We start from the raw sequence: 45,276 nt of genomic DNA on the forward strand, positions 1-45,276 counted from the left end.
GCTCAGCTCGGCAGTGCCCCGATAGGCCCGGGGTGCAGACAAGAGACCTACTCCTGTCTGCCCCCAACGTCCACCAGTGAGGCTGAGCTCGGCTCAGTCGCTCACGGTCTCGTCGGACGCCGGCCGCACGAGCCGGTACCGGTCCCGCGGCAGCACCTGGAACCACCGCGGCTCCGGGCCGTCGTCCTTGACACTGCTCCGCAGGCCCGTCATGAGGTAGTGGATCCACCGCTCGTCCTGGCGGTGGGGAGTCGTCGCGGTCTCCTCGGTCTCGCCGCGCACGCGCAGGGCGAGCTGGCGGGCGTTGAGCGTGCGGGAGCCGATGTACATCAGCACCTCGAGCAGGTCGACCTGCTCCTGCGGCAGGTCGACGAGCCGGTCGTCGACGACCACGATGCCGCGGGCTGGGTTGATCCGCAGGCCCCGGAACTCGACCCAGCCACCCACGAAGCGCATGCCGACCTCGAGCATGCCCTCGCGGCCGTCCCTGCCCGGGTCCTCGTCCGCGTCCTCGTCCACCTCGGCCCCGACGGGGGCACCCGCCGCGACCCGACGCAGGAACTCCGATCGGGCGGCGTCCACGTCGGCCGGGGCCCAGGCCGCGGGCTGGCCGCCGTCGGTGACCTCCACCGCCGGCCGGCGGGCGACCGCGGCGAGACGCGCGCGGAGCTCGACCGGGCGGATCGGCTTCGGGACGTAGTCGTCGGCGCCGGCGTCGAAGCCGGCGAGGATGTCCGTCTCCAGCGAGCGGCTGCTGATGATGACGATGTACGTCGAGCTGAACTCGCGGATGCGCCGGGTGGCCTCGAGGCCGTCCATGCCGGGCATGTTCACGTCGATGGTCGTCAGGACCGGTCGGACCCGCTCCGCCAGGGCGATGCCGTCAGCGGCGTTGTCGGCCGTGTGGACGGAGAACCCGGCCTGGGTCAGCACGACCTCGAGCAGGTCGACGGTGTCCTGGTCGTCCTCGATGACGAGTGCGACCGGACGCGAGTTCCCCGAGTCATCAGACACGCGAGGGAGTATCACAAACGACCGGGCGTCCTGTCAGGCATTCGGGCGCGCCGGGCGCGTGGCCCAGAGCACGCCGGTCACGACCAGCGTCGCCAGGCCGAGGAGGCCGAGCAGCGTCGGGACCGCGATCGTGGCGATCAGCCCGCCGATGAAGCCGCCCACGCTCGGCGCCGGTCCGATCTCGACGTCCTGGATCTCGGGATCCCTGTCGTCGAACCCGTCCGCGTCGGGGCCGGACTGCGGCGCACACGTCACCTCGAGCTGGCCGGACCCGGGGTCGAAGCGGTACGACGCGATGCGCTCGCCGTCGCCGGTGTTGCGGCTCAGCTGGCTGGTGACCGGGTGCAGCCGGATCTCCTCGCCGGTCGCGGTGTCGACGATGCGGCACCCCGGGTCGAAGACGTCGTCGTCGCGCCACAGCATCCGGTCGCCGTCGGTGCCGACGGTGACGACGTGGGGCTGGCCGTCGGCCGGCACCCGTGCGTCGGTGGTGAAGAACGCCGACAGCGTCCAGATGAACAGCGCGACCCCCGCGGCCAGCCCGACGACGATCAGGACGCCGCCGACCACGAACCACGCCCAGCTCGGGCGATACTTGGTCGGCCGGGGCGGCGGCACCGGGGGATATCCCGGGGGCACCGGGTACGACGGCGGCGGCTGGCTCATGGAGCCGACTGTGCCCGATTTTCTCGTGACGCGCCCCGTCTGGCAGACTTGCTCGCTGAGTCCTGCGCGCCCGGACCCTCTCACCCGGTCGCTGCAGAGCCCATCGAGGACACCGCTCCTGGTCCCCACCCGGTCCGCGGATCCTCATCACACACAACTTCCGAGGAGACACCACAAACGTGGCCGTCAAGATCCGTTTGAAGCGCCTGGGCAAGGTCCGGGTGCCGCAGTACCGCATCGTCGTCGTCGACTCGCGCAAGAAGCGCGACGGTCGAGTGATCGAGGAGATCGGCAAGTACCACCCCAAGGAGAACCCGTCGTACATCGACGTCGTCTCCGACCGGGTCGAGTACTGGCTGGGCGTGGGCGCGCAGCCGTCCGACGCCGTCGCCAAGATCCTGACCATCACCGGCGACTGGCAGAAGTTCAAGGGCTACACCGGCACCGAGGGCACCCTCAAGACTGCCGAGCCCAAGCCGGACAAGCTGGCGATCTTCAACGAGGCCCTCAAGGACGCCGCGAGCGAGCCCAAGGGCGACGCCGTGACCAAGAAGGCCGCGTCGAAGAAGAAGGCTGACGAGAAGCCCGCGGAGGAGGCCCCGGCCGCCGAGGCCGAGGCCGCTCCGGTGCCCGAGGCGGAGACGCCCGAGGGCGCGACCGTCGAGGCCGAGGCCGCGGAGCAGTCCGAGGCCGACGCGACCGAGAAGGCCGAGTCCTGAGCGCGATGCTCGCCGAGGCGCTCGAGCACCTGGTGCGCGGCGTCGTCGACCACCCCGACGACGTGCGGGTCCAGGACAAGCAGCTGCGCCGCGGCTCGATCCTCGAGGTGCGCGTGCACCCCGACGACCTGGGCAAGGTGATCGGCCGCGGTGGTCGTACGGCCACGGCGTTCCGCACCGTCATCTCCGCACTCGCGGGACGCGGCGGGGCGCGGATCGACTTCGTCGACGTGGACCGACGCCGCTGACGCACTGCGCCAGCACAGCTCGAACCTTCGCAGGGATCCCCGGCTCGCCGGGGATCCCTGCGCATTTGAGGCAATGCAACACCCGGTAGGCGACGGGATCCCCGGTTCGCCGGGGATCCCGCCGCCCGCCTACGCTGACGCCGTGGAGACCATCGACGTCCTGGTGGGGCGGATCGGCAAGCCGCACGGCATCCGCGGCGACGTCACGGTCGACGTACGCACCGACGAGCCGGACCGCCGTTTCGCGCCCGGGGCGGTGCTGGCGGTCGAGCCCCCGCGCGGGTCGGCCACGACGCTGCGCACCCTGACCGTCGCCGGCGCCAAGTGGCACCAGTCGGTGCTGCTGGTGCGCTTCGAGGAGATCCCGGACCGCAACGCGGCCGAGGCGGCGCGGGGCATCCTGCTGCACGCCGCGATAGCGGCCGACGCGTCGCCGGACCACCCCGACGAGTACTACGACCACCAGCTGGTCGGGCTCGCGGCGTACGACGTGGCGGGCGCGCCCCTCGGCGAGGTCACCGCGCTGGTCCACGGTGGCGCGCAGGACCTGTTGACCGTGCGCACCCCCGATGGCCGCGACGCACTGGTGCCGTTCGTGAAGGCGCTGGTGCCCGAGGTCGACCTCCCCGGCGGCCGGGTCGTGATCGCCGACCGACCGGGCCTGGTGACGCCGCTGCCCGAGGACGAGTCGTGAGGATCGGCCTCCAGATCGACATCGTCACGATCTTCCCCGACTACCTCGCCCCGCTGGAGCTCTCGCTCGCGGGCAAGGCGCGGGACAAGGGCCTCATCGACGTCCGGGTCCACGACCTGCGCGACTGGACCCACGACCGGCACCGCACGGTCGACGACACGCCGTACGGCGGCGGGGCCGGGATGGTGATGAAGCCCGAGCCGTGGGGCGAGGCCTTCGACGCGCTCGACGTCGACGGCGCGACCGTCGTCTTCACGACCCCCTCCGGGCAGCCCTTCACCCAGGCAGTGGCGCGCGACCTGGCCACCCGCGAGCGGATCGTCTTCGCCTGCGGGCGCTACGAGGGCATCGACCAGCGCGTGATCGACGACGTCGCGTCGCGGGCCGAGGTCCGGGAGATCTCGCTCGGCGACTACGTGCTCAACGGGGGAGAGGTCGCCGCCCTGGCGATCACCGAGGCCGTCGTGCGGCTGGTGCCGGGCTTCATGGGCAACGCCGCTTCGCTCGAGGAGGAGTCCCACGAGGACGGCCTGCTCGAGTACCCCGTCTACACCAAGCCGGCCGCCTGGCGCGGGCGCGAGGTGCCCGCGGTCCTGCTCTCGGGCGACCACGCCGCGATCGCCGGGTGGCGCCACGACCAGGCCGTACGCCGTACCGCCGAGCGCCGACCCGACCTCGTGCACTCGTCGGCGCTGCTCGACGACGTCGAGGTCCGGCCGGCCGAGCTCGCCGACTCCGGCGAGCTGCTCGTGCTGCAGCTGTGCTGCTGGGTGGCCGAGCAGCACGACAACCCGGGCGTGCGCATCCCGGCGCTGCAGGAGACCCACGACGACGTGCGGGCGTGGCTGGTGCGCGACACGGTGCTGGTCGCCCGGTCCGCGGGGCGGCTCGTCGGCGCGGTCCGCGCCTCGCTCGACGGCGAGTCGTGGGAGGTCGGCCGGCTGATGGTGGCCCCCGACCTCGCCGGCCGCGGGCTCGGGCGCGCCCTCCTGGAGCGCATCGAGGCGCTGGCGCCGCCCGCCGCCACGACGTACGCGCTCTTCACCGGCGCGGGGAGCACCCGCAACCAGCGGATGTACAAGAAGGCCGGCTACCGGCTCCACCGAGAAGCGCCCTTCCCGGGCGCGGTGCGGATGACGAAGCGAATTTCTCGCCCCTCCTAGCCCTGTGGCAGACTTGACCCTCGGTCCAGCCGGCCAAACAAGGATCGCCCGGAGAAGGTCTTCGACGGGGGTCCGCACCGCGTCCTGCCACAGGGGGAGCGCGGCGCCGCCGGCCAGTCAGGCTGGGTCACCCAACTGCATCGCCATCCCCGTACCGCGGCTGACCTGTGGCACTCGCGAGGAGAGACAATGAGCAACGTCATCGCCGATCTCGGCAACTCGATCAAGCGCTCCGACCTGCCGGAGTTCCGCGCCGGTGACACCGTCAAGGTGCACGTCAAGGTCGTCGAGGGCAACCGGTCCCGCATCCAGGTGTTCCAGGGTGTCGTGATCCGCATCCACGGTGCCGGCGTGGGGCGCACCTTCACCGTCCGCAAGGTCTCCTTCGGCGTCGGTGTCGAGCGCACCTTCCCGCTGAACTCCCCGATCTTCGAGCAGATCGAGATCGTCACCCGCGGTGACGTCCGCCGCGCGAAGCTCTACTACCTGCGCAACCTCCGCGGCAAGAAGGCCAAGATCAAGGAGCGCCGCGAGTTCTGAGCCTCTACGCTCGGAGCGTGACTTCCGAGGACCGCGATCCCGACCAGGGGTCGCGGTCCTCGCGCGTCCGGGGGAAGAAGCGGAAGCAGCTGCCGGTGTGGCAGGAGACGATCCTGCTGTTCGCGACCGCGCTGGTGCTGGCGATCGTGCTCAAGGCGTTCTTCGTGCAGGCCTTCTGGATCCCGTCGGAGTCGATGGAGCCCGGGCTGGTCGAGGACGACCGGATCCTGGTGCAGAAGCCGTCGTACTGGTTCGGTGAGCCCGAGCGCGGCGACGTGGTGGTGTTCGAGGACGCCCACAACTGGCTGCCGGCGGCGGAGGAGCCGTCCGGCGTCACCAGCGTGCTGGCGAAGATCGGGCTGTACCCGACCGGCGGCCACCTGGTGAAGCGCGTCATCGGCGTCGCCGGTGACACGATCACGTGCTGCGACGACGAGGGCCGGATCTCGGTGAACGGGCACCCGCTCGACGAGAGCGAGTACGCCGTCGTCGACGAGGACGAGTGCTACGGGCCGATGCCGGACGGCACGGCGTACTGCGACTGGGAGGTCGGTCCGGTTCCGGACGGGCACCTCTTCGTGATGGGCGACAACCGGAGCCACTCGGCCGACTCCAGCTTCCACGCGTGCTTCCTGACGCCGGCGAACAGGTGCGAGGAGGAGCCGTACGTCGACGTCGACGACGTGGTCGGGAAGGTGTTCGTGCTGCTGTGGCCGACCGACCGGTTCGGGTTCCTGCACCGCCCGGACGCGTTCGACGACGTACCGGACGCGCCCTGACCGGCACCGGCCGCGGCGGTCCGTGTCCGGCGCCGGGCTACGTTTACTCTGGGGCGTGACTTCCGACGATCACGATGGCGAGGGCATGAGCACCACCGACGAACCCACGATGAACGCGGAGTCACCCGACGGCAGCGGGCGGACCGATGCCGACGAGACGTCCCGGCGGAAGAAGCCCAAGAAGCACCTGCCGGTGTGGCAGGAGACGATCCTGCTGCTCGGCATCGCGCTGGTGCTGGCGATCGTGATCAAGGCACTCTTCGTGCAGGCGTTCTACATCCCGTCGGAGTCGATGGAGCCCGGTCTCGTCAAGAACGACCGGATCCTGGTGCAGAAGCCGTCGTACTGGTTCGGCGGGCCCGAGCGCGGCGACGTCGTGGTCTTCAAGGACCCGGGCGACTGGCTGATGGGCGACGACGCCGCCGGGCCGGACAGCCCGGTCGCCAAGGCGCTGTCCAAGGTCGGCCTCTACCCGACCGGCGGCCACCTGGTGAAGCGGGTGATCGGCGTCGAGGGCGACGTGATCAAGTGCTGCGACGACCGCGGCCGGCTCAGCGTCAACGGACAGCCGCTGAACGAGGAGGACTACGCCCGCCTCGGCGGCGCGGAGTGCTACGGGCCGATGGTCAACGACTGCGGCAAGGACTGGGAGGTCGGGCCGATCCCGGACGGTCAGATCTTCGTCATGGGCGACAACCGCAACAACTCCGCGGACTCCTCGCACCACATGTGCAAGCCCGACCAGACCGACTGCACCAGGAACCCGTACGTCGACGTCGACGACGTGGTCGGCAAGGTCTTCGTGCTGCTCTGGCCCAGCGACCGCTTCTCGTTCCTGCACCGTCCCGACACCTTCGCGGACGTGCCCGACGCCGGCTGAACCTGGTGGAGCGGGTCCGATGAGCGAGCTGCCACGCGGAGCGACCGTCCGGAGGGACGCCGGGCTGTACGGCTACGAGCGCGCCCTCCGGCGGCACGGCATCGAGCAGATCGCCGGTGTCGACGAGGCCGGCCGCGGTGCCTGCGCCGGCCCGCTCGTCGCCGGCGCGGCGATCCTGCCGCCCGGCAAGGCGGGCATCGTCCCCGGCCTGGCCGACTCCAAGCTGCTCACCGAGAAGGCGCGGGAGCGCTGCTACGAGCAGGTCGTGAAGCGCGCGCTCGCCTGGTCCGTCGTGGTGATCTCCCACGAGGAGTGCGACCGGCTCGGCATGCACGTGGCGAACGTCGAGGCGCTCCGGCGGGCCGTCGCCCTGCTGGACCTGCCGCCGGCGTACGTGCTGACCGACGGGTTCCCCGTCGACGGGCTCGGCGTGCCGGGGCTGGCGGTCTGGAAGGGGGACCGGGTGGCCGCGTGCATCTCCGCCGCGTCGGTGCTCGCCAAGGTCACGCGCGACCGGATCATGACCGAGCTCGACGCCGAGTGGCCGGCGTACGACTTCAAGACGCACAAGGGGTACATCACCGACGTGCACGCCGCGGCGCTCACCGAGCACGGCCCGTCGCCCGTGCACCGGATGCGCTTCGTCAACGTCCGGCGGGCCGCTGGCCTCGAGCCCGGCGTGGGCGAGCTCGGCCTCGAGCCCGCGGGGATAGAGTCGGCGTCGTGAACACCCCACGAAAGCGCGCGACGGGAGCGCTTCGCGCGGAGGCACGCTTCCGCGGGGACCCCGGAACAGCATGAGCGCCGAGGACCTCGAGAAGTACGAGACCGAGATGGAGCTGACGCTCTACCGGGAGTACCGCGACGTCGTCGGCATCTTCAAATACGTCGTCGAGACCGACCGCCGCTTCTACCTGTGCAACCAGGTGGACGTGAAGGCGCGCACCGAGGCGGGCGACGTGTTCTTCGAGGTGTCGATGAGCGACGCCTGGGTCTGGGACATGTACCGACCCGCCCGCTTCGCCAAGAACGTGAAGGTCCTGACGTTCAAGGACGTGAACGTCGAGGAGCTCAGCCCCACGGAGATCGACCCTCCCAAGAGCTGACCGACCGGCTCGCGGGCCGCCTGCCGTCCACAGGCACGCTTCCGCCCGCTCGTTCCACAGGCTCCGCTCCCGGCGCCCCCGACCGTCCCCTCCGGCCGCGACGCTTGCCGTCAGGAGGTCACGGACATGACGGCAGCGGGATCGGCAACGGCGGCGCGGAGCAAGGCGCTGGGTGACTACGGCGAACGGCTGGCCGCGCGCCACCTGGTCGGGGCGGGCATGCTGCTGCTCGACCGCAACTGGCGATGTCCCGAGGGCGAGATCGACCTGGTGCTTCGCGACGGCGACGTGCTGGTCGTCTGCGAGGTCAAGACCCGCACGTCCGTCGACCACGGCACGCCCCACGAGGCGATCGGCGACGCGAAGCTCGACCGGCTGCGCCGGCTGGGCTCGTGCTGGCAGGCCGAGCACGGGCTGGCGGTGCCCGACGTCCGGGTCGACCTCGTCGCCGTGCTGCGACCGCTCAAGGGTCCGTCGGCGGTGGAGCACGTCCGGGGGGTCGGCTGATGCCCTTCGCCACCGCCCACACCGTCTCGCTGCACGGCGCGGTCGGTCACCTGATCGACGTGCAGACCGACGTCTCGCCCGGCCAGGTCGGCGTGACCATGGTCGGCCGCGCCGACACCACCATCAACGAGGCTCGCGACCGGTGTCGCATGGCGATCATCAACAGCCACCTCGACTGGCCGGCGACCCGGCGGATCACGATCCTGCTCTCGCCCGCGGACCTGCTCAAGCGGGGCACCCACTTCGACCTGGCCGTCGCCGTCTCCGTGCTCGCGGCCGCCGGCACCATCCCGGTCGCCTCGCTGGCGGCCACGGCGTTCGTCGGTGAGCTCACCCTCGACGGCAACCTGCGCTCGGTCACCGGCGTGCTGCCGATGGTCCTCGCGGCGGCCGAGAGGGGCATCCGCGTCGTGTTCGTCCCCGAGCCGCAGGCGGCCGAGGCGGCGATGGTCCCCGACATGAGCGTGATCGGCGTGCGGTCGCTCGCGCAGGTGGTCGCGGTGCTGCGCGACGAGGAGGTCCCGTACGCCGAGCCGGTGGCGCCGTTGTCCGGGGCCCGGCTGCTCGCCTGGCGCGGTCAGGAGCGGCTCGAGGAGCTCGACCTCGCCGACCTGCTCGGCGTCGACGACGCGCGGTACGCCGTCGAGGTCGCCGCCGCCGGCGGACACCATCTCCTGTTGTCCGGACCCAAGGGCTCCGGCAAGACCAGCCTGGCCGAGCGGATCCAGGGCATCCTGCCCGACCTCGCACCGGACGAGTCGCTCGAGCTCAGCGCGATCAGCTCCCTGGCCGGCACCCTCGACCCGGTCGCCGGGATGCTGACCCGTCCGCCGTTCTCGGCCCCGCACCACGACGCCAGCAAGGCGAGCATCGTCGGGGGAGGTTCGGGCGCCGTCCGACCGGGAGAGGTGAGCCGGGCCCACGCTGGAGTGCTCTTCCTCGACGAGTTCCCCCTGTTCCGCTCCGACGTGATCGAGGCGCTGCGGCAGCCGCTCGAGAGCGGCGACGTGACGGTCGCCCGGCGCGACGAGTCGGTCACGCTCCCGGCTCGCGGCATGGTCGTGCTCGCGTGCAACCCGTGTCCCTGCGGGGACTACAGCGGCGACGTCCGCCTCAACCGGTGCACGTGCCGGGAGGTCCAGCGACGCGACTACCGCAACAAGGTCACCGGCCCGGTCGCCGACCGGGTCGACATCGTCCGGCACCTGCCGCCGCTGCGGAAGCACGACGCCGTCGCCGACACCGAGGCGCCCGAGTCCTCCGCGCAGGTGCGCCACCGGGTCACCGCCGCACGCCAGCGTCAGGCCGAGCGGTACGCCGACGAGAGCTGGCGCCTCAACGGGCACGCGCCCGGTCCGGTGCTGCGCGAGCGCTGGCCGCTCACCAAGGACGGGCAGCGCGCCGTCGACGACCAGCTCTACGCCGGACGGCTGAGCCGTCGCGGCGCCACCCGCGTCCATCGGCTGTCCTGGACGATCGCCGATCTCCGTCGGCTCGATCGTCCGGGCCTCGAGGAGGTGGAGACCGCACTGCGGCTCCGCACCGGGGAGCCGCTCCTCCTGCAGATGCTGGAGCGGGTCTCGTGAACGACCAGGACCGAGTCGCCCGCGTCGCCCTCGCTCGGATCGCCGAGCCCGGCAAGGCGGGCCTGCTCGACGCCGTGACGTCCCTCGGCGCCGTCGCGGTCCTCGACCACCTGCTCGAGGACGCCGTGCTCGGCCCGAGGCTCGCCGAGGTCGACCCGCTCCGGGAGCTCGAGGTCGCCGACCGATCGGGGCTCCGGTTCGTGGTGCCCGGCGACGACGAGTGGCCGACCGGCCTCGCGGACCTCGCCAGCGCCGGCGCGGTGCAGGAGCGCGGTGGCGTGCCGCTGGGGTTGTGGGTGCGCGGGCCGGCGCGCCTCGACGCCCTCGACGGGGCGCTCGCGGTGGTCGGATCCCGGTCGGCGACGACCTACGGTGCCGACATCGCCCGCGACCTCGCGGCCGAGGTGGCGGGGTCCGCGCGCGTCGTCGTGTCCGGTGCTGCCTACGGCATCGACCAGGCCGCCCACCGTGGCGCCATCGCGGCGGGTGCGCCGACCGTGGCCGTGCTGGCCTGCGGAGCCGACAAGGTCTACCCGAAGGAGCACGCCGCGCTCCTCGCCCACATCGCGGCCGAGGGCGCGGTGGTCTCCGAGACCGTGCCGGGTGGCGCGGCCATGCGGGTGCGGTTCCTGTCCCGCAACCGGCTGATCGCCGCGCTCACCGGCGGCACGGTCGTCGTCGAGGCGGCGCTGCGCAGCGGCGCGCTCAGCACGGCCAACTGGGCGGTGCGCCTCAACCGGCACGTCATGGGCGTCCCGGGCCCCGTGAGCAGCGCGTCGTCGGCCGGCGTCCACCAGCTGGTCCGCAGCGGCGCGGCGACGCTGGTCACCTCGGGTGCCGAGGTGCTGGAGGTGCTCAGCGCCGCGGGGGAGCACCTGCTGAGCGTGCCGCGCGGCCGGGACCGGGCTCGGGACGCGCTGACCGAGCACCAGCGCCTGGTGCTCGACGCGGTGCCGGTCGCCCGGGGCGCGACGTCCGCGTCGATCGCCCGGTTGGTCGGCCTCAGCGCCGACCGGGCGCACGGCACCCTGCTCGAGCTCGAGGTGCGGGGGATGGTCGAGCTCGACGATGACGGCTGGCGGCTCGCCGCGCTGGCTCACGAGTGAGGGGCAGGGACGTTCCTAGAGTGGGTGCGTGGCCGAAGACGAGGAGGCGCGGGACTCGCTGCCCGAGGCGATGGCGGCGGTGCTGGGAGAGTACGAGCGCCACCTCGCGGTCGAGCGCGACCTCACCGCCCACACGGTCCGGGCCTACGTCACCGACCTCCACGGCCTGCTCGACCACACCGCGCGGCTGGGCGGCACCGGCGTCGCGGACATCGACCTGCGCACGATGCGCAGCTGGCTGGCCAAACAGCAGACGCTCGGCCGCTCACGCACCACGATCGCCCGCCGGGCGACCGCGGCCCGGGTCTTCACCGCCTGGCTGGCGCGCACCGGGCGGATCCCGACCGACGTGGGCGCCAGTCTCGGGTCGCCGAAGGCGCACAAGACGCTGCCTCCGGTGCTGCGGGCCGACGAGGCGGCGGAGCTGATCCGGTCGGCGACCGAGCACGCCGACGACGGGAGTCCGGTGGGGCTGCGCGACGTGGCGATGCTCGAGCTGCTGTACGCGACCGGCATCCGGGTCGGCGAGCTGGCCGGCCTCGACGTCGACGACGTCGACCGCGAGAGGAACGTCGTACGCGTCTTCGGCAAGGGACGCAAGGAGCGGACGGTGCCGTTCGGCCGCCCGGCGGCCCGCGCACTCGACTTCTGGGTCCGCCAGGGCCGGCCGCTGCTCGCGGTCGAGGGTTCCGGGGCCGCGCTCTTCCTCGGCGCCCGCGGCCGCCGGATCGACCAGCGCGCGGTGCGCGCCATGGTGCACCGGCGGATCGCGGACGTGCCCGGTGCCCCGGACATCGGCCCGCACGGCCTCCGGCACACCGCCGCCACCCACCTGCTCGAGGGCGGCGCCGACCTGCGGTCGGTGCAGGAGCTGCTCGGCCACGCCTCCCTCGCGACCACCCAGCTCTACACGCACGTGACCACCGACCGGCTGCGCCGGGCCTACCAGCAGGCGCATCCCCGCGCATAGCCGAGGAACACCTGCATCGGCGGGCGCCACTCGGCGTACGCCGTGAGCAGGCGTGCCGCGGGCGGGGACGGACCCGCCGCATCGGCCGGCTCGTCGCGCCACAGCGGGAGCAGCCGGATCGGGCCGGCCCCGACCAGCCGCAACGGGTCGAGGTAGGTCTCACCCTGGATCCAGCCCCAATGGAGGCAGGTGTGGGGGAGGCAGTGCGAGCCCACGGCCGAGAGCGTGCCGATCGGGTCACCGGCAGCGACGGCGGTGCCGACCTCGGCCGTCGCCGTGACCGGCTCGTACGTCGTGCGGGTGGCGCCGTGGTCGACGACGACCACCCCGCGCCCGGCCAGCACACCCGCCCAGGACACCCGGCCCGGCAGCGCCGCGCGCACCTGCTGCCCCGCGCGGCCGAGCAGGTCGACGCCGCGGTGGCCGGCGCCCCACGGGTCGGCGGGCGGGTCGAACCCCCGCTCCACGGCGGGCTGGGGCGCGAGCGGCCAGACCCCGACGGGATCGGTCTCTCCGGCTGCGGGTGGCGCAAGGCCCAGCACGACGAGCACCGGGACGAGGATGAGCGCGGCGAGCGTGCGGCGTGGTGTCATGGGTCGAGGCTCCCCGGTCCCGGGGACGACGGGCCCGGCTCGCCGTCGGGGCTGTGGAAGGTGCCGCCGGAGCGGCTCCTGTGGACGGCCGGCGGGCCCGCGGCCGCGATTGGTCCGGAACCGGGACGGTCGACTACTCTGGTGGGCGCAACCCCCATGGGTTGACTTCGCACGTCCGCAGACCGCGACGGGCCCTGGCACTCCGAGGACCCGACCACCCGTGGGCGCGAACGCTCGGTCCGGCTGGAACCAGCCGGTCGCGTCGCGCGCAGGCGTCAGGGCCGAGGGCACCGCCCGAGGCAGCAACTGAAAACCAACGAGAGCACGCTCCGGCCCCACCTGCCTCAAGGTCGGGCACCCAACGGCGCGGGCTCCACACACCAGGAGATTCACATGGCAGTCGTGACCATGCGCCAGCTTCTCGAGAGCGGCGTGCACTTCGGGCACCAGACCCGTCGCTGGAACCCGAAGATGAAGCGCTTCATCATGACCGAGCGCAACGGCATCTACATCATCGACCTGCAGCAGTCGCTGTCCTACATCGACCGCTCGTACGCCTTCATCAAGGAGACCGTCGCCAAGGGCGGCACCGTGATGTTCGTGGGCACCAAGAAGCAGGCCCAGGAGGCCATCGCCGAGCAGGCGACCCGCGTCGGCATGCCCTACGTCAACCAGCGCTGGCTCGGCGGCATGCTCACCAACTTCCAGACCGTGCACCAGCGGATCAACCGCCTCAAGGAGCTCGACGAGATCGACTTCGACAACGTCGCGGGCTCCGGTCGCACCAAGAAGGAGCTCCTGCAGATGAAGCGGGAGCGCGACAAGCTGGAGAAGACCCTCGGCGGTATCCGCGAGATGGGTCGTACGCCGTCGGCCGTGTGGATCGTCGACACGAAGAAGGAGCACCTCGCCGTCGAGGAGGCCCGCAAGCTCCGGATCCCGATCATCGGCATCCTGGACACCAACTGCGACCCCGACGAGGTCGACTACCCGATCCCGGGCAACGACGACGCGATCCGCGCCGTCGGCCTGCTGACCCGCGTGGTCGCCGACGCCGTGGCCGAGGGCCTCATCGCCCGCTCCGGCGCGAAGACCGAGGGTGCTGCCGAGCCGGGTGCCGAGGAGCCGCTGGCCGAGTGGGAGCGCGAGCTGCTGACCGGTGACGCCGAGCAGGCCGCCGCCGAGGCGACCGGCGACGCCGCCGCCGAGACCCCGGCCGCCGAGGCGACCGGCGCCGCGTCCGAGGCCGCCGAGGCGACCGAGGCGACCGAGGCCGCGGAGGCCGCTGAGGCGGCCGAGGCCCCCGCCGAGGCCTCCGACGCCCAGGCCTGAGCCCCGCCCGTTCCCGACGTACTCGAAGAGGAAGACACATGGCTTACACCGCTGCCGACGTCAAGAAGCTCCGTGAGCTGACGCAGGCCGGCATGATGGACTGCAAGAAGGCGCTCGACGAGACCGACGGCGACTTCGACAAGGCGGTCGAGCTGCTCCGCGTCAAGGGTGCGGCCAAGGCCGCCGCCCGCGCCGCCGAGCGCACGGCCTCCGCCGGTCTGGTCGCCGCCTCGGGCAACGCCCTGATCAGCCTCAAGGCCGAGACGGACTTCGTCGCGAAGAACGACGCGTTCATCACGGCTGCGCAGCAGATCGCCCAGGCCGCCGACGCCAACAAGGTCGGCGACGCCGAGGCGCTCAAGGCCGTCTCGCTCGGTGACTCGACGGTCGGCGCGACCGTCGAGGAGCTCGCCCGCACCATCGGCGAGAAGATCGAGCTCGGTGACGTCGCGTACTTCGACGGCACCACCACGGTCTACCTGCACAAGAAGGCCTCCGACCTGCCCCCGACCCTCGGCGTGCTCGTCGAGTTCGAGGGCGACGAGGCCGCCGCGAAGCAGGCCGCCCAGCAGGCTGCCGCGCTCAAGGCGCAGTACCTCACCAGCGACCAGGTCCCGACCGACGTCGTGGAGGCCGAGAAGGACGTGCTGACCAAGAAGACGCTCGAGGAGGGCAAGCCCGAGGCTGCCGTCGCGAAGATCGTCGAGGGTCGGATCAACGCCTTCTTCAAGGAGATCGTCCTGCTCGACCAGGAGTCGGTCTTCGAGGCCAAGAAGTCCGTCAAGCAGGTCCTCGACGCCGCCGACACGACTGTCAAGCGGTTCGCCCGCTTCGAGGTCGGCGCGTGATCTGACGCAGCACCCCCGGCGAGGCCGGGCCGACGAGCGCTTGCTCGTGGGCCCGGCCTCGTCGCATTTGCCGCTTTGGGGCTGACCGTCCCCGATCCGATAGGTTTGCTCCTCAGGACGACGGGCGACCAGGACGACAGGGAGGTCAGTCTTTTGACCGGGTACAAGAGGGTCTTGCTGAAGCTGTCCGGTGAGGTCTTCGGCGGGGGCAAGGTCGGGGTCGATCCCGACGTCGTGCAGAAGGTCGCCCGCGAGATCGCGGCGGTCGTGGACGCGGGCGTGCAGATCGCGGTCGTCACCGGGGGTGGCAACTTCTTCCGCGGCGCCGAGCTCCAGCAGCGCGGCATGGACCGCGTGCGCGCCGACTACATGGGCATGCTCGGCATCGTCATGAACTGCCTCGCGCTGCAGGACTTCCTCGAGAAGCTGGGCGTCGAGACCCGCGTGCAGACCGCGATCACGATGGGCCAGGTCGCCGAGCCGTACATCCCGCGGCGGGCCATCCGGCACATGGAGAAGGGCCGGGTCGTCATCTTCGGCGCCGGCATGGGGATGCCGTTCTTCTCGACCGACACCGTCGCCGTCCAGCGCGCGCTGGAGAGCAAGTGCGACGTCGTTCTCGTCGCCAAGAGCGGCGTCGACGGCGTCTACTCCGCCGACCCGCACGTGGACCCGACCGCGACGAAGTTCGACGAGGTCACGTACGCCGAGGCCATCGCGCGCGGGCTGCGGATCATGGACCAGACCGCGTTCGCGCTGTGCGGCGAGAACAAGCTGCCCATGGTCGTCTTCGGCATGGAGCCCGAGGGCAACATCCTGCGCGTCGTGCAGGGTGAGAAGATTGGGACGCTCGTCAGCGCGGGCTGACCGCCCCGACCGACGTCAGCAGCACTCGAGCAGCACCCGAGCAGCATCCAGCAGCACCGGACAGCAAGGAATCAGGAGCAGCCGTGATCAACGACATCCTCAACGAGGCCGACGGCAAGATGGACAAGTCGGTCGAGGCGACGCGCGAGGAGTTCGCGGCGATCCGGGCCGGTCGCGCCCACCCGAGCATGTTCAGCAAGCTCACCGCGGACTACTACGGAACGCCGACCCCGCTGCAGCAGCTCGCGTCGTTCACCGCCCCCGAGGCCCGGGTGATCCTGATCCAGCCCTTCGACCAGGGCGCGATGCAGGCGATCGAGAAGTCGATCCGCGAGTCCGACCTCGGCGTCAACCCCGCCGACGACGGCAAGGTCATCCGGTGCGTGTTCCCGGAGCTCACCGAGGAGCGTCGCAAGGAGTACATCAAGGTCGCCAAGGGCAAGGCCGAGGACGGCCGCGTCGCGGTCCGCAACCTGCGGCGTACGGCCAAGCAGCACCTCGAGAAGCTCGAGAAGGACGGCGAGGTCGGCAAGGACGACGTCACGGGCGCCGAGAAGCGTCTCGACGGCATGACCAAGAAGCACACCGACGCCATCGACGAGATGCTGAAGAACAAGGAGGCCGAGCTGCTCGAGGTCTGAGCAGCTCGGGATCCTCCATGACCGAAGCCACGACGCCGGCGCCCCAGAAGGACCACGGCCGCGCCGGCCGTGACCTGCGCGCCGCCTTCGGCTCCGCGATCGTCCTGCTGGCGGCGATCGCGCTGTCGCTGCTCTTCTGGAAGCCGGCGTTCATCGCGATCGTCGCCGCGGCCGTCGTGGTCGCGATCTGGGAGCTCGGCCGCGGGTTCGCGGCCAAGGGCATCGACATCGCCGAGCAGCCGCTGATGGTCGGCGGCGTGGTGATGGTGGTCGTCGCCTACGTCTGGGGTACGCCGGCGCTGGTCACCGCGGCCGCGGTGGCCGCCCTGGTCACGATGCTGTGGCAGCTGCGTCGCGGCGTCGACGGCTACGTGCAGAACGCGACGGCCTCGATCTTCAGCCTCGTCTACGTGCCCCTGCTCGCGTCGTTCGTGGCGCTGCTGCTGGCGGAGGGCCCCGACCGCAACGGCGGTGGCTTCGACGACCCCGGCGTCCAGGGGGTCATCACATTCGTGCTCGTCACGATCGCCTCCGACATCGGCGGCTACACCGCCGGCGTGCTCTTCGGCCGGCACCCGATGGCCCCGGTGATCTCGCCGAAGAAGTCCTGGGAGGGCTTCGCGGGATCGTTCCTCTTCTGCCTCGCGGCCGGCTGGGCGCTCGTCGTCTTCCTGCTCGAGGGGGACTGGTGGGTCGGCCTGGCGCTCGGCGCCATCGCCGTCGTGATGGCCACCCTCGGCGACCTGTGCGAGTCGGTCATCAAGCGCGACCTCGGCCTCAAGGACATGAGCCAGGTGATCCCCGGCCACGGCGGCCTGATGGACCGGCTCGACTCCCTCCTCGCCACGGTCGCCCCGACCTGGCTGCTGCTGCACGCGCTCGTCTTCACCTGATCCGCGTCGACCGGGGCGTCCACCACCGGCATGGCGACGATGGCGGTGAGGAGCCCCCGTCGTAGCATCGAGACGATGTCGACCGACCAGGACCAGGCCCCCGAGCCCACAGCGACCGACGAGCAGGATCGGCCGCCGGACTGGTGGCACCGCGACCACCCGACGTTCACGGCCCTCAGCGGGTTCTTCACCGGGCTGGTGTTCGTCGTGCTGGTGCCGGGCCTCTTCATCGGGCTGCTGCACCTGCTCGTCGACGACGAGACCGCGGAGGGGCTGTTCCCGTTCGTGCTCGTCACCCTCGCGGTGCCGATCGGGCTGGTCGTCGCCCCCCGCACCCGCAGGTTCGGGATCTACATGCTGATCGGGGCCGTGACGACCGCGCTGGTCGTCGGGGGAGTGGCGACCCTCGTGCTCTGGTACATGATCACCTACGAGAGCTGAGCCGGGCGCGGCCCGGCCGACGAATCGCCCCTCGGCGCGGCCGGATGGGAGAATCGACCCCGATGTCCGAGCGCACCAGCCTTCCCCTCGTCTTCGACGAGCCGCGCGGCCGCAAGAAGCCGCCGCGGCATCTCGCCGACCTCACCCCCGACGAGCGCAAGGAACGCCTCGTGGAGCTCGGCCTCCCGGGCTTCCGCGCGAAGCAGCTCTCCACCCACTACTTCGCCCGCCTGGTCGACGACCCGGCCGAGATGACGGACCTCCCGGCTGCGCAGCGCGACGAGCTCGTGGCGGGCCTGCTGCCCGAGCTGATGACGCCGCTGCGCACCATGGAGGCCGACCGGGGCACGACCCGCAAGACCCTGTGGAAGCTCTTCGACGGCGCGCTGGTCGAGTCGGTGCTGATGCGCTACCCCGACCGCGCCACGATGTGCGTATCGAGCCAGGCCGGCTGCGGCATGGCGTGCCCGTTCTGCGCGACGGGCCAGGGTGGCCTGCAGCGCAACATGTCGACCGCTGAGATCGTCGAGCAGGTCGTGGCCGGCGCCCGCGCGCTCACCCGGGGGGAGATCCCGGGCGGACCGGGCCGGGTCACGAACGTCGTCTTCATGGGCATGGGCGAGCCGATGGCCAACTACAAGGCGGTCATCGGCGCCGTACGCCGCCTCACCGACCCCACGCCCGACGGCCTCGGGATGAGTGCCCGGGGCGTGACGGTGTCCACCGTCGGCCTGGTGCCCCGGATGCTCCAGCTGGCCGAGGAGGGCATCCCGGTCACGCTCGCGCTCAGCCTGCACGCGCCCGACGACGAGCTGCGCAACGAGCTGGTGCCGATCAACACGCGCTACTCGGTCGCCGAGACCGTCGACGCCGCCTGGAACTACGCGAAGGTGACCAAGCGGCGGGTGTCGATCGAGTACGCCATGATGCGCGGCATCAACGACCAGGCGTGGCGCGCCGACCTGCTCGCCGACGTGCTCCAGGAGCGCGGCGACTGGGGCTGGGTGCACGTCAACCTGATCCCGCTCAACCCGACCCCCGGGTCGAAGTGGACCGCCTCGGACCCCGCCGACGAGCGCGAGTTCGTCCGCCGCCTCGAGGCCAAGGGCATCCCCACCACGGTGCGGGACACCCGAGGCCGCGAGATCGACGGCGCCTGCGGCCAGCTGGCCGCGACCGAGTCCTGAGCGGCTGAGCGGCTCAGCCCTTCTTCGACGCCTTCGACCGCAGGAACTTCGGGGCGGGCAGCAGCAGCTCGACGTTGCGCGCGTCGCGCTCGCCACGACGCTCGTTGTCGCGCTCCTGCCAGTCGTTGGCCGCCAGCAGGCGGGAGAGCCCGGCGAGCTGCTTCGGGTCGTCGAGGTCGCCGTTGAAGCCCAGGGAGCCGCCGTGGTCGACCATGGTCGTGAAGATCGACAGCGAGCCGTCCTGGTTGTCGGTGATCTCCAGCAGCCGCGCCTGCTGCGGCCAGTCGATGTGCGACGCGGTGTTGATCTCCCAGAAGCCGCCGACGACCTTCCCCTTCTTGGTGTGCGGGTGCTCCCAGATGTGGTTGGTGTGGGTGTGGCCGTTGACCCAGGCGATGACGTTCTCGCGCTTCACGAGCTCGGACTCGATGTCCTTGGCGAGCTTCTTGTCCTCGAACGACGACAGCGGGTGGTGGCTGAACAGCACGACGACCTTGTCCCGGCTCCGGTCGAGGAGGCGCTTCAGCCAGCCGAACTGCCGCTTGTCGAGCGCGCCGTTGTCGCCGTTCTCGGCGACCGTGTCGAGCACGACGTACCGCACGACGCCGCGGTCGAAGTAGTAGTACGCCGTCTTCTTGGCGCGGTTCTCGGCGGTGAAGCCGTGGCCCTTCGGAGAGCCGGTCGTGTCGAAGTGCTCGTCGACCCACTCGCCCTTGTCCAGGAGGCGGCGGTCCTTGTCCGGCGTGACCGCGCGGGTCTTGGTGCCGTCCGTCGACAGGATCTTGGTGCCCCCGGTCGCGCGCTTGTTCTGCGCGGCCGAGATCGGGAAGTTGCCCTGGACGAGTCCGTCGTGGTTGCCCATCGCGGCGTACCACGGCATCTTCAGGCCCTCCGGCGTGAACGGTCGTCGTGCGGCGTCGAGCAGGCCGGGGATCGCCGGGAAGCCGCTCTGGGTCCCGAGGTCGGCGGGCTTGCCGGCCGGGGTGCCGTCGGGGTGCCAGAAGTTCACGTCCCAGTAGTCGAGGCTCTGGTCCATGACGCCTTCGAAGCGGGACCGGTCACCTGAGTCGACACGGACCTTCTTGCCGCCGTCGAGCAGGTCGATGTTCCAGCGGACCTCGTTGTACTGGGCGGTGTCCGAGTTGTCGCCGGTCTGGATGGAGAACTCCAGCTTCCGGCCGGTCGCCGGGCCGCGCTTGATCCGGTTGATCTCGCGCACCATCGCGTCCGTGACGAACGCGCCCAGCATCTCCTGGGGCCGGTAGGCGCTGCTGCTGACGGCCTCGCCGAGCTCGAGCCGGACCGGAGACTGCGCGTCGATGATGTGCACGTCGCTCAGCTGGGCGAAGGCGGCCAGCGCCTTGCGCCGCTTGGCGCGGCCCTTGCCGGGCTTCGCGCCCAGGCCGGTGCGCACCCGGTGCTTCTCGCCGGCCATCTTGACGACCGGTCGCCATCCGCCCGCGCGGGCGTCGCCCTTGCCGAGGACGACCGACGTGGTCGTGGGCCTCCCGGACGGGCCGGCGACGGCGGCGTCGGCGAGCCCGATGCTGGCAGCGGCGGCAGTGCCGGTGGCGGCCGCGGAGGTACGGAAGAGGTCACGACGCGAGATCTGCACCGCGACAATCTAGGGTTTGTCTGCCGTTCACGTCACCGAAATTGGTGTCAGGGGCCCGAATTGATGAGGTGAGCGGCCTCGCCGACCGAGTCGACGAGATGGACGTGCCGCTCCATCGGCCGGCCACGCGCGAGCGCCCGCAGCAGCGGCCACGCGGGGAGCGTCTCCGTCCAGTACGTCGTGCCGACGAGCACCATCGGCGCGACGGCGTCCTCGGCGGCGTAGAAGTTCTCGCAGGCATCCTGGAAGACCTCCTGCACGGTGCCGCCGAGCCCGGGCAGGAAGACGATGCCGGCGTCGCAGATCTCGAGCAGGATCGCCTCGCGCAGGGAGTTGCGGAAGTACTTCGCGATCGCGGTGGCGAACGCGTTGGGCGGCTCGTGCCCGTAGTGCCAGGTCGGGATGCCGAGACCGGGCGCGCCGTCGGGCTCCTCGAGGAGCACATCGAGGGCCGGGCGCACCCAGGCGCCGATCGAGGGACGGAAGGACGGCACCTCCGCCAGCCGGGCCAGCGCCTCCTCGAGGGCGTCCGGCCGGCCGGTCAGGTAGCCGCCGAGGTTGGCCGCCTCCATCGCGCCCGGCCCGCCGCCGGTGGCCACCACGTGGGAGGTGCCGAGCAGCGACCCGAGCCGGGCGGCGTCGTCGTACGTCGGCTCGCCGCGCTCCACGCTGTGCCCGCCCATCACGCCGACGAGGCTCCGATCCTCGACCCAGCGCTCGAGCGCGACGTCGATCGCGTGGTCGTGCAGCGCCTGGCACAGCGCGCCCTCGGGGGTGCGGGGCGCCCGGGCCCACCGGTAGGCCCGGGCGTCGAGCGAGTCGTCGTACGTCGCAACGTCGAAGAGCTCGGTCGGTGCGTAGAGCGTCTGCCGCCCCGGATCGACCGGGATGTCCGGCTGGCCGGCCATCCGGCGCTCGAGCCCGAGGACGAGCTCGCCGGGCTCACCACGGACGACGGGACGCGAGCGCACCCCCCGACCCTAGAGGCCGCTAGAACGCCTGGGCCATCAGCTCGCCGAACAGCTCGTGCTCGTCGACCTCGAGCCCCTTCGACCGGAACCACGTGCAGACGTTGGTGCAGTCGCGCAGCAGGAAGTCCATGCCGGCGGCGTTGCCGGCGAGGTCGACGATCTGGGGCAGGTCGATGATGACGAGGCGGTCACCGGCGGCGAGCAGGTTGTACGCCGACAGGTCGCCGTGCACGATCCCGCTGGCGACCATCGTGCCGAGCGCCTCGCGGAGCTGGTCGTAGTACGACGCGAGCAGCGCCGGCTCCGGACGCGTCTGCGCGAGCCGGGGTGCGCTCTCGCCGTCGCTGTCGGTGATCCACTCCATGAGGATCTCGGTGCCGTCGATCTGCACCGGGTAGGGGACCGGCAGCCCGAGCTCCCAGCAGCGCTTGAGCGCGTCCCACTCGGAGATCGCCCACTCGCTGCTGGCGACGATCTTGCCCCAGGTGCTCTTGCGCTTGAGGGCACGGTCGTCGCGGGAGCGCTTGACGCTGCGGCCCTCGGTGTACGCCGCGGCGCGGTGGAAGGTGCGGTGCTCGCTGCTGCGGTAGCGCTTGGCGACCAGGACGACCGACTCGCCCACGGCGTCGCTACCGGGGACCGCCCGCTCCAGCAGGAACGCGTCGGCCTCCTTGCCGGTCTTGAGGATGCCGAGGTCGGTGTCGACCGCGGCCTGCGAGGTCACCACCCAGTCGGGGCGGGGCTCGGGGCCGCGGCACAGCGGCTCGACGGAGAGCCAGGTCGACCAGCGCTGGCCGTCGCCGACCTCGTCGTAGGCCTGGAAGTCGAAGACGAACGTCGGGTCGACGTCGGAGAGGTCTGAGAGGTCTGTGGTGTCAGACGGGGAGTACGTGAAGTCGAAGGACACGGTGGGGTGCTCCGGAGGTGTGAGAGAGGAACTGGTCTGCGGACAGGCCAAGGACAGTCGTGGACATGTCACGCTCCTCTCGCTCGGGCACCCGGTCGGTCCGGGGCTTCGCCGCACACTCTCGGGCACGGTCGTGCGCCGGCGCAACCGAATATGCGGTCGGACATGGGACGTCCCGCCCGGGGGTGCACCCGGGCGGGACGCCGTCCAGAGGGGATGGCCGGTTTCGAGACGCCCTCGCAAGCTCGGGCCGGGGCAGCTCTAGCAGACCGAGTCGCTCGGCTTCGGGTTCCGCAGCCCGAGCAGCGGGCGGAAGAGCAGCCCGACGTACGTGCCGGCGATGGCCATCACGCCCCACAGCCAGCCGTGCAGGCTGAAGGAGGCGATGCCGCCGAAGTAGGCGCCGATGTTGCAGCCGAAGGCGATCCGGGCGCCGTAGCCCATGAGCAGCCCCCCGATGACGGCGCCGACGGCCAGCCGCAGCGGCACCCGGCGGTGCAGCACGAACGCGCCGGCCGCGGCCGAGGCGACCAGCGCGCCGATGATGATGCCGAAGTCCATCACCGAGGTCTTCTCGGCGAAGATCCCGGCGTCGTACTTGGCCAGGTTGGCGGGGTCCTGCCAGAAGCCCCACGACATCACGTCGACGCCGACGAGGTCGAGCAGCTTCGAGCCCCACAGCGCGAACGCGAACGTGACACCCCAGGCGCCGCCCGAGACCCACAGCGTGGCGGCGTTGAGGCCGGCGAGCAGCAGCGCGCCGACCCACAGCGGCCAGGACCCGCGGATCGCGCGGGCGACGCCGCGGGCGATCGGGGCGGGCTCGACGGGCGGGACGTCGCGCTTGCGCGCGAAGAGGTACGTCGCGCCGACGATCAGCGCCATCAGCGCGAGCGAGGCGATCCAGGCGCCGGCGTACCCGCCGAACCAGTCGGTCAGCGTGACGGGCTCGTGGCTCGGCAGCCCCATCCACCACGGGAACTGGTAGGCACCCAACGTCGCTCCGCCGATGAAGCCGCCGAGTGTCAGCAGGATCGCCGTCTGGCCGCTGCCGATCGCGAAGAGCGTGCCCGACGCGCACGAGCCGCCGAGCTGCATGCCGACGCCGAACATGAACGAGCCGACGAAGATGCCGAAGCCGATCGGCGCCAGCGTGGGCAGCGCCGGGACGTCCTGGAAGCCCACGCCGTTGGCGAGGATCGGCGCGAAGAGCGTGCAGGCGACGGCCAGCATCAGCATGTGGGCGCGCAGTGCCTTGCCCTGCCTCACCGCGACCAGCTGCCGCCAGGCCGACGTGAACCCGAAGCGGCTGTGGAACAGCACGAAGCCGAGCGCCAGGCCGAGACCGAAGAGGATCGTCGGGACCTGGCCGGACTGCCGGTGGATGATGCCGCCGAGCAGCAGCGCGGCGACCACGCCGATGACGACGACCCGGGCCTGGGGCGGCGGCTCGGTGGCCGCCTCCGGCGTGACCCGGTGGAGGGGACGGTCGGTGATGGACATGTCAGTTCCTCTCTGCAGTCAGCCCGCGTCGAGCGAGCCGACGGGGGTGACGGTGCCGCCGGGGAACCAGGCGACGACCGTCTCGTGGTTGGCATGGCCGCTGCTCGCGGGCATGTAGGCCGCTCGCGAGGCGGCGTAGAGGCGGAGCGGACCGGCATCGTCTCCCCGGACCTTGCGCCAGGCGCGGTACGCCGGCCCCGTCGGCAGCTGGCCGGGGAACAGCTTCCCGAGCGTCTGGCTGAACTCCTGCGCCTGCGGCTCGCGGATGTCGAAGTCGAGCGCGAGCACGGCGCCGGCCGTGGAATCGACCACGCCCGGGTTGAGCAGCCATGGCGCCAGCCAGGTGCCGTCGGAGCGGATCGGCTGCCGGCGCAGCGGCGTGGCCGAGGTGGCGGACAGGTGCTCCGCCGACGTGGCCCACCCGCCGAGCACGAGCAGTGCGCTGCGCTCGCCCGGCGGGTCCTCCGGAAGCACGACGGGTACGCCGTACGTCTCGGCGACCCCGCGCACGAGGTCGAGAGCCGCGAGGCTGCGCGCCGAGTCGTCGTGCTGCAAGGCGAGCTCGGTGACGCCGCGCTCCGCCAGCCGGTGGACGGTCGCCCGCAGCGCGTCGGCGTCGTCGGCGTCCAGCGCGGCCGACGGGCACGTCGACGGGGCCGACCCGCCGGCGAGCACCGCGGCCGTCGCGACCGCGACGCACTCCGGGCCGTCGGCGCCGACCCAGTCGCCCGAGACGGCCGGGTCGACCGGCACGGTGCCGGTCTCGACGACGAACGGCACCCGGTGCGTGGGCCCGTGCGTGACGAGCACCGCGCCGCTGCCCTCGGGCAGGTCCACGACCGCCCACAGGCCGTCGGTCCCCGGCCGCGGCCGGGCACGCACCAGGTCGTCCTCGTCCGTGCCGACCAGGACCGGGGGACCGGTCCGGCCGTGCGCGTGCGAGCTGTCGATCCGCACCAGGTTGCGGCCCGGGCGGGCGGGGGCGACGGTCACCGTGAACGTGACGTCGTCATGGCGCAGGCGCTGCACGGTGGGGACGCCGGGGACCCGGCTCCCGCCCAGCACCTGCTGGCCGCCGGTACGGGCCGACCAGTCCCGGACCAGGCTGTTGCCGGTCCGGGGCCGGTCGTCACCGCTGAGGTCCGCGGCGTACGTCGCGGTCCCCACGAGGAGGCCGCCGAGGATGGCGGCGGCCCCCACGCGAAGAGCGGTCCCGTGACTACTTGATGTCGTCATCGGCCGTGACGAACAGCATCGAGTGCGGCTTCGCCGGACCCCAGTCGCCGTGCGGCCAGGCCTCCCGGTCGAAGTCGATGCAGGTCTCGCCGGACGCCTCGTCCTTGAAGCCCTCGTCCAGCGACAGGGTCGCGTCGTCGTTGACGTCGACCATGCAGACCCGGTGGTCACCGTTGAGGCCGGTGCGGGCGACGAAGTAGTTCGCGTACGCGATCCGCCTCACGTCCGAGGTCTCGTGGTAGTAGCCGTCGTCGCCGAGCTCGAGGTTGTCGAGCGTGCCCCAGTGCGGGCCGCCGGGTGCCGGCAGCGTCGAGACGATCGCGGGGCAGTCGCTCTCGGCACCGCCGCCGACTGTCTCCTCGATCGTGTCGATGTTGCAGGACACGTCGGTGCCCGACGCCAGCAGCTCCTGGATGTCCAGCTTGAGGATGTACGACGGAGTGCCCTGGTCGGTGCCGCTGGGCTGGCGCCCCGCGACCGCGTGGTACAGGTACTTGTCATCCAGGCTGGTCTGGATCCAGGCGCCGTTGGAGCCGCCGCCGTACGGGTTGCGCGCCGGGTCGGCCTGCTTGTTCGAGGTCGTCAGGTCGAAGACCTCACGCCACTCCGGCTCGGCCGCCGTGATGTCCGGCGTGTAGTAGATCGCGCCACCCTGCATGGTGCTGGCGAAAGCGCCCTTGTGGCCGGGCAGGTTGGTGACGGTGACCTCCATCGCCGCCCGGGGCTCCTCGTGGTGCGCGACCTTGCCGACGCGCGGGCCGTCCGGCAGGAACGACACCGCCTTGAGCTTCGGCTCGTCGGGGTTCGAGATGTCCCAGGTGCGCACGGTCGGCCGGCGCAGGTACGACGAGGGCGCCTGCACCGGGTTGAGGATGATGTTGCGCGGCTCGTTGTAGTCGCTGGTCACCAGGGTGTCGAGGTCCTCGCGCGCCTGGATGCCGTGCGGGTTGGCGCAGGTCGCCGCGCCGAGCTGCGGGATGTTGTCGCAGCGCTGCTCGGTCTCCGCGGTCTCCGGGGTCGCCGGGGCCTCGTAGACCGTCTTGCCGTTCTCGTCGAGCCGGACCAGCTCGCCGGGAGATCCCGCGAACCCGTTGCCGATCCGCGTGGTTCCGTCGGAGTAGGTGCACGGTCCGGGCACGTCGGGCCCGCCCATGTAGGTGCCGAACGCGCCGCCGTCCTTGGTGACCCAGTAGGCGTCGGGCACCGAGCCGCACAGCGTGTCGGTGGGCAGGTTGATGTGCTCGAGCTTCAGCTCCGGCAGCCAGCTCGTGTCGATGACGTAGGTGACGTCGGTGAAGAGCCCGCCGGCGAAGATGTTGTTGCCCTTGTGCCAGATGTACTGCATGTGGTGCGGCTCGTTCTCCACGAGCGGTCCGACCGTCGCGGTGTTCACGACCTTGCCGTACGTCGGGGAGCCCTTCGTCGCGTCGACCACCGCGAAGAAGTCGGGGCCGATCTGGTCGCCCTTGCCGAGCAGGTCCGGCGTGATCACCTCGGGCAGGCTGGTGAGCTGCTTGCCGGAGCGGTCGAGCACGTTGTTGTCGCCGGCCCACACCACGAGGTACTCGCGACGTACGCCGTCGTCGGGTGCCTGGCCGCCGGCGGACAGGCCGCCGAGCGGGGTGCCGGCGAGCGTGTCGCCGAGGCCGAGGTCCTGGAGCACGGTGGTCGGGATGAGCTTCGTGCGCAGGTGGTTGGTCAGCCGGTAGGTCTCGCCGTCGCCGCCGGTGATCTTCGAGATCGTGCTGTAGAGGTCGCTGTTGAAGACCCCCTGGATGGCCGCGTTGACGCTGCCGACTGCCTCCGCGGCGATGTCGACCGGCTGGCTCGGCTGCGGGGTGGGTTCCTCCTGGGCGAGGACGGGTGTGGCCTGGAGGGAGCAGAGGCCGAGGATGGAGAGGGTGACACCCAGGGCGATCCCGCGGCGGGCGCGAGGGCGTGGTCGTGAAGTCATCAGGTGGTGAACCTTCCGAGACAGCGGTTTCCCCATGAAATCCGCTTTGACGATAAAACCAACTGAGAAACTAGAGATTGGTTACGCGGGCATTCACCCCCTCGTCTGCGATCGCGGGAACGCGCGCCGTCAGGCGGCGGCGTGGCTCGAAGTCGGCGTCGCGAGGTCGGCGATCCGCCCCCAGTCGTCGTCGACGTGCACGACCTGGCGCCCCAGCCGGTGCAGCAGGCTGGCCGCGATGCCCGCCCGGTAGCCCGAGCGGCAGTGCACCCAGAGCTCGCCGGGCGGCAGGTCGGCGGCGCGGACGTCGACGTCCTGCACCGGCAGGTGGACGGCGTCGGGCAGGTGGCCCGCGTCGTACTCGTCGCGCTGGCGCACGTCGACGACGACGCGGTGGCCGGTCTCGGCCCGGAAGTCCGCCCAGTCGGCGCGCCGGTAGCTGGCCGTCAGCGTCGCGCTCCCGGGCCGGCGGAGGTCGTGGATGCCCGGGCCGTCGATGCCGATCGCGGCGAGGTCGTGGAGCGCGGCCTCGATCGCCTCGGGGGCGTCGTGGAGCAGCACGAAGTCGTCCTCCCAGGGCACCAGCCAGCCGACGTACGTCGCGAACTGCGCCCCCTGCTCGACGCTCACGGACCCAGGCAGGTGCCCGCGGGCGAACGTGTCGCGCCGCCGTAGGTCGATGACCCACTGGCCGGCGAGCACTGCGTCGGCGACCTCGTCGCGGGTCACCGGGCGGCCGGGCCGGGGGAGGGCGCGTCCGGCGCCGACCCGGTTGAGCGGCGCCATGTGGTCGTAGTACGTCGGCACCGGACCGAAGCCGGCGACCAGCTCCGCGACGAACCGCTCGCGCTCGAGCACCAGGGCCGGGTTGGCGGCCAGCTCGGCGCCGATCGTCCCGTCGCCGTCGCCCGAGGCCACTCCGCCGGCGCAGAAGCTGTCGAAGCCGTGGGTGGGACGCAGCAGGGTGCCGGGGTCGAGGGCGCCGAGGGCGCGGGCGCTTGCCCACTGCCGGCGGGCCAGCTCCTCGGCGAGTCCGGGGTCGACCAGGTCGGTGCGCCCGACCGTGCCGTGCAGCAGGCTGCCGCCGGTGAGCGCCACCGCGGGCTCGCCGGACCCGGGCTCGCGGACCACGAAGGCCTGGTGGTGCCGCGTGTGGCCGGGCGTCGCGAGCACCTCGACCGACAGTCGGCCGAGGTCGACCCGGTCGCCGTCGCGGACGCCGAGCCGCTCGAACTGGACCGGCTCGTCGGCGGAGAGCAGGTAGTCCGCGCCGTGCCTGCGGGCCAGCGCCAGTGCCCCCGAGACGTAGTCGTTGTGGATGTGCGTGTCCGCGACCGCGGCGATCTCCACGCCCGCGGCCTCGGCCGCGGCCTCGACGGGAGCGACGTCGCGAGGTGGGTCGACGACCAGGGCCCGCGAGCCGTCGTGGACGAGGTGGGTGTGGTTGCCGAGCTCCGGCACCTCCAGCGTGACGACCTGCATCGGTTCTCCATCTCCAAAGTCGAGTGAATTACTAGAGTTATAGCACACGAGATCGCCAGTGGTCGGCGACGCGGCGGGGTACGTTGCCGACGTGCCCGTCCGCCGTACCTCCGCCGCCGCACTGCTCGCCCTCGTCCTCGGCGCCGGCGTGGTCCCGGGCGCCGCGTCGGTGCCGGACGCCGCGCCGCCGCCGGGTGCTGCGGGGATCGGCGACCGCTACTTCCCGCTGGACGGCAACGGCGGCATCGACGTGGTGTCGTACGACATCCACGACCGCTACGGCTTCCGCCACGGCCGGCTGAGCGGCTGGACCGAGCTGCGGCTGCGCGGCACCGAGGCGGTCTCGGGCTTCTCGCTCGACTTCCTGCTGCCGGTGCAGAAGGTGCTGGTCGGAGGCCGGCCGGTCGGGTTCCGCCAGCGGCCCCACGAGCTCGTCGTCGACCGCGCCCTGGCGAAGGGCGAGACGGTCGACGTCCGGGTGCGCTACGCCGGGCGCCCGGCTGACCACGCCTACGGCGGCGAGCGGAACTGGCTGGCCGGACCGTCCGAGGTCGTGGCGATGAACCAGCCCCACATGGCGCCGTGGTGGTTCCCGGCCAACGACCACCCCGCCGACAAGGCCCTGGTGCGGATCAGCATCACCGTGCCGAGCGAGTACGCCGTGGTCGCGAACGGCCGCCAGGTGCGGCGCGTCGAGCACGGCCAGGGTGACGGCTGGGCAACCACGACCTGGCGGGCGGACGAGCCGATGGCGCCGTACCTGGCGTTCTTCGCGGCCGGCCGCTTCCGCATCGCCGAGGGCACCCACGCCGGCACCCCGTGGCTGGTCGCCGTCTCACGCGGGCTGGGCGCCGCCGAGCAGCGGCAGTCCATGTCGCTGCTGCGCCGGACACCGGAGATCGTGTCGTGGCTGGAGGGCGAGCTCGGTGACTACCCGTTCTCGACGGTCGGCGGGCTGACGACCAGCCTCCCGGTCGGCTTCGCGCTCGAGAACCAGACCCGGCCGACGTACCCCTACCTGGGCGACGGAGAGGCGGCGGCGCTGATCGTCGTGCACGAGCTCGCGCACCAGTGGTTCGGCGACTCCGTGGCGCTGCGCCGGTGGAGCGACATCTGGCTCAACGAAGGGGCCGCGACGTTCTTCGAGTGGCGCTGGTCGGAGGCGACCGGCGGGGCGTCGGCCGCCGACCAGCTGCGCGCGGCGTACGACGCGATGCCGGCGGGCGACCGCTTCTGGGCGGGCCGGGTCGCCGACCCGTGCGCACGCGGCAACGGCTGCGCCGCGCGGATCTTCGCGACGTTCGTCTACCAGCGCGGCGCGATGGCGTTCCAGGCGCTGCGCAACCGGATCGGCGACGCCGCCTTCTCCACCCTGCTGCGCCGCTGGGTCGCCGAGCGCGCCGGCGGGCACGGCACGACCGCCGAGTTCGAGGCGCTCGCGGAGCAGGTCAGCGGCGCCGACCTCGGCTCCTTCTTCGACGCCTGGGTGCACACCGGCCGCAAGCCGGCGGACACGGTCGAGAACGGGCTCGGCTGACGCCCTAGGCGCGCAGGCGCACCGACAGGCAGGTCACGCAACCCTCGAGCTTCTCGAACTCCGACAGGTCGACGGTGACGACGTCGAGCCCACGTGCCTCCAGCAGCCTCCGCGTCTGCGGGGCCCGGCTCGAGAGCAGGACGGTGTGGTCGCCGAGCACGACGACGTGCGACCCGGGCTCCTCGGGAACGGCCAGGAAGGTCGGCCACGTGGCCGGGTCGTCGACGAGCGGCTCGTAGCCGATCACGGTGCCGTCGGGCAGCGCGGTCACCGCCGACTTCAGGTGCAGCACCTTGGTGGTCGGCACTGCCACGACCTCGGCGCCGAGCGGCTCGAGCAGCGTCGCGAGCTGGGCGGCTCCCGCGGCGTTGGTGCGCCCGCCGACCCCGACCCAGACGGTGGCACGGTCACCCGAGATGTGCTTGAGCACGTCCCCGCCGTCGAGGGTTCCGGGCGCCTCGATCCGGGCGATCCGGTAGCCGAGTGCGGCCAGGGTCTCCTCGGTGCCGCCGGTCTCCGGCTTGCGTTCGTCGGCGCCGGGCCTGCTGATGACCGCGAGGTCGCCGAGGACGACCACGGTGTCCTCGACGAAGACCGCGTCGGGGCAGTCGTCGGCCGCCGGCACCTCGAGGGTCTCCCAGCCCTCGGCCCGCAGTGCCGCGACGTACTCCTCCCACTGGCGCAGCGCCAGGTCGACGTCGACGGGCGTGCGCTCGAGGTGGGTGAGCAAGCCGTCGGCGAGGCGGGGACCGGGACGGCGGACGAGGGCGCGCTTGCTGGTCACGGCCTCATTCCAGCAGGTAGCAGGGGACCGATCGCCTTCGCCACCACGCTCTGCATCCCGGTCACCGACTCCTCGGCGTCGGCGATCGTCATCGCGTGCAGGCCCGCGTTGATGCCGAGCCAGCGCAGCGGCTCGGGCTCCCACGCGCGGGAGCGGTGGCCCACCCACGGCAGCCGGGTGATCTCGGTGTCGCGGCCGAGCACCAGGTCGCGCAGGGTCCGGCCGGCCAGGTTGGTCGTGGCGACGCCGTCGCCGACGTACCCGCCGGCCCAGCCGAGCCCGGTCTCGGGGTCCAGCCCGACGGAGGCGCACCAGTCGCGCGGGATGCCGAGCGCGCCGCCCCAGGCATGGGTGACCCGGGTGCCGGCGAGGACGGGGAAGAGGTCGACCAGCGCGGCGTAGAGGCGCGCGAAGACCTTCTCGTCGCGATCGTGCTCGGGACGGATCCGCGAGCCGAGGTGGTACGGCGCACCGCGACCGCCGAAGACCATCCGGTCGTCCGCGGTGCGCTGGCCGTAGACGATCAGGTGGCGGTGGTCGGTGAAGGTCTCGCGCCTGGCCAGCCCGATCTCGTCCCAGACCTCGGCGGCGAGCGGCTCGGTGGCGATGATCAGCGAGTAGACCGGCACCATCGCGCGGCGCTCGCCTTTGAGCGTCGCGGTGTAGCCCTCGGTCGCGCGGAGGACGGTGCGGGCGTGGACGGTGCCGTGGTCGGTGCGCGCCAGGTGTGGCTCGATCGCGCGCACCCGGGTGCCCTCGTGGATCGTCACACCCCGGCGCTCGACGGCGTCGGCGAGCCCGCGCACCAGCCGGGCGGGGTGGATCGCCGCGCAGTCGGGGGTGTACGTCGCGCCGCGGGTGCGGCTGCCGCGCAGCACCTCCTGCGCCTCCTGGCGACCGAGCAGGCGCAGGTCGTCCTCGCCACGGCTCCAAGACCGCGCGTCGGCGACCTCTGCCCGCGCCCGCGACCACTGCGCGCGGTTGCGGGCCAGCGCGATGGTGCCGCCCTTCGCGACGTGGGCGTCGATCCCCTCGGCGGCAGCGACCCGGACCACCTCGTCGACGGTCTCGCGCATCGCCCGGTGCTGGGCGAGGGCGGCCGCGCGGTCGGCGTGCTGCGACAGCGTGGCGAGCGACGCGGGGAAGAGCGCCGAGCACCAGCCGCCGTTGCGGCCGGAGGCGCCGAAGCCGGCGGTCTCGGCCTCGAGCACGACGACGCGGAGCTCCGGGTCGGCCTCCGCGAGGTAGTGCGCGGTCCACAGGCCGGTGAAGCCGGCGCCGACGACGGCCACGTCGGCCTCGACGTCGCCGTCGAGCGACGCGCGGGGAGTCCAGTCGGTGTCGACCGTGTCGTGCCAGAGCGACAGGCGCTCGTAGTGCGGGTCGGCCCCACCCACCTCGTCGTACCGGTCGCCGTTCAGCGCACGCCCCACGAGTAGGTCTGCTTGCGCAGGCTCAGGTACATGAACGTCTCGGTCGCCTGGACGCCGTCGATCGCGCGGATCTGGCCGGAGATGAGCTCGAGCAGGTGCTGGTCGCTCTCGCAGACGACCTCGACCAGCAGGTCGTAGGACCCGGCGGTGATGACGACGTAGTCGACCTCGTCGAGCTCGGCGAGCTGGTCGGCGACCGGCTCGAGCGGGCCGGTGACGCGGATGCCCACCATCGCCTGCCGCGCGAAGCCGAGCTCGAGCGGGTCGGTCACGGCAACGACCTGCATGACGCCGGACTCGATCAGTCGCTGCACGCGTTGGCGCACCGCCGCCTCGGACAGCCCGACCACCTTGCCGATCGCGGCGTACGACCGGCGGCCGTCCTGCTGCAGCTGCTCGATGATCGCCTTCGAGACCTCGTCGAGCGGCTGCGACGACCGGGCGTTCCTCCTGCTCATGGGACGGATGGTTCCGCACCCGCCGCCGGGGGTCAAAGGTCAGGTGCCGCGTGCGTGTCGGCGGGGGTCGCGATGGCCGCCAGATCAACGCCACGAGGGAATCCGTTGCGAGGATGTTTCATTTCGACGGGATCGCTTGTCGGCGGCGCGGTCGCATGGCACGATCCGACGAGGTGGGTGGCGCGAAGGGAGTCCGCATGGGGCAGGGGCAACCAGGGGGACGAGGCGGTCTGTCCCGGCGCGGGCTGCTCAAGGCCGGCGGCGGTGTCGCCTTCGCGGGCGTCAGCGTGGCCGCGCTCAAGCTGCCGTTCTTCTCCACCGACGGTGCCCAGCAGGACCCCGCCGAGTGCCGGGCGACCGACATGTCGGCCGAGACGCGCGAGCTGATCATCTCCAACTGGCCGGCGTACATCGACCCGCGCAAGAAGGCCACGTCGACGCTGTCGGTCTTCCAGGACCGCACCGGGATCAGCGTCGACTACAACGACGACGTCAACGACAACGCCGAGTTCTACGCCAAGGTGCGCAACCAGCTCGCCAGCTGCGAGCCGATCGACCGCGACATGATGATGCTCACCGACTGGATGGCGGCGCGGATGATCGGGCTGGGATGGATCCAGCCGATGGCCGCGGACCGGATCCCCAACGTGCACGCCAACCTGATCGAGCCGCTGCGCAACCGGCAGTGGGATCCCGACCTCGAGTTCCACGCCCCGTGGCAGAGCGGACTCACCGGCATCGCCTACAACGCGGCGAAGACGCCGGAGGTCCGCAGCTTCGATGAGCTGCTGACGCGCTCCGACCTGAAGGGCCGCATCACGCTGCTCTCGGAGATGCGCGACACGATGGCGTTCATGCTCGCCGTCACCGGCGCGGACCCGAGCAAGTTCACCGATGACGAGTGGGGCGTCGCCATCGACCGCCTCCAGGAGGTCGTCGACGCCGGCCAGGTCCGGGCCTTCACCGGCAACGAGTACACGCAGGATCTCGCGGCCGGCAACATCCTGGCCTGCGAGGCCTGGTCCGGCGACGTGATCCAGCTCCAGTTCGACAACCCGGACATCAAGTTCGTGGCGCCGGAGGAGGGCTTGTCGCTCTGGAGCGACAACATGATGGTTCCCAACCTCGCCCGGCACCAGAAGAACGCCGAGGAGTGGATCAACTACTACTACGAGCCCGAGGTCGCCGCGAAGCTCGCCGCCTGGGTCAACTACATCTGTCCCGTCGAGGGCGCCCGCGAGGAGATGGAGAAGATCGATCCTTCGCTGGTCGACAACGTGCTGATCTTCCCCGACGACGAGCTGCTCGCGACGACATTCGACTTCATGCCGCTCGACGACCGGCAGTCGACCGAGTACGAAGGAGACTGGGCCAATGTCACAGGTGGCTGAGAAGGCATCGACCCCGGCCGGCGACACGTCGTACGACGGCCTTCGGCTGCGCGGCGTCACCAAGTCGTTCGCCGGGTTCACGGCGGTGCGCGACCTCGACCTCGACGTCCCGCGCGGGTCGTTCTTCGCGCTGCTCGGCCCGTCCGGGTGCGGCAAGACCACCACGCTGCGGATGGTGGCCGGCCTCGAGACACCGACCTCGGGGACGATCACGCTGACGGGCAAGGACATCACGTACGCCCGGCCCTACCGCCGCCCGGTCAACACGGTCTTCCAGAACTACGCGCTCTTCCCGCACCTCGACATCCACGAGAACATCGCGTTCGGTCTCAAGCGGCGCAAGGTCCGTGACGTCGACACGCGGGTGCGCGAGATGCTCGACCTCGTCGAGCTCGACACCCAGGCCCGCAAGCGGCCGGCCCAGCTCTCCGGCGGCCAGCAGCAGCGGGTCGCCCTGGCTCGGGCGCTGATCAACGAGCCGGAGGTGCTGCTGCTCGACGAGCCGCTCGGCGCCCTCGACCTCAAGCTGCGGCGGGCGATGCAGATCGAGCTCAAGCGGATCCAGGTCGAGGTCGGCCTCACCTTCGTGCACGTCACGCACGACCAGGAGGAGGCCATGACGATGGCCGACACGGTCGCGGTGATGAACGCCGGCGTCATCGAGCAGATGGGCGCTCCCGAGGAGCTGTACGAGAACCCGCACACGACGTTCGTCGCCAACTTCCTGGGCCAGTCCAACCTGATCGAGGGCGCGGTCAAGAGCCGGAGCGGTGACGTCGTCACCGTCGACATGCACGGCATCGACGTCTCGATCCCGGCCGCCCGCGCGCACGCCGACGGCGACCGCGGGTGGATCGGCGTCCGGCCCGAGAAGGTGCTGATCGGCGACCCGGGGGAGGAGCTCGACGCCCCGGGCAGCTCCATCCCGGGCGGCGTGGTCACCGACGTCAGCTTCGTCGGGGTGAGCACGCAGTACCTCGTCCGGATGCCCTGGGGCCAGGAGCTGCAGGTGTTCCAGCAGAACACCGGCCATCGACGGCTCTATCGCACCGGCGAGTCGGTCGAGCTGTCGTGGCGACCGGAGTACGCCTTCCTGCTCGACATCAGCCAGGACGCCTCGGCCGGCGCCGAGCAGGACGACGACTGATGACGAGCACCGCCGGGGTGGCGCCGGTCGAGGCCGACCCCGCGCCCGCCGCCCGCGTCGAGGACGGGCGGCGGCGCGGGCTCACCGGCTACCTGCTGGTGCTGCCCGGCGTCGCCTGGCTGCTGCTGTTCTTCGTCATCCCGTTCTACTCGCTGGTCGCGACGAGCCTGTACGACCCGGCCGGGTCGGACTTCCGCGGCTACGAGATGACCTACCACGTCCAGAACTACTGGACGGCTCTCCAGGAGTACTGGTCGCCGCTGCTGCGCTCGCTGGTGTACGGCGCGATCGCGACGCTGTTCTGCCTCGTGCTCGGCTACGTCCTGGCGTACGCCATCGCCTTCAAGGCGGGGCGCTGGAAGAACCTCATGCTGGTGCTGGTGATCGCGCCGTTCTTCACGAGCTTCCTGGTCCGCACGCTGTCGTGGAAGCTGATCCTCGCCGACGACGGGTTCGTCGTCGACACGCTGCAGACCCTGCACCTGCTCGGCGAGGACGGGCGCCTGCTCGCGACGCCGGTCGCGGTCGTGGCGGGCCTGACCTACAACTTCCTGCCGTTCATGGTGCTGCCGCTCTACGCCAGCATCGACAAGATCGACCACCGGCTGATCGAGGCGTCCAGCGACCTCTACGCGAACTCGTTCGTCGGCTTCTGGAAGGTGACCTGGCCGCTCTCGCTGCCGGGCGTCGTGTCCGGGACGCTGCTGACCTTCATCCCCGCCGTCGGCGACTACATCAACGCCCAGCTGCTCGGCAGCCCGAACCAGCGGATGATCGGTTCGGTCATCCAGAGCCAGTTCACCGACGCGAACAACTACCCGATCGCCGCGGCTCTCTCGATGATCCTGATGGTGCTGATCCTGGCGCTGGTCCTGGTCTACGTCCGCAAGGCGGGGACGGAGGAGCTGCTGTGAGGTGGCTGCGCGAGCACCTGGTGCTGATCCTCGGGATCCTCGTCCTGATCTACACGTTCATCCCGATCTTCGTGGTCGTGCTGATGAGCTTCAACGAGCCGACGAGCCGGAACGTCTACCAGTTCGACGCGTTCACCCTCGACAACTGGACCAACTTCTGCGGCGCCGAGGGCATGTGCGACGCGCTCTGGAAGAGCATGCAGATCGGGCTCCTCGCGACGCTGGCGTCCACGATCCTGGGCACGCTCGCGGCGTTCGCGCTCGTGCGCTGGGACTTCGTCCTCCGGTCGACGACGAACCTGCTGATCTTCCTGCCGATGGCGGCGCCCGAGATCGTGTTGGGCTCGTCGCTGCTGGCGCTGTTCGTGTCCGCGGGCTTCGCCGGCCAGCTCGGCTTCTGGACGATCCTGATCGCGCACATCATGTTCTGCCTGTCGTTCGTGGTCGTCACCGTGCGGTCGCGACTGGCGGGCATGAGCGACACGTTCGAGCAGGCGGCCGCCGACCTCTACGCGACCCCGTCGCAGACCTTCTGGCGGGTGACCTTCCCGCTCGTCTTCCCGGGCATCCTCGGCGCCGCGCTGCTGAGCTTCTCGCTCTCCTTCGACGACTTCATCATCACGAACCTCAACGCCGGCACGACCACGACGTTCCCCATGTACGTCTGGGGCTCCGCCCAGCGCGGCGTGCCCATGCAGGTGAACGCCGTCGGCACCCTGATGTTCGCGATCTCCGTGCTGATCGTCGTGGGCGCCGAGCTCAACCACCGTCGCCGGGTGCGCGCCCTCACCTGAGGTCGTCGATCGTGCGCACCATGACGTCACGCTGAGGCATCCGTGAGGCCCCTCCGGAGAGTGGTGGTCACCGGCGACAGGCGCCGGGACCATCACAGGAGGAGACACCCATGCCCAGCAACCACCGCAGCATCCAGGACAGCGCCACCACCCTGCCGCTGGCGGGCGGCGACCGCGACTTCGAGGTCGAGTTCGACGCACCCGACCTGTCCGGCACGACCAGCACGCACGCCCGCCCGTACCTCTCGTACCGAGCCAACCCGGGCAGCAACGCCGGGGTCCGGCTCATGATCGAGCTGAACGGCACCGAGATCGTCGACCAGACGCTGTCGACCACGGCGAGCCGCACCCTCACCGAGATCTTCGAGCACGGCGTGCTGCGCGAGGACGACAACGAGCTCCGGGTCTTCGTCCCCAACAACGAGCCCGGCTCCGTCACGATCTCCGACCTGGTGGTGACCTACTCGGCGGCGTGAGCGCCTCCGGTCGGGTGGCTCCGGGTCCGGGGCTACCCGACCGAGGGGAGCCCGAGCTCCGCGAGGGCGCGCCGGTGCCTGTCGACCGCTCGCCGGGCCAGACCGTGGCGCCCGCCGTCGGTCAGCACCGCGGCGAGCGTCAGGTGGGCGTCGTCGTCGTACGGCTCCACCGCCAGCAGCCGGCGCAGCCAGGCCGCCGCCTCGTCGTGGTCACCCGCTGTCCGGCACAGGTCCGCGATCGCCCGCAGCGCCTGGACGTACGCCGCGTGTGCCTCGTCGCGCAGGTCGAGCACAGCGTCGTCGTACGGCGTGTCGGCGAACGGCTCGTCCGTCCGGCGCGACAGCGCGTCGGAGAGCAGCAGCCTGGCCTCCTCGACCGACCCGCGACGGCGCAGCCCGTGGGCAGCGGCGATGTCGCCGAGGAACTCCTCGACGTCGACCCTGACCGCCCCGGGGTCGAGCGCCACCGAGTCGCGGTCTGCCACGACCGCGTCCGGACCGAGGACGCCGCGCACGATCGACAGCACCACCGACAGCCGGTGCGAGGTCGTGGCGGGCTGCTCGTCGGGCCACAGCGCCTCGCACAGCTCGAGCCGGGGGACCGGCCGGCCGCGCCGGGCCACCAGGGCGCGGAGCAGGTCGCGCGCCCGGCGCGACTGCCAGGCGCTCGCCGGGACCGGCACACCCTCGACCTGCACCTCGAGCCGCCCGAACGTGCGGATCTCCACCACTGACGCGGGCGCCGGCACGGGACGGCCCTCGGCCACCCACCGCACGACCGCCACCCGGCCGGACATCTGGTCCTCCGGTGCTGCCGCCGGCAGTGCCGCCAGGCGCACGAGCACCCGGTCGCCGTCGTACGTCGCACCCGCCCCGCTCCAGATGCCGTGCGCCTCCCGCAGGGCCACCCGGGCCCGCGGTGGCGGGTCGGTGGTCGCCCGCAGCTCGAGCGCCTCGGCGAGCCAGGCCCGCTCCCGGCGGTGTCCGGCGTGGGCGACGGCGCGGGCGGCGTCCTCGGCGGCCGCCGCAGCGTCGCCCTCGGCGAGGGCGACTCGGCCCGAGGCGATCAGCGCCGGCAGCACGCCGGAGCCGCAGGCATCGGCGCGCGCGAGCTCGGCGAGACGCCGAGCCTCGTCCAGGTCGACCGGGATGAGGACCTCGGCCAGGCGGGTGAGGACCAGGGTCCGCACCCCGCGGTCGGTGTCGGGTCCCGAGGCCAGCCGGTGGGCGCCGCGCAGGTCCGCGAGCTCCTGCTCGGGTGCTCCCCGTCGAGCGTGGACGCGGCTGAGCCCCAGCAGGGCTCCCACGACTCGCGCCGTACCCACCCGGTCGGCCAGCGCGAGCTCGCGCTGGCAGCGGTCGACGGCATCGTCGTAGCGACCGAGGCGGGTCAGCGCCTCCGCCTCGTTCTCCAGGGCCACCAGCTCCAGGGCCGGTGCCGCGAGGTCAGCGGCCGCCTCGGCGGCGGCACCTGCGGTCTCGGCCGCCTCCGCGTAGCGGGCGTCGGCCAGCAGGTGGTGGCTGAGGTTGGCGTCGATCCTCGCCATCAGGTACCGGTCGCCCGCGCCGGCGGCGTGGGCCGCCGCTCGCCGGTAGTGCTCGCTCACGTCGTCCGGCTCACCGGAGAGGCTGTGGGCGAGCGCCAGGGCGACGTGCGCCGAGGCGAGTGCGCCGTCGTCGTCCACGTCGGTCGCGATGTGGTACGCCGCGTCGGCGTGCGCGAGGGCGGGCCCGGACCTGCCGAGGCGCCAGTGCGCGACGGCTCGGGCGGCCTCGGTCATCGCGAGATCGGCGTCGGGTCGTTCCCCGGCCCGCCCGGACCAGCTCGGCGCCCGGTCGAGGACGCGGAGAGCGAGGCGAGCGTCTCCGTGCTCATTGTGGTCGCGGGCGATCCGCCACGCCTCGGACGGCGGCACGAGGGCGACGTGCTCGGCTCTCACCGGCGGGTGATGGCGGACCTGACCCATGACACCGAGGACTCCTCGAGGACGACGTGTTCAGGTCAGGAGAGGCGAGCTCCACCCAGAGATACTCTCCGCCGCTGTCGATTTCGGTCGGTGTCGTTCGTGGACAGGGTGAGAGGAGCTACACAGGCCGCCAACCCGACGGTCGCTCCAGGTCCGAGGAGATGACCGAGATGTTCACGATCGAGGAAGAGACCGGCACCTACACCGGCACCCGCCGGCGGCACAACGGCTACTACGCCGGAGACTTCTCCGGCACTCCGATGCCCACGGCCGGCGAGCTCATGGCGCTGTCGAGGCTCCAGCCGCCGACGTTCCCGAGCACGTACGCGCACTGATCGCCGGGATCACGAGTCCGGGGCCGTCACCGACACGTCGTTGCCCTCGCCGTACGGGTCGATGCCGACCAGCCCGACGTCGCGGTTGCTGGCCTCGAGATGGCCGAGCACGGCCGGCGGGTCGCACCAGATCGTCGACTCACCGTCATCCCGGGTCAGCACCCACTCCGAGCCGTCCGTCGACGACCAGGCCACTCTCCGGCCGTCGCGGCTGCCGCGTGGCGCGACGACGCCCGGGGCGGTCAGCCCGCCGTCGACCTCGCGGATGGCGCAGATCGTCTCGGACCGGGGCAGGTCGAACACGCGCTGGTCGCCGGCCCGGGCCCACGACGTGCCGTCGGAGGACCGCCACAGGCCTGCGTGTCCGCCGTCGAAGCCCCAGGCGAAGTAGCCCAGGCGGGTGCTCGTGATCCCCCAGAGCGCGTCGGTGCCGCCCCGGGCCGGGGCGTCCACGGGGGACCGGACCCACGTCTGACCGTCGACGGACCGCCACGCGGCGGGACCACCCGCGTCGACCCCGACCGCGAGGAAGCCCGAGTCGGTCGAGATGACGTCGGTCAGGTTGTGGGAGTCCGGCGCTCCGTCGCGGGCCGGTTCCTGCCACTGGACGGCGTCGTCGGACCAGTAGACCGGCGGGCCGCCGCCCTCCTCGAGCTGGCTGCTGTCACCGACGACGACGAACCGACCGTTGCGGACCGCGATGGCGTGCGCCGAGAAGCGGTGGGGACCGGTCTCGATGGGATGGACCGCGGGACCCCCGTTCGCCTCCGCGGTCGGGCTCCCGGTCGCGGTGGGGGTCGGGATCGGCTCGACCGGCCGCGGGCCTCCCTGGGATCCCAGCAGGCTCCGGCCGACCGCGACCCCGAGCGCGATGACGAGCACAAGACCGATGACGACCCGGAGCTGACGGCGGCGGACGCGGCCGTCGCCGGTGCGACGTACCGTCTCGGGGTCGGCCAGGCTGACCCGCTCCGACCGGTCGGCGACCTCGCGGAGCAGGGCGTTGAAGTCGACGCTCATCGGCCCACCTCCCCCGAGACCGGCGGTTCGTCCACCGCAGCGGGGTAGTCCGGGCCGAGCGCCGCGACGAGGTGGGCGCGCGCCCGGAACAGCCGGCTCTTCACGGTGCCTTCGGCGACGCCGATCTCCTCGGCGATCTGGAGCACGGTCAGCCCGACCATCTCGTGCAGGACCAGGACCCTGCGGTGCTCGGGAGTGAGGCGGCGCAGGGCCGCCTCGATGTCGAGCCGGGTGTCGGACTCGTGCTGAGGGCGGGTCTCCGCGTCGTGGCCGAGCCGGACGAGCCGCCGCCTGGCGACGGACGCGCGACGGAAGTGGCTCACGGCGATCCGCCAGGCGACCGTGCGCACCCAGGCGGCCGGATCGTCGAGGCCCGACACCCGCGCCCAGCGTTGCCAGGCGCGCGTGTAGGCCTCCTGCACGACGTCGCCCGCCAGATCGGGGTCGGTGGTCATCGCGGTGAGCTGGCGCAGGACGCCCTCGCGCGTCCCGAGGTAGAACTCGTCGAACGATGCGCGGTCGGCCATCACGCCCTCCTCCCTGAGAATGACACGCCCGAGACGAGCTCTGCGTTCCATTTCAGGTCGGGCTCGGCGGCGAGCCGGAGGATTCCGCCGGCGTCAGGTGTGACGAATGCGCCTGCTCCGCGCCTCGAGCGCCTCGCGCTCGGCGGCGTTCTGGGTCAGCTCGATCGCCCTGCGGTAGGCGATCGCCGCGCCGTCGGCGTCCCCGGCCCGGGCCAGCAGCTCGGCTCGGGTCGCGTGCAGCGGCTGGTAGCGGTCGAGCCTCTCGTCGGCGTCGAGACCGGCCAGCAGGGCGAGGCCGACGTGCGGACCGTCGGCCATGGCCAGCGCCGCCGCCCGGTTGATCGTGACGACCGGCGACGGGGACAGCCGGGACAGCTCGCCGTACAGGGCTGCGATCTGGGGCCAGTCGGTGGCGTCCCAGTGCGGTGCCTCGGCGTGCAGCGCCGCGATGGCGGCCTGCACCTGGAAGGGTCCAGGCGACCCGAGGCGGAGCGCGCGCTCGAGGATCGCCGTGCCGTCGGCGATGGCGGCCTCGTCCCAGCGGCCGCGGTCCTGGTCCGCCAGCGCGACGGGCAGGCCCCGGGCGTCGGTCCGGGCCGGGCGCCGGGCGTCGGTCAGCAGCAGGAAGGCGAGCAATCCCATCGCTTCGGTGTCGTCGGGAAGCAGTTCGACGACCAGCCGGCTGAGGCGGATCGCCTCCCGGCACAGGTCGACCCGGACGAGGTCGTCACCGGAGCTGGCGACGTGCCCCTCGGTGTAGACGAGGTGGATCACGTGCAGGACGCCGTGCACCCGGTCCGGGAGCTCCTCCGCGTCGGGCACCCGGTAGGGGATCCGGGCGGTCTTGATCTTCTTCTTCGCCCGGACGAGGCGCTGGTACATCGTGGTCTCGGTGGTCAGGAACGCGCGGGACACCTCGGGCACCTCCAGGCCGCCCACGACCCGGAGCGTGAGCGCGACCCGGGCCTCCAGTGCGAGGGCGGGGTGGCAGCAGGTGAACAGCAGTCGCAGCCGGTCGTCGTCGACGCCGCTGCGGTCGGGCGGTTCGGGATCGGTCGTGTCGTCGTCCCTCATCAGTGTCTCCAGACGATCGAGTGCGGCGGACCGGGTGGCCTCGCGCCGCAGCCGGTCGATCGCCCGCCGGCGCGCGACGGTGGTGAGCCACGCTCCGGGCCGGGCCGGGACTCCGCGGGTGGGCCACTCGGCCACCGCGGTGGTGAACGCCTCGGACACCGCGTCCTCGGCCAGCCCGACGTCGCCGCCGAGCTGGCCGGCGAGCGTCGCGAGGAGTGTGGTCCACTCCTCGCGATACGCCCGCTCGATGGCCTCGACGGGGTCGGTCACCCGTCCTGCTCGTGGCTGGACAGCGGCCGGACCTCGACCGAGCCGTACGTCACGTGCGGCATCCTCTTGGCCCAGCTCAGGGCTGCGTCGAGGTCGGCGACGTCGATGATGATGTAGCTGAAGAACGACTCCTTGGTCTCCGCGAAGGGACCGTCGGAGACCAGGACTTCGTCGTTGCGGACGCGCACGGTGGTGGCGGTCGCCTCGGTGTCGAGGCCGTGGGCGGCGACCATCGAGCCGCTCGTACCGAGCTCGCCCATCACCTCGCCCCAGCTGGCCATCTCGGCGTCGAACTCGGGAGTGCCCTCGGCGGGGCCGACGCCGGCTTCGTGGCGGAGCAGCAGCATGTACTTCATGGGGAGCCTCCTGGGCTTTTTGTTGGTGTGTGGAACCTGCTTTCACCCTGACGTCGGGGCGTTCCGCCGGATTCGACACCTTCGACACGAAATTCTTCAGGAAGTTTCTACAGGCCGCTGCAACCAGGCCGCTGCAACCAGGGCGTCGTACCGAGGGCCGATGGCTGACGTGGCGCGCGCTCGATGCCCCCGCGGGGCGGTCAGCCCACGACCGCCGACAGTCCCGCGACCTGCCCGTCGAACTCGGCCGTGCACTGCAGGACTCGGCCGCCGCCGAAAGCCGCCATCTCGTTCGGCGCGACCGTGACGCCGTCCTTCTCGAAGCGGAGCGCTCGGATCAACAGGCGCGGAACCTGCTGGTAGTCGACCGGTCGGGCGTCCGCTTGGAGGAGGACCAGGTGGAGAACGGTCCGGGAGCCCACCCACCACTCGGGCAGCTGCCACAGGTCGAAGGACGCGCCGTCGAGCGTCACGGTGGCCGGGGCGTTCGGGCGCAGGTCGGTCCGACTCCCCGCCTCGGGACCGACGGAGTCCGCGGTCGCGGAGTCCGAGACGCCGGCCCGGCAGTGTCGATGCCCGACCTGGAACTCCGCCAGGTCGCTGAGCGCCACCCCGCCGAGGACGAGGTCACGCGGCCGGTTGGCGTCGATGTTGCCCGCCTCGTGGTCCCGGACCACGACCAGGTCGGGCAGCAGGAAGTGCTCCATGTCGAGGAACCTAGTGCCCCACAGCGCCGGCGGCAGCGCTTCGGTGGCTCGATGCGAATCGCAGAGTGGATGGCCTGCTCAGTGGAAGCACGGTCTGTCACGTGCGCCTGTGAAAGCGGACCTTGCCGCCGGGCAGGTGGGTGGTCTGGTAGTCGGGGTGGTGGGCGAGGCCGTGGTGGTAGGCGCATAAGGGCCTGCCGTCCTTCAGGTCGGTCCGGCCGCCGTGAGCCCATGGGGTGGTGTGGTGGGCGTGCAGGCCGGTGGTGTGGTCGCACGCCTCTGCGGCGCAGCCGCGGTATTGCACGAACATCGCGAGGCGTTGCTGGTCGCTGAACGTACGACGCTTCCGGCCGAGGTCCAATGGCACGGAGTCGCCGCCGAGGACGACGGGGATGATCCCGGCCTCACAGGCGAGCCGTCGGGCCATCCCGGGGCTGATCGTGTCGCCGGTGTCGAGGACGCCGGCCTTCTCCAGCCGTCCCGTCAGGACGTCGAGGTCCATCAGCACCAGCACGGTGGCGTTGATGCCGCCGGTGCGCGGGAGCTTCTTGACCGGGTAGCGGGCGATGTACTCGCAGAACGCCTGACCCAGCGCCTGCGGCGTGGGTCGGCGTTCGACACCGGCGCCCTGGGTGGCGGCCTGGTGCTTCGGCGCCATGATCGCCATCAGCGCCTTCCGCAGCGCGGCGCCGTAGAAGCGCGGGACGGTGAACGTGCCGCGCGTCCGACCACGGTCGTCATCGCGGATCACCAGCTCGCAGGCCTTGGCCGCGGCGGCCTCCTCCTCGGCGAGCAGCCGGGCCTCGTGCGCGTCCGCCTGCTCGGGCGCGACGACCTCGTAGAGGTGCCGGCCGAGGTGGTTGAGGTCGCGGGCGTCATGGTCACGGGCCTGCGCGAGGAGGTGACGCTCGGCCCTCTCGAGGACGTCGGCGCCGAGGTCGTCGGGGAGCTTGTCGACCCAGCGGATGATCACCCGGGCCTGCTCGGCCAGCACCTGGCCGGCGGCGAGCGCGTCCCGCGTCAAGGAGTGCTGCTCCAGGGCGTGACCAAGCCGGACGGTTCCATGGGCCGCCAGGCGTGTGCTCCTGGTCTGGTGGGCGAGCCAGTTGCCCGCGTTGGAGGCGCCGACCTCGGAGCCGACCTTGATCTCGTCGGCGTGCGCGGCGACGCGGGCCTTCAGCTCCACGATCCGGGCCTCCGCGCGCTCCAGGGAGACCAGCGTCGCGCCGGTCTCGTCGGCGCCCATGGACCACACGGATGCGTCCGCGACGGCGTCGAGCTCGGCGTGGACATGCGCGACCGCGGCACTGACCCGGTGCCGGGGTGTTGCGATCGCTGTCATGGGTCTAGCCAACGCACCCCCACCGACACCCAGCCCGATCAGGCGGATCGCCTGTGCAAACACCGGTGGGAAGCCGGCCTGTGGACGGAAGGCGGCCCGCGGAGGGTGGTTTCGAGGCTCGTCGCTGGCGCTCCTCGCACCTCAACCACCGCATCCTGGAGCCCGCGAACCGACCGCAGGTCGGCGTCGTCCCGATAGGCGCCAACTCGTCCGGTGAACCGCCCCGGGATGTCCGGAGGCTTCATTAGTTGGAGGATGAAGTCATGGCACGTCCCAGCAAGTACCCCCGGGAGCTG

Annotated in this window: 47 protein-coding genes and 1 pseudogene; 28 read left to right on the forward strand and 20 right to left on the reverse strand. The window is 71.9% G+C overall.

What is annotated here, in order from left to right; all coding sequences use genetic code 11:
* Nucleotides 1-93: 93 nt before the first annotated feature.
* On the reverse strand, nucleotides 94-1,014 hold the full coding sequence (locus tag ACFQQI_RS18050) for a response regulator (RefSeq protein WP_378566622.1): 921 nt from the start codon (nucleotides 1,012-1,014) through the stop codon (nucleotides 94-96).
* 33 nt (nucleotides 1,015-1,047) lie between these two features.
* Nucleotides 1,048-1,680, reverse strand: a complete 633-nt coding sequence (locus tag ACFQQI_RS18055; protein WP_378566625.1) for a hypothetical protein — start codon at nucleotides 1,678-1,680, stop codon at nucleotides 1,048-1,050.
* Between the two features lie 179 nt (nucleotides 1,681-1,859).
* On the opposite strand from ACFQQI_RS18055, the gene rpsP reads away from it, so the two are divergent.
* The 14 genes and pseudogenes from rpsP to ACFQQI_RS18125 all read left to right on the forward strand — a co-directional run bounded on the left by rpsP (nucleotide 1,860) and on the right by ACFQQI_RS18125 (nucleotide 11,978).
* Entirely contained in the window at nucleotides 1,860-2,399 is a 540-nt protein-coding gene (rpsP, locus tag ACFQQI_RS18060; protein WP_378566628.1) for a 30S ribosomal protein S16, read from the forward strand.
* 5 nt (nucleotides 2,400-2,404) lie between these two features.
* On the forward strand, nucleotides 2,405-2,647 hold the full coding sequence (locus ACFQQI_RS18065) for an RNA-binding protein (RefSeq protein ID WP_378566631.1): 243 nt from the start codon (nucleotides 2,405-2,407) through the stop codon (nucleotides 2,645-2,647).
* 142 nt (nucleotides 2,648-2,789) lie between these two features.
* Complete coding sequence (gene rimM / locus ACFQQI_RS18070) at nucleotides 2,790-3,341, forward strand: ribosome maturation factor RimM (RefSeq protein WP_378566634.1); 552 nt, start codon at nucleotides 2,790-2,792, stop codon at nucleotides 3,339-3,341.
* A gap of 2 nt (nucleotides 3,342-3,343) precedes the next feature.
* Nucleotides 3,344-4,027, forward strand: a pseudogene (gene trmD, locus ACFQQI_RS18075) (tRNA (guanosine(37)-N1)-methyltransferase TrmD); the annotation flags it as partial.
* Nucleotides 4,028-4,138: 111 nt separating this feature from the next.
* Nucleotides 4,139-4,504: a GNAT family N-acetyltransferase gene (locus tag ACFQQI_RS18080; protein WP_378566752.1), complete on the forward strand. Its 366-nt coding sequence runs from the start codon at nucleotides 4,139-4,141 to the stop codon at nucleotides 4,502-4,504.
* A gap of 189 nt (nucleotides 4,505-4,693) precedes the next feature.
* Nucleotides 4,694-5,044 (forward strand): 50S ribosomal protein L19, encoded by a 351-nt coding sequence (gene rplS / locus ACFQQI_RS18085; protein ID WP_378566637.1) that lies wholly within the window; start codon nucleotides 4,694-4,696, stop codon nucleotides 5,042-5,044.
* 17 nt (nucleotides 5,045-5,061) lie between these two features.
* Nucleotides 5,062-5,823, forward strand: coding sequence for a signal peptidase I (gene lepB, locus ACFQQI_RS18090; protein WP_378566640.1), 762 nt, complete (start codon nucleotides 5,062-5,064; stop codon nucleotides 5,821-5,823).
* An 85-nt stretch (nucleotides 5,824-5,908) separates the two neighbouring features.
* Nucleotides 5,909-6,703 carry a signal peptidase I gene (gene lepB / locus ACFQQI_RS18095; RefSeq protein ID WP_378566643.1) on the forward strand — a complete coding sequence of 265 codons (795 nt, stop codon included), beginning with the start codon at nucleotides 5,909-5,911 and terminating at the stop codon, nucleotides 6,701-6,703.
* Between the two features lie 19 nt (nucleotides 6,704-6,722).
* A complete protein-coding gene (locus ACFQQI_RS18100) occupies nucleotides 6,723-7,430 on the forward strand; it encodes a ribonuclease HII (RefSeq protein ID WP_378566646.1) in 708 nt (235 codons plus the stop codon).
* A 70-nt stretch (nucleotides 7,431-7,500) separates the two neighbouring features.
* On the forward strand, nucleotides 7,501-7,809 hold the full coding sequence (locus ACFQQI_RS18105; RefSeq protein WP_183590558.1) for a DUF2469 domain-containing protein: 309 nt from the start codon (nucleotides 7,501-7,503) through the stop codon (nucleotides 7,807-7,809).
* A 126-nt stretch (nucleotides 7,810-7,935) separates the two neighbouring features.
* Nucleotides 7,936-8,316: a YraN family protein gene (locus ACFQQI_RS18110; RefSeq protein ID WP_378566650.1), complete on the forward strand. Its 381-nt coding sequence runs from the start codon at nucleotides 7,936-7,938 to the stop codon at nucleotides 8,314-8,316.
* A complete protein-coding gene (locus tag ACFQQI_RS18115; protein ID WP_378566653.1) occupies nucleotides 8,316-9,902 on the forward strand; it encodes a YifB family Mg chelatase-like AAA ATPase in 1,587 nt (528 codons plus the stop codon). Before ACFQQI_RS18110 ends, ACFQQI_RS18115 begins: the two co-directional genes overlap by 1 nt.
* Nucleotides 9,899-11,008, forward strand: coding sequence for a DNA-processing protein DprA (gene dprA / locus ACFQQI_RS18120; RefSeq protein ID WP_378566656.1), 1,110 nt, complete (start codon nucleotides 9,899-9,901; stop codon nucleotides 11,006-11,008). Before ACFQQI_RS18115 ends, dprA begins: the two co-directional genes overlap by 4 nt.
* A gap of 70 nt (nucleotides 11,009-11,078) precedes the next feature.
* Nucleotides 11,079-11,978 (forward strand): tyrosine recombinase XerC, encoded by a 900-nt coding sequence (locus tag ACFQQI_RS18125; RefSeq protein ID WP_378566755.1) that lies wholly within the window; start codon nucleotides 11,079-11,081, stop codon nucleotides 11,976-11,978.
* On the opposite strand, the gene ACFQQI_RS18130 is transcribed toward ACFQQI_RS18125, so the two are convergent.
* The gene (locus ACFQQI_RS18130; protein WP_378566659.1) at nucleotides 11,951-12,571 is read right to left on the reverse strand and encodes a M23 family metallopeptidase; all 621 of its coding nucleotides are present in this window, start codon (nucleotides 12,569-12,571) and stop codon (nucleotides 11,951-11,953) included. The two genes, ACFQQI_RS18125 and ACFQQI_RS18130, sit on opposite strands and share 28 nt — an antisense overlap.
* A gap of 393 nt (nucleotides 12,572-12,964) precedes the next feature.
* On the opposite strand from ACFQQI_RS18130, the gene rpsB reads away from it, so the two are divergent.
* From rpsB to rlmN, 7 genes are all read left to right on the forward strand, one after another.
* A complete protein-coding gene (rpsB, locus tag ACFQQI_RS18135; protein ID WP_378566662.1) occupies nucleotides 12,965-13,903 on the forward strand; it encodes a 30S ribosomal protein S2 in 939 nt (312 codons plus the stop codon).
* Nucleotides 13,904-13,941: 38 nt separating this feature from the next.
* The gene (gene tsf, locus ACFQQI_RS18140; RefSeq protein ID WP_378566665.1) at nucleotides 13,942-14,751 is read left to right on the forward strand and encodes a translation elongation factor Ts; all 810 of its coding nucleotides are present in this window, start codon (nucleotides 13,942-13,944) and stop codon (nucleotides 14,749-14,751) included.
* Nucleotides 14,752-14,904: 153 nt separating this feature from the next.
* Nucleotides 14,905-15,618: a UMP kinase gene (gene pyrH, locus ACFQQI_RS18145; protein ID WP_378566668.1), complete on the forward strand. Its 714-nt coding sequence runs from the start codon at nucleotides 14,905-14,907 to the stop codon at nucleotides 15,616-15,618.
* A gap of 86 nt (nucleotides 15,619-15,704) precedes the next feature.
* A complete protein-coding gene (frr, locus tag ACFQQI_RS18150) occupies nucleotides 15,705-16,259 on the forward strand; it encodes a ribosome recycling factor (protein ID WP_378566758.1) in 555 nt (184 codons plus the stop codon).
* A 17-nt stretch (nucleotides 16,260-16,276) separates the two neighbouring features.
* Nucleotides 16,277-17,152, forward strand: a complete 876-nt coding sequence (locus tag ACFQQI_RS18155; protein ID WP_378566671.1) for a phosphatidate cytidylyltransferase — start codon at nucleotides 16,277-16,279, stop codon at nucleotides 17,150-17,152.
* A 75-nt stretch (nucleotides 17,153-17,227) separates the two neighbouring features.
* Nucleotides 17,228-17,593: a hypothetical protein gene (locus tag ACFQQI_RS18160; RefSeq protein WP_378566674.1), complete on the forward strand. Its 366-nt coding sequence runs from the start codon at nucleotides 17,228-17,230 to the stop codon at nucleotides 17,591-17,593.
* A gap of 62 nt (nucleotides 17,594-17,655) precedes the next feature.
* Entirely contained in the window at nucleotides 17,656-18,780 is a 1,125-nt protein-coding gene (rlmN, locus tag ACFQQI_RS18165) for a 23S rRNA (adenine(2503)-C(2))-methyltransferase RlmN (protein ID WP_378566677.1), read from the forward strand.
* 13 nt (nucleotides 18,781-18,793) lie between these two features.
* Here rlmN and ACFQQI_RS18170 read toward each other — a convergent pair whose 3' ends face one another.
* The 7 genes from ACFQQI_RS18170 to ACFQQI_RS18200 form a co-directional block, all read right to left on the reverse strand.
* Nucleotides 18,794-20,395: a TIGR03767 family metallophosphoesterase gene (locus ACFQQI_RS18170; protein ID WP_378566680.1), complete on the reverse strand. Its 1,602-nt coding sequence runs from the start codon at nucleotides 20,393-20,395 to the stop codon at nucleotides 18,794-18,796.
* Between the two features lie 47 nt (nucleotides 20,396-20,442).
* Nucleotides 20,443-21,366 (reverse strand): LOG family protein, encoded by a 924-nt coding sequence (locus ACFQQI_RS18175; RefSeq protein ID WP_378566683.1) that lies wholly within the window; start codon nucleotides 21,364-21,366, stop codon nucleotides 20,443-20,445.
* 19 nt (nucleotides 21,367-21,385) lie between these two features.
* The gene (locus ACFQQI_RS18180; RefSeq protein WP_378566686.1) at nucleotides 21,386-22,273 is read right to left on the reverse strand and encodes a serine protein kinase RIO; all 888 of its coding nucleotides are present in this window, start codon (nucleotides 22,271-22,273) and stop codon (nucleotides 21,386-21,388) included.
* A 261-nt stretch (nucleotides 22,274-22,534) separates the two neighbouring features.
* On the reverse strand, nucleotides 22,535-23,776 hold the full coding sequence (locus ACFQQI_RS18185; protein ID WP_378566689.1) for a YeeE/YedE family protein: 1,242 nt from the start codon (nucleotides 23,774-23,776) through the stop codon (nucleotides 22,535-22,537).
* Between the two features lie 18 nt (nucleotides 23,777-23,794).
* Nucleotides 23,795-24,976 carry a hypothetical protein gene (locus ACFQQI_RS18190; protein ID WP_378566692.1) on the reverse strand — a complete coding sequence of 394 codons (1,182 nt, stop codon included), beginning with the start codon at nucleotides 24,974-24,976 and terminating at the stop codon, nucleotides 23,795-23,797.
* Nucleotides 24,977-24,995: 19 nt separating this feature from the next.
* Entirely contained in the window at nucleotides 24,996-26,966 is a 1,971-nt protein-coding gene (locus ACFQQI_RS18195) for a hypothetical protein (RefSeq protein ID WP_378566695.1), read from the reverse strand.
* Nucleotides 26,967-27,095: 129 nt separating this feature from the next.
* Nucleotides 27,096-28,448 carry a rhodanese-like domain-containing protein gene (locus ACFQQI_RS18200; protein ID WP_378566698.1) on the reverse strand — a complete coding sequence of 451 codons (1,353 nt, stop codon included), beginning with the start codon at nucleotides 28,446-28,448 and terminating at the stop codon, nucleotides 27,096-27,098.
* Nucleotides 28,449-28,539: 91 nt separating this feature from the next.
* On the opposite strand from ACFQQI_RS18200, the gene ACFQQI_RS18205 reads away from it, so the two are divergent.
* Nucleotides 28,540-29,985, forward strand: coding sequence for a M1 family metallopeptidase (locus tag ACFQQI_RS18205; RefSeq protein WP_378566701.1), 1,446 nt, complete (start codon nucleotides 28,540-28,542; stop codon nucleotides 29,983-29,985).
* A gap of 4 nt (nucleotides 29,986-29,989) precedes the next feature.
* Here ACFQQI_RS18205 and ddaH read toward each other — a convergent pair whose 3' ends face one another.
* Genes ddaH through ACFQQI_RS18220 form a run of 3 tightly spaced genes read right to left on the reverse strand, consistent with a single transcriptional unit; the run spans nucleotide 29,990 to nucleotide 32,660 of the window.
* Nucleotides 29,990-30,769 carry a dimethylargininase gene (gene ddaH / locus ACFQQI_RS18210; protein ID WP_378566704.1) on the reverse strand — a complete coding sequence of 260 codons (780 nt, stop codon included), beginning with the start codon at nucleotides 30,767-30,769 and terminating at the stop codon, nucleotides 29,990-29,992.
* Nucleotides 30,766-32,202 (reverse strand): NAD(P)/FAD-dependent oxidoreductase, encoded by a 1,437-nt coding sequence (locus ACFQQI_RS18215; protein WP_378566708.1) that lies wholly within the window; start codon nucleotides 32,200-32,202, stop codon nucleotides 30,766-30,768. Before ACFQQI_RS18215 ends, ddaH begins: the two co-directional genes overlap by 4 nt.
* Entirely contained in the window at nucleotides 32,187-32,660 is a 474-nt protein-coding gene (locus ACFQQI_RS18220; protein WP_378566711.1) for an Lrp/AsnC family transcriptional regulator, read from the reverse strand. Before ACFQQI_RS18220 ends, ACFQQI_RS18215 begins: the two co-directional genes overlap by 16 nt.
* Nucleotides 32,661-32,815: 155 nt before the next feature.
* On the opposite strand from ACFQQI_RS18220, the gene ACFQQI_RS18225 reads away from it, so the two are divergent.
* The 5 genes from ACFQQI_RS18225 to ACFQQI_RS18245 all read left to right on the forward strand — a co-directional run bounded on the left by ACFQQI_RS18225 (nucleotide 32,816) and on the right by ACFQQI_RS18245 (nucleotide 37,382).
* Nucleotides 32,816-34,051 (forward strand): spermidine/putrescine ABC transporter substrate-binding protein, encoded by a 1,236-nt coding sequence (locus ACFQQI_RS18225; RefSeq protein ID WP_378566714.1) that lies wholly within the window; start codon nucleotides 32,816-32,818, stop codon nucleotides 34,049-34,051.
* Nucleotides 34,035-35,198 (forward strand): ABC transporter ATP-binding protein, encoded by a 1,164-nt coding sequence (locus ACFQQI_RS18230; protein ID WP_378566717.1) that lies wholly within the window; start codon nucleotides 34,035-34,037, stop codon nucleotides 35,196-35,198. The genes ACFQQI_RS18225 and ACFQQI_RS18230 overlap by 17 nt, the downstream gene beginning before the upstream one ends.
* Complete coding sequence (locus tag ACFQQI_RS18235; protein WP_378566720.1) at nucleotides 35,198-36,112, forward strand: ABC transporter permease; 915 nt, start codon at nucleotides 35,198-35,200, stop codon at nucleotides 36,110-36,112. Before ACFQQI_RS18230 ends, ACFQQI_RS18235 begins: the two co-directional genes overlap by 1 nt.
* Entirely contained in the window at nucleotides 36,109-36,906 is a 798-nt protein-coding gene (locus tag ACFQQI_RS18240) for an ABC transporter permease (RefSeq protein ID WP_378566723.1), read from the forward strand. Before ACFQQI_RS18235 ends, ACFQQI_RS18240 begins: the two co-directional genes overlap by 4 nt.
* 110 nt (nucleotides 36,907-37,016) lie before the next feature.
* Entirely contained in the window at nucleotides 37,017-37,382 is a 366-nt protein-coding gene (locus ACFQQI_RS18245; protein WP_378566725.1) for a hypothetical protein, read from the forward strand.
* Nucleotides 37,383-37,414: 32 nt separating this feature from the next.
* On the opposite strand, the gene ACFQQI_RS18250 is transcribed toward ACFQQI_RS18245, so the two are convergent.
* Nucleotides 37,415-39,322: a BTAD domain-containing putative transcriptional regulator gene (locus ACFQQI_RS18250; RefSeq protein ID WP_378566728.1), complete on the reverse strand. Its 1,908-nt coding sequence runs from the start codon at nucleotides 39,320-39,322 to the stop codon at nucleotides 37,415-37,417.
* Nucleotides 39,323-39,510: 188 nt separating this feature from the next.
* On the opposite strand from ACFQQI_RS18250, the gene ACFQQI_RS18255 reads away from it, so the two are divergent.
* Nucleotides 39,511-39,684 carry a hypothetical protein gene (locus ACFQQI_RS18255; RefSeq protein WP_378566731.1) on the forward strand — a complete coding sequence of 58 codons (174 nt, stop codon included), beginning with the start codon at nucleotides 39,511-39,513 and terminating at the stop codon, nucleotides 39,682-39,684.
* A 9-nt stretch (nucleotides 39,685-39,693) separates the two neighbouring features.
* On the opposite strand, the gene ACFQQI_RS18260 is transcribed toward ACFQQI_RS18255, so the two are convergent.
* From ACFQQI_RS18260 to ACFQQI_RS18285, 6 genes are all read right to left on the reverse strand, one after another.
* Nucleotides 39,694-40,704: a hypothetical protein gene (locus tag ACFQQI_RS18260; protein ID WP_378566734.1), complete on the reverse strand. Its 1,011-nt coding sequence runs from the start codon at nucleotides 40,702-40,704 to the stop codon at nucleotides 39,694-39,696.
* Nucleotides 40,701-41,231, reverse strand: coding sequence for an RNA polymerase sigma factor (locus ACFQQI_RS18265; RefSeq protein ID WP_378566737.1), 531 nt, complete (start codon nucleotides 41,229-41,231; stop codon nucleotides 40,701-40,703). Before ACFQQI_RS18265 ends, ACFQQI_RS18260 begins: the two co-directional genes overlap by 4 nt.
* 93 nt (nucleotides 41,232-41,324) lie before the next feature.
* On the reverse strand, nucleotides 41,325-42,575 hold the full coding sequence (locus tag ACFQQI_RS18270; RefSeq protein WP_378566740.1) for an RNA polymerase sigma factor: 1,251 nt from the start codon (nucleotides 42,573-42,575) through the stop codon (nucleotides 41,325-41,327).
* Nucleotides 42,572-42,931, reverse strand: a complete 360-nt coding sequence (locus ACFQQI_RS18275; protein ID WP_378566743.1) for a YciI family protein — start codon at nucleotides 42,929-42,931, stop codon at nucleotides 42,572-42,574. Before ACFQQI_RS18275 ends, ACFQQI_RS18270 begins: the two co-directional genes overlap by 4 nt.
* A gap of 200 nt (nucleotides 42,932-43,131) precedes the next feature.
* Nucleotides 43,132-43,638, reverse strand: coding sequence for a hypothetical protein (locus ACFQQI_RS18280; RefSeq protein WP_378566746.1), 507 nt, complete (start codon nucleotides 43,636-43,638; stop codon nucleotides 43,132-43,134).
* 97 nt (nucleotides 43,639-43,735) lie between these two features.
* Nucleotides 43,736-44,980 carry a DUF222 domain-containing protein gene (locus ACFQQI_RS18285; protein WP_378566749.1) on the reverse strand — a complete coding sequence of 415 codons (1,245 nt, stop codon included), beginning with the start codon at nucleotides 44,978-44,980 and terminating at the stop codon, nucleotides 43,736-43,738.
* Between the last annotated feature and the right edge of the window lie 296 nt (nucleotides 44,981-45,276).

It is taken from the genome of Nocardioides sp. GCM10030259 (assembly GCF_042666375.1).
Classification (GTDB): Bacteria; Actinomycetota; Actinomycetes; order Propionibacteriales; family Nocardioidaceae; genus Nocardioides.

Excerpts from the sequence above, each read along its gene's own strand:
- ACFQQI_RS18200 (WP_378566698.1), bottom strand. The coding sequence starts at position 28,448 with ATGCAGGTCGTCACGCTGGAGGTGCCGGAGCTCGGCAACCACACCCAC.
- ACFQQI_RS18160 (WP_378566674.1), top strand. The coding sequence starts at position 17,228 with ATGTCGACCGACCAGGACCAGGCCCCCGAGCCCACAGCGACCGACGAG.
- tsf (WP_378566665.1), top strand. The coding sequence starts at position 13,942 with ATGGCTTACACCGCTGCCGACGTCAAGAAGCTCCGTGAGCTGACGCAG.
- rplS (WP_378566637.1), top strand. The coding sequence starts at position 4,694 with ATGAGCAACGTCATCGCCGATCTCGGCAACTCGATCAAGCGCTCCGAC.
- rpsB (WP_378566662.1), top strand. The coding sequence starts at position 12,965 with ATGGCAGTCGTGACCATGCGCCAGCTTCTCGAGAGCGGCGTGCACTTC.
- ACFQQI_RS18235 (WP_378566720.1), top strand. The coding sequence starts at position 35,198 with ATGACGAGCACCGCCGGGGTGGCGCCGGTCGAGGCCGACCCCGCGCCC.
- ACFQQI_RS18110 (WP_378566650.1), top strand. The coding sequence starts at position 7,936 with ATGACGGCAGCGGGATCGGCAACGGCGGCGCGGAGCAAGGCGCTGGGT.
- ACFQQI_RS18185 (WP_378566689.1), bottom strand. The coding sequence starts at position 23,776 with ATGTCCATCACCGACCGTCCCCTCCACCGGGTCACGCCGGAGGCGGCC.
- ACFQQI_RS18245 (WP_378566725.1), top strand. The coding sequence starts at position 37,017 with ATGCCCAGCAACCACCGCAGCATCCAGGACAGCGCCACCACCCTGCCG.
- ACFQQI_RS18065 (WP_378566631.1), top strand. The coding sequence starts at position 2,405 with ATGCTCGCCGAGGCGCTCGAGCACCTGGTGCGCGGCGTCGTCGACCAC.
- rlmN (WP_378566677.1), top strand. The coding sequence starts at position 17,656 with ATGTCCGAGCGCACCAGCCTTCCCCTCGTCTTCGACGAGCCGCGCGGC.
- ACFQQI_RS18280 (WP_378566746.1), bottom strand. The coding sequence starts at position 43,638 with ATGGAGCACTTCCTGCTGCCCGACCTGGTCGTGGTCCGGGACCACGAG.
- ACFQQI_RS18265 (WP_378566737.1), bottom strand. The coding sequence starts at position 41,231 with ATGGCCGACCGCGCATCGTTCGACGAGTTCTACCTCGGGACGCGCGAG.
- ACFQQI_RS18105 (WP_183590558.1), top strand. The coding sequence starts at position 7,501 with ATGAGCGCCGAGGACCTCGAGAAGTACGAGACCGAGATGGAGCTGACG.
- ACFQQI_RS18255 (WP_378566731.1), top strand. The coding sequence starts at position 39,511 with ATGACCGAGATGTTCACGATCGAGGAAGAGACCGGCACCTACACCGGC.
- ACFQQI_RS18285 (WP_378566749.1), bottom strand. The coding sequence starts at position 44,980 with ATGACAGCGATCGCAACACCCCGGCACCGGGTCAGTGCCGCGGTCGCG.
- ACFQQI_RS18155 (WP_378566671.1), top strand. The coding sequence starts at position 16,277 with ATGACCGAAGCCACGACGCCGGCGCCCCAGAAGGACCACGGCCGCGCC.
- ACFQQI_RS18115 (WP_378566653.1), top strand. The coding sequence starts at position 8,316 with ATGCCCTTCGCCACCGCCCACACCGTCTCGCTGCACGGCGCGGTCGGT.
- lepB (WP_378566643.1), top strand. The coding sequence starts at position 5,909 with ATGAGCACCACCGACGAACCCACGATGAACGCGGAGTCACCCGACGGC.
- ACFQQI_RS18195 (WP_378566695.1), bottom strand. The coding sequence starts at position 26,966 with ATGACTTCACGACCACGCCCTCGCGCCCGCCGCGGGATCGCCCTGGGT.
- ACFQQI_RS18125 (WP_378566755.1), top strand. The coding sequence starts at position 11,079 with ATGGCGGCGGTGCTGGGAGAGTACGAGCGCCACCTCGCGGTCGAGCGC.
- ACFQQI_RS18055 (WP_378566625.1), bottom strand. The coding sequence starts at position 1,680 with ATGAGCCAGCCGCCGCCGTCGTACCCGGTGCCCCCGGGATATCCCCCG.
- ACFQQI_RS18225 (WP_378566714.1), top strand. The coding sequence starts at position 32,816 with ATGGCACGATCCGACGAGGTGGGTGGCGCGAAGGGAGTCCGCATGGGG.
- ACFQQI_RS18220 (WP_378566711.1), bottom strand. The coding sequence starts at position 32,660 with ATGAGCAGGAGGAACGCCCGGTCGTCGCAGCCGCTCGACGAGGTCTCG.
- ACFQQI_RS18230 (WP_378566717.1), top strand. The coding sequence starts at position 34,035 with ATGTCACAGGTGGCTGAGAAGGCATCGACCCCGGCCGGCGACACGTCG.
- ACFQQI_RS18260 (WP_378566734.1), bottom strand. The coding sequence starts at position 40,704 with ATGAGCGTCGACTTCAACGCCCTGCTCCGCGAGGTCGCCGACCGGTCG.
- ACFQQI_RS18275 (WP_378566743.1), bottom strand. The coding sequence starts at position 42,931 with ATGAAGTACATGCTGCTGCTCCGCCACGAAGCCGGCGTCGGCCCCGCC.
- ACFQQI_RS18130 (WP_378566659.1), bottom strand. The coding sequence starts at position 12,571 with ATGACACCACGCCGCACGCTCGCCGCGCTCATCCTCGTCCCGGTGCTC.
- ACFQQI_RS18100 (WP_378566646.1), top strand. The coding sequence starts at position 6,723 with ATGAGCGAGCTGCCACGCGGAGCGACCGTCCGGAGGGACGCCGGGCTG.